General features: G+C 39.6%; 47 protein-coding genes, 1 tRNA gene and 1 other RNA gene (1 of these 49 running past the window's edge). 26 read left to right on the top strand and 23 right to left on the bottom strand.

Annotation, left to right across the window (positions count from 1 at the left end; all coding sequences use genetic code 11):
- From pnp to ACTIEV_RS09435, 5 genes are all read left to right on the top strand, one after another.
- Positions 1-1,688, top strand: partial view of a polyribonucleotide nucleotidyltransferase gene (pnp, locus tag ACTIEV_RS09455; RefSeq protein WP_322194434.1) — the 3' portion only. Its footprint begins 478 nt before the window's first position; only the last 1,688 of its 2,166 coding nucleotides appear in the window; its start codon lies beyond the left edge, outside the window; its stop codon occupies positions 1,686-1,688.
- A 72-nt stretch (positions 1,689-1,760) separates the two neighbouring features.
- Positions 1,761-2,585, top strand: coding sequence for a 50S ribosomal protein L11 methyltransferase (gene prmA, locus ACTIEV_RS09450; RefSeq protein WP_322194433.1), 825 nt, complete (start codon positions 1,761-1,763; stop codon positions 2,583-2,585).
- 80 nt (positions 2,586-2,665) lie between these two features.
- A complete protein-coding gene (gene plsY, locus ACTIEV_RS09445) occupies positions 2,666-3,328 on the top strand; it encodes a glycerol-3-phosphate 1-O-acyltransferase PlsY (RefSeq protein WP_322194431.1) in 663 nt (220 codons plus the stop codon).
- A 265-nt stretch (positions 3,329-3,593) separates the two neighbouring features.
- Complete coding sequence (locus tag ACTIEV_RS09440; RefSeq protein ID WP_322194429.1) at positions 3,594-4,400, top strand: M48 family metallopeptidase; 807 nt, start codon at positions 3,594-3,596, stop codon at positions 4,398-4,400.
- Between the two features lie 282 nt (positions 4,401-4,682).
- Positions 4,683-5,345, top strand: a complete 663-nt coding sequence (locus ACTIEV_RS09435) for a YdeI/OmpD-associated family protein (protein ID WP_322194427.1) — start codon at positions 4,683-4,685, stop codon at positions 5,343-5,345.
- Positions 5,346-5,437: 92 nt separating this feature from the next.
- Here ACTIEV_RS09435 and ACTIEV_RS09430 read toward each other — a convergent pair whose 3' ends face one another.
- From ACTIEV_RS09430 to hscB, 5 genes are all read right to left on the bottom strand, one after another.
- A complete protein-coding gene (locus ACTIEV_RS09430; protein ID WP_439516382.1) occupies positions 5,438-5,680 on the bottom strand; it encodes a hypothetical protein in 243 nt (80 codons plus the stop codon).
- A gap of 13 nt (positions 5,681-5,693) precedes the next feature.
- Positions 5,694-6,251 (bottom strand): sigma-70 family RNA polymerase sigma factor, encoded by a 558-nt coding sequence (locus ACTIEV_RS09425; RefSeq protein WP_322194423.1) that lies wholly within the window; start codon positions 6,249-6,251, stop codon positions 5,694-5,696.
- Between the two features lie 100 nt (positions 6,252-6,351).
- A complete protein-coding gene (locus tag ACTIEV_RS09420; RefSeq protein ID WP_322194421.1) occupies positions 6,352-7,614 on the bottom strand; it encodes an aminotransferase class V-fold PLP-dependent enzyme in 1,263 nt (420 codons plus the stop codon).
- 91 nt (positions 7,615-7,705) lie between these two features.
- Positions 7,706-7,789: transfer RNA gene (locus ACTIEV_RS09415), tRNA-Leu, on the bottom strand.
- Positions 7,790-7,935: 146 nt separating this feature from the next.
- Positions 7,936-8,409, bottom strand: coding sequence for a Fe-S protein assembly co-chaperone HscB (gene hscB, locus ACTIEV_RS09410; RefSeq protein ID WP_322194420.1), 474 nt, complete (start codon positions 8,407-8,409; stop codon positions 7,936-7,938).
- Positions 8,410-8,558: 149 nt separating this feature from the next.
- Here hscB and ACTIEV_RS09405 point away from each other — a divergent pair, with 149 nt between their 5' ends.
- Positions 8,559-9,758, top strand: a complete 1,200-nt coding sequence (locus ACTIEV_RS09405) for an NAD(P)-dependent oxidoreductase (RefSeq protein WP_322194418.1) — start codon at positions 8,559-8,561, stop codon at positions 9,756-9,758.
- A 69-nt stretch (positions 9,759-9,827) separates the two neighbouring features.
- Here ACTIEV_RS09405 and ACTIEV_RS09400 read toward each other — a convergent pair whose 3' ends face one another.
- Entirely contained in the window at positions 9,828-10,559 is a 732-nt protein-coding gene (locus ACTIEV_RS09400; RefSeq protein WP_322194416.1) for a tRNA1(Val) (adenine(37)-N6)-methyltransferase, read from the bottom strand.
- A gap of 53 nt (positions 10,560-10,612) precedes the next feature.
- Here ACTIEV_RS09400 and ACTIEV_RS09395 point away from each other — a divergent pair, with 53 nt between their 5' ends.
- Both ACTIEV_RS09395 and ACTIEV_RS09390 read left to right on the top strand, forming a co-directional pair.
- Positions 10,613-11,086, top strand: a complete 474-nt coding sequence (locus tag ACTIEV_RS09395) for a response regulator transcription factor (RefSeq protein WP_322194414.1) — start codon at positions 10,613-10,615, stop codon at positions 11,084-11,086.
- Between the two features lie 118 nt (positions 11,087-11,204).
- Positions 11,205-11,717: a DUF4199 domain-containing protein gene (locus tag ACTIEV_RS09390; RefSeq protein ID WP_322194412.1), complete on the top strand. Its 513-nt coding sequence runs from the start codon at positions 11,205-11,207 to the stop codon at positions 11,715-11,717.
- Positions 11,718-11,849: 132 nt separating this feature from the next.
- On the opposite strand, the gene ACTIEV_RS09385 is transcribed toward ACTIEV_RS09390, so the two are convergent.
- From ACTIEV_RS09385 to ACTIEV_RS09370, 4 genes are all read right to left on the bottom strand, one after another.
- Positions 11,850-12,611 carry a succinate dehydrogenase/fumarate reductase iron-sulfur subunit gene (locus tag ACTIEV_RS09385; protein WP_322194410.1) on the bottom strand — a complete coding sequence of 254 codons (762 nt, stop codon included), beginning with the start codon at positions 12,609-12,611 and terminating at the stop codon, positions 11,850-11,852.
- Between the two features lie 9 nt (positions 12,612-12,620).
- A complete protein-coding gene (locus ACTIEV_RS09380; RefSeq protein ID WP_254005168.1) occupies positions 12,621-13,016 on the bottom strand; it encodes a GxxExxY protein in 396 nt (131 codons plus the stop codon).
- A 170-nt stretch (positions 13,017-13,186) separates the two neighbouring features.
- The gene (locus ACTIEV_RS09375) at positions 13,187-15,160 is read right to left on the bottom strand and encodes a fumarate reductase/succinate dehydrogenase flavoprotein subunit (protein WP_322194407.1); all 1,974 of its coding nucleotides are present in this window, start codon (positions 15,158-15,160) and stop codon (positions 13,187-13,189) included.
- Between the two features lie 92 nt (positions 15,161-15,252).
- Positions 15,253-15,921, bottom strand: coding sequence for a succinate dehydrogenase cytochrome b subunit (locus ACTIEV_RS09370; RefSeq protein WP_322194405.1), 669 nt, complete (start codon positions 15,919-15,921; stop codon positions 15,253-15,255).
- A gap of 281 nt (positions 15,922-16,202) precedes the next feature.
- Here ACTIEV_RS09370 and ACTIEV_RS09365 point away from each other — a divergent pair, with 281 nt between their 5' ends.
- From ACTIEV_RS09365 to ACTIEV_RS09355, 3 genes are all read left to right on the top strand, one after another.
- A complete protein-coding gene (locus tag ACTIEV_RS09365; protein ID WP_178889167.1) occupies positions 16,203-17,453 on the top strand; it encodes an ABC transporter permease in 1,251 nt (416 codons plus the stop codon).
- Between the two features lie 42 nt (positions 17,454-17,495).
- The gene (tsaD, locus tag ACTIEV_RS09360) at positions 17,496-18,512 is read left to right on the top strand and encodes a tRNA (adenosine(37)-N6)-threonylcarbamoyltransferase complex transferase subunit TsaD (protein ID WP_322194402.1); all 1,017 of its coding nucleotides are present in this window, start codon (positions 17,496-17,498) and stop codon (positions 18,510-18,512) included.
- A gap of 204 nt (positions 18,513-18,716) precedes the next feature.
- Complete coding sequence (locus ACTIEV_RS09355; protein WP_439516381.1) at positions 18,717-20,957, top strand: tetratricopeptide repeat-containing sensor histidine kinase; 2,241 nt, start codon at positions 18,717-18,719, stop codon at positions 20,955-20,957.
- Here the strand turns inward: ACTIEV_RS09355 and ACTIEV_RS09350 are convergent.
- Together ACTIEV_RS09350 and ACTIEV_RS09345 are read right to left on the bottom strand one after the other, a co-directional pair.
- Positions 20,954-21,100, bottom strand: coding sequence for a hypothetical protein (locus tag ACTIEV_RS09350; RefSeq protein ID WP_439516395.1), 147 nt, complete (start codon positions 21,098-21,100; stop codon positions 20,954-20,956). The genes ACTIEV_RS09355 and ACTIEV_RS09350 overlap by 4 nt on opposite strands.
- Positions 21,034-21,729 (bottom strand): LytR/AlgR family response regulator transcription factor, encoded by a 696-nt coding sequence (locus ACTIEV_RS09345; protein WP_439516380.1) that lies wholly within the window; start codon positions 21,727-21,729, stop codon positions 21,034-21,036. The genes ACTIEV_RS09350 and ACTIEV_RS09345 overlap by 67 nt, the downstream gene beginning before the upstream one ends.
- A gap of 651 nt (positions 21,730-22,380) precedes the next feature.
- Here ACTIEV_RS09345 and ACTIEV_RS09340 point away from each other — a divergent pair.
- The 9 genes from ACTIEV_RS09340 to ftsY all read left to right on the top strand — a co-directional run bounded on the left by ACTIEV_RS09340 (position 22,381) and on the right by ftsY (position 35,749).
- On the top strand, positions 22,381-22,812 hold the full coding sequence (locus ACTIEV_RS09340; RefSeq protein WP_439516379.1) for a hypothetical protein: 432 nt from the start codon (positions 22,381-22,383) through the stop codon (positions 22,810-22,812).
- Between the two features lie 11 nt (positions 22,813-22,823).
- Positions 22,824-28,943, top strand: coding sequence for an HYR domain-containing protein (locus tag ACTIEV_RS09335; protein ID WP_439516378.1), 6,120 nt, complete (start codon positions 22,824-22,826; stop codon positions 28,941-28,943).
- A gap of 138 nt (positions 28,944-29,081) precedes the next feature.
- Positions 29,082-30,707 carry an ABC-F family ATP-binding cassette domain-containing protein gene (locus ACTIEV_RS09330; protein WP_322194391.1) on the top strand — a complete coding sequence of 542 codons (1,626 nt, stop codon included), beginning with the start codon at positions 29,082-29,084 and terminating at the stop codon, positions 30,705-30,707.
- A gap of 103 nt (positions 30,708-30,810) precedes the next feature.
- A complete protein-coding gene (locus ACTIEV_RS09325; RefSeq protein WP_322194389.1) occupies positions 30,811-31,188 on the top strand; it encodes a hypothetical protein in 378 nt (125 codons plus the stop codon).
- An 85-nt stretch (positions 31,189-31,273) separates the two neighbouring features.
- The gene (locus ACTIEV_RS09320) at positions 31,274-33,832 is read left to right on the top strand and encodes a M14 family metallopeptidase (protein ID WP_439516377.1); all 2,559 of its coding nucleotides are present in this window, start codon (positions 31,274-31,276) and stop codon (positions 33,830-33,832) included.
- A gap of 243 nt (positions 33,833-34,075) precedes the next feature.
- Positions 34,076-34,312, top strand: coding sequence for a 50S ribosomal protein L28 (gene rpmB / locus ACTIEV_RS09315; RefSeq protein WP_178889158.1), 237 nt, complete (start codon positions 34,076-34,078; stop codon positions 34,310-34,312).
- 29 nt (positions 34,313-34,341) lie between these two features.
- Positions 34,342-34,524, top strand: coding sequence for a 50S ribosomal protein L33 (rpmG, locus tag ACTIEV_RS09310; protein ID WP_322194925.1), 183 nt, complete (start codon positions 34,342-34,344; stop codon positions 34,522-34,524).
- 2 nt (positions 34,525-34,526) lie between these two features.
- Positions 34,527-34,700, top strand: coding sequence for a DUF4295 domain-containing protein (locus tag ACTIEV_RS09305; protein WP_178889157.1), 174 nt, complete (start codon positions 34,527-34,529; stop codon positions 34,698-34,700).
- An 83-nt stretch (positions 34,701-34,783) separates the two neighbouring features.
- Positions 34,784-35,749: a signal recognition particle-docking protein FtsY gene (ftsY, locus tag ACTIEV_RS09300; RefSeq protein ID WP_322194928.1), complete on the top strand. Its 966-nt coding sequence runs from the start codon at positions 34,784-34,786 to the stop codon at positions 35,747-35,749.
- A gap of 73 nt (positions 35,750-35,822) precedes the next feature.
- Here ftsY and ACTIEV_RS09295 read toward each other — a convergent pair whose 3' ends face one another.
- Complete coding sequence (locus ACTIEV_RS09295; protein ID WP_322194930.1) at positions 35,823-36,299, bottom strand: hypothetical protein; 477 nt, start codon at positions 36,297-36,299, stop codon at positions 35,823-35,825.
- A 104-nt stretch (positions 36,300-36,403) separates the two neighbouring features.
- Between ACTIEV_RS09295 and ACTIEV_RS09290 the strand changes: the two genes are divergently transcribed.
- The 5 genes from ACTIEV_RS09290 to prfB all read left to right on the top strand — a co-directional run bounded on the left by ACTIEV_RS09290 (position 36,404) and on the right by prfB (position 41,973).
- Positions 36,404-37,369, top strand: a complete 966-nt coding sequence (locus ACTIEV_RS09290; RefSeq protein WP_322194932.1) for a polyprenyl synthetase family protein — start codon at positions 36,404-36,406, stop codon at positions 37,367-37,369.
- A gap of 85 nt (positions 37,370-37,454) precedes the next feature.
- Positions 37,455-39,158 carry an amino acid permease gene (locus ACTIEV_RS09285; RefSeq protein ID WP_322194933.1) on the top strand — a complete coding sequence of 568 codons (1,704 nt, stop codon included), beginning with the start codon at positions 37,455-37,457 and terminating at the stop codon, positions 39,156-39,158.
- Between the two features lie 38 nt (positions 39,159-39,196).
- The gene (locus ACTIEV_RS09280) at positions 39,197-40,228 is read left to right on the top strand and encodes a Smr/MutS family protein (RefSeq protein WP_322194935.1); all 1,032 of its coding nucleotides are present in this window, start codon (positions 39,197-39,199) and stop codon (positions 40,226-40,228) included.
- Between the two features lie 115 nt (positions 40,229-40,343).
- Positions 40,344-40,748, top strand: an RNA gene (gene rnpB, locus ACTIEV_RS09275) — RNase P RNA component class A.
- Between the two features lie 138 nt (positions 40,749-40,886).
- Positions 40,887-41,973, top strand: a protein-coding gene (gene prfB, locus ACTIEV_RS09270; protein WP_178889151.1) for a peptide chain release factor 2 whose coding sequence is annotated in 2 segments (ribosomal slippage) — positions 40,887-40,946 and positions 40,948-41,973 — 1,086 coding nt in all. Because the reading frame shifts where the segments join, the coding sequence is not laid out codon by codon here.
- A 177-nt stretch (positions 41,974-42,150) separates the two neighbouring features.
- On the opposite strand, the gene nhaA is transcribed toward prfB, so the two are convergent.
- Genes nhaA through ACTIEV_RS09250 form a run of 4 tightly spaced genes read right to left on the bottom strand, consistent with a single transcriptional unit; the run spans position 42,151 to position 47,002 of the window.
- On the bottom strand, positions 42,151-43,329 hold the full coding sequence (nhaA, locus tag ACTIEV_RS09265) for a Na+/H+ antiporter NhaA (RefSeq protein ID WP_322194937.1): 1,179 nt from the start codon (positions 43,327-43,329) through the stop codon (positions 42,151-42,153).
- Positions 43,330-43,358: 29 nt separating this feature from the next.
- Entirely contained in the window at positions 43,359-44,972 is a 1,614-nt protein-coding gene (locus ACTIEV_RS09260) for an OstA-like protein (RefSeq protein WP_439516376.1), read from the bottom strand.
- A gap of 26 nt (positions 44,973-44,998) precedes the next feature.
- Positions 44,999-46,003 carry an MlaD family protein gene (locus ACTIEV_RS09255; protein WP_322194940.1) on the bottom strand — a complete coding sequence of 335 codons (1,005 nt, stop codon included), beginning with the start codon at positions 46,001-46,003 and terminating at the stop codon, positions 44,999-45,001.
- Between the two features lie 57 nt (positions 46,004-46,060).
- Positions 46,061-47,002 (bottom strand): N-acetylmuramoyl-L-alanine amidase family protein, encoded by a 942-nt coding sequence (locus ACTIEV_RS09250; RefSeq protein WP_322194942.1) that lies wholly within the window; start codon positions 47,000-47,002, stop codon positions 46,061-46,063.
- Between the two features lie 151 nt (positions 47,003-47,153).
- Between ACTIEV_RS09250 and ACTIEV_RS09245 the strand changes: the two genes are divergently transcribed.
- Complete coding sequence (locus ACTIEV_RS09245) at positions 47,154-49,766, top strand: putative LPS assembly protein LptD (RefSeq protein ID WP_322194944.1); 2,613 nt, start codon at positions 47,154-47,156, stop codon at positions 49,764-49,766.
- A gap of 5 nt (positions 49,767-49,771) precedes the next feature.
- Here the strand turns inward: ACTIEV_RS09245 and ACTIEV_RS09240 are convergent, their stop codons facing one another.
- The 6 genes from ACTIEV_RS09240 to ACTIEV_RS09215 all read right to left on the bottom strand — a co-directional run bounded on the left by ACTIEV_RS09240 (position 49,772) and on the right by ACTIEV_RS09215 (position 57,587).
- Positions 49,772-50,524, bottom strand: a complete 753-nt coding sequence (locus ACTIEV_RS09240) for a lysophospholipid acyltransferase family protein (protein WP_322194946.1) — start codon at positions 50,522-50,524, stop codon at positions 49,772-49,774.
- Positions 50,521-51,213, bottom strand: coding sequence for a uracil-DNA glycosylase (gene ung / locus ACTIEV_RS09235; protein ID WP_322194948.1), 693 nt, complete (start codon positions 51,211-51,213; stop codon positions 50,521-50,523). Before ung ends, ACTIEV_RS09240 begins: the two co-directional genes overlap by 4 nt.
- Before the next feature lie 51 nt (positions 51,214-51,264).
- On the bottom strand, positions 51,265-53,262 hold the full coding sequence (locus tag ACTIEV_RS09230; protein ID WP_439516375.1) for a gliding motility-associated C-terminal domain-containing protein: 1,998 nt from the start codon (positions 53,260-53,262) through the stop codon (positions 51,265-51,267).
- A gap of 591 nt (positions 53,263-53,853) precedes the next feature.
- On the bottom strand, positions 53,854-54,696 hold the full coding sequence (locus ACTIEV_RS09225; RefSeq protein WP_439516374.1) for a hypothetical protein: 843 nt from the start codon (positions 54,694-54,696) through the stop codon (positions 53,854-53,856).
- Between the two features lie 18 nt (positions 54,697-54,714).
- Positions 54,715-56,403, bottom strand: coding sequence for a SusD/RagB family nutrient-binding outer membrane lipoprotein (locus tag ACTIEV_RS09220; RefSeq protein ID WP_322194953.1), 1,689 nt, complete (start codon positions 56,401-56,403; stop codon positions 54,715-54,717).
- A gap of 11 nt (positions 56,404-56,414) precedes the next feature.
- Positions 56,415-57,587 (bottom strand): TonB-dependent receptor domain-containing protein, encoded by a 1,173-nt coding sequence (locus tag ACTIEV_RS09215; RefSeq protein WP_439516394.1) that lies wholly within the window; start codon positions 57,585-57,587, stop codon positions 56,415-56,417.
- Positions 57,588-57,671: the final 84 nt, after the last annotated feature.

The raw sequence follows: 57,671 nt of genomic DNA, 5'->3' as shown, positions 1-57,671 counted from the left end.
ATGGTGAGTATATCATCAACCCAACCCGTTCAGAACTGGAGAAATCAGAATTGGAATTTATTGTAGCGGCTACTGAGAAAAACCTGATGATGGTGGAAGGTGAAGCCAAAGAATGTTCTGAAGCAGACCTCATTAAAGTATTGGAATTGGCACATGATGCCATCCGTGTTCATATCAAAGCACAGGCTGAATTGCGTGCGAAGAAAGGTATTACCACCGTTCGCGATTATAAGAAGCCCGAGCAGAATGAGGAGATTCGCGAGAAAGTAAATGCATTTGCAAAACAGCGTGTGTATGAGATCTCTCGTAAAGGATCTGCCAAACATGAGCGCAGTGATGCTTACAGTGCATTGAAAGAAGAGCTGATCGCCAGTTTAGGTGAAGAAGCTACTGACCTTGAGAAAAAATTAGCGAAAAAATACTACGAAGACCTGAAATGGGAAGTAGTTCGTAGCATGATCATTGATGACCGTTTCCGGTTGGATGGTCGTAAATTGGATGAAGTACGTCCGCTGGCTATGGAAATCGATCCATTGCCAACTCCACACGGTTCCGCATTGTTCACTCGTGGTGAAACTCAATCACTTACAACGGTTACCTTTGGTACGGCTTTAGATGAGTTATTGGTAGAAAGTGCGGCAAAATCAGTAGACTCTAAATTCTTCCTACATTATAATTTCCCTCCATTCAGTACCGGTGAAGTAAAGATGATGCGCGGACAAAGCCGTCGTGAAGTAGGACATGGTAACCTGGCTCAACGCTCATTGAAGCAGATGATGCCGGATAGCAGCACTTATGCATATACCGTACGTGTGGTGAGTGATATTTTAGAAAGTAATGGTTCTTCTTCTATGGCTACTGTTTGTGCCGGTTCATTGGCACTCATGGATGCAGGTGTTCCTGTTCCAAAGCACGTAAGTGGCGTAGCGATGGGATTGATTACCCGTGAAGATGGTAAATATGCAATTTTGACTGATATCTTGGGTGATGAAGATCATCTGGGTGATATGGATTTCAAAGTAACCGGTACCCGTGATGGTATTTGTGGTGTACAGATGGATATCAAAGTAGACGGACTGAGCATGGAAGTAATGCGTGAGGCACTGGAGCAGGCTAGAAAGGGTCGTTTACATATCCTTGATGCGATGTATGAGTGTATTCCGGCACATCGTCCAGACGTGAAGCCACACGCTCCACGTATGGTGAAATTGGTGATCGACAAAGAGTTCATCGGTGCGGTAATCGGACCAGGTGGTAAAGTAATACAAGAGATTCAGCGCGAAACTGGTACTACCATCAACATTGAAGAAGTGGGTAATACAGGTGAAGTGAGCATCTTCTCGGCGAATAAAGAATCAGTTGATAAGGCGGTAGCTTGGGTACGTGGTATCACCGCAGTTCCTCAGGTAGGAGATGTATATGAAGGTCCGGTAAAAGGCATTAAAGAATTCGGCGCATTCGTTGAATTCATGCCGGGTAAGCAAGGATTGTTACACATCAGTGAAATCAGCTGGAAGCGTTTAGAAAGCATGGAAGGCTTGTTCAACGAAGGTGATATGGTGAAAGTGAAACTGGTGGGATTGGATCCTAAGACCGGCAAGTTCAAATTGAGCCGTAAGGTATTGATGCCAAGACCGGAAGGACAGAAGCCAAGAGAAGAACAATCTGGTGAGCCTAAAGGAGAATAATTTTTATTGTCAATCTGATACGGAGGCATTCTTTTGCGAGAATGCCTCTTTTCTTTACTAAAATGAATGAGTATGAGTAACAGTGCTACAACCATCGAAATCGAAATAGCTGTACCTGATCCAACCATAATGGAAAACCTGATAGCGGAGTTGTCATTGATTGGATTTGAGGGATTTGAAGAGCTGGAAGATCGACTAAAAGCTTATGCGCCGGAAGAGAATATATCCTTTTCAGATATTGATTTTATATTGAATCAATATGCTTTAACTTATTCAAAATCAATAATTGAAAAACAAAATTGGAATGCCCTTTGGGAATCTAATTTTGAGCCGGTTCAGGTGGGTAACTTTGTATCTATAAGGGCTGGTTTTCACCCTCCAGCAACAGGAGTGAAACATGAAATCATTATTACGCCCAAGATGAGTTTTGGAACCGGTCACCACGGAACCACCTATTCAGTGATGCAGTTGATGGAAGATATTGATTTTCAAGGGAAATCTGTCTTTGATTTTGGAACCGGTACAGGCATTTTGGCCATCCTTGCTGAAAAACTGGGGGCTGTCGAGATCCTCGCTGTCGACAACGATCCTTGGTGTATTGAAAATGCTTCCGAAAATAGTTCAATCAATCATTGTAATTATATTGATATTCAATTACTTGATACTGCTAACGTGGAAAAACAATATGATATCGTCATCGCCAATATTAACAAGAATATCATACTCGATAACCTAGCTTTTTTAGGTAAAGCTGTGAAGTCCGGGGGCTCTATTTTACTCAGCGGGTTACTGGTGATGGACGAATCCGACATACTAACAGCCTGTAAAACATTGGGTTGGACCCATCAGCTTACCTTGGAAAAGGGAGGGTGGATAGCTTTACGTCTGAAGAACTGATTTTCCCCATTGGGGTCTGTTAAGAAATCATTATCTTCATTTTAGCTATATTTGTAGCTCCAAACTTCAACCACCCCCCGATGAACGAATTATTGCTCATTGTATTGGCCTATTTTATTGGATCTGTTCCTACCGCTATTTGGGTTAGCAAAAGCTTTTTTGGTATTGATATCAGAGACTACGGAAGTGGTAACGCAGGTGCTACCAACACATTCCGCGTACTCGGCTCTAAATGGGGCAGTTTTGTGATGATGATAGATGTCATCAAAGGTGTAATCGCAACTTCACTCTATATTCTTCTCCCTTACTATTTAACCAATGAATGGGATAGAACCAACCTCATGATTGGATTGGGACTGGCGGCTGTACTGGGACATATTTTCCCGATCTGGGCCAATTTCCGTGGTGGTAAAGGGGTAGCAACTTTACTGGGTATGGCAGTGGCCATTCAACCCGTTGTAGCATTATGTTGTATCGGCGTATTCCTGATCGTATTATACCTGACACGATTTGTTTCTTTAAGTTCTATTCTAGCGGGTATTTCCTTTATGGTGTTTATCCTATTTATCTTCAACGAAGAAGAAACACTCTATCGCATTTTTGCGGTACTCGTAGCATTGATGGTGGTTCTAACCCATCAAAAAAATATTTCTCGCATCCTGAAAGGCACCGAAAGTAAAGTGCCCATCCTTCGCCACCGCGACCGCCGCCGCCTTCGCCGCGATAGGTTTAAGCAGAATTGAGAGTAGTCCATAGTCGATAGTCCATGGTCCATGGTCCATAGTTTATGGGTTATAGGTTATAGGTTATAGGTTTTGGTTTATGGGTCATAGTTAATAGTTGAGGTGGTGGTATACTCTGATATACTACTTACCATCTAAAAAAGTATTCCTACCATGGACCATGGACTATGGACCATAAACCATAAGCCAACTATAACACTGCAACACTTCATTCCAGTCTTATCTTTGGCAAGATTTTTCGTTGTATTCCCTAAAGTTTTGATCTATGAAAAAGTACCTGATTTTATTGTTTGCGGTTATTATGGTTGCAGTATCCTGTCATCGTAATGCGATTACCGGACGTAAACAACTCAATTTGATTCCTGAATCTGAAGTGCAGGCCATGGCATTTTCTCAGTACAAAGAGTTTATGACGGCGAATCCTGCTGTATCGGCAACAGCCAGTAAGGAGGCAGTGATGGTGAAGCGTGTAGGGGATCGTATCATTGAATCGATCAAACAATATTATACGGAGAAAGGATTGAGTCAAGAACTGGAAAATTTTCAGTGGGAAGTGAACCTCGTGAACAATAAAGAACCCAATGCATGGTGTATGCCGGGAGGAAAGATCGTAGTGTATACAGGTATCCTTCCCTATACAGCCAATGAAGCCGGGCTGGCTGTTGTAATGGGGCATGAAGTGGCACACGCATTGGCGCGTCATGGTAATGAACGGATGAGTCAGGGTATGTTTCAACAATTAGGCGGGATGGCATTGTCTGCAGCATTGGCATCCAAACCCACGGAAACTCAAAACTTATTCATGATGTCTTATGGTATTGGCTCTAATGTAGGAGTGATGTTACCCTTTAGCCGTAAAAATGAATTGGAAGCAGATCGATTGGGACTCATGTTTTCTGCCCTAGCAGGTTATGACCCACGTGAAGCCATTGCTTTTTGGAAGAGAATGTCTGTTGCATCCGGAGGCAATAAACCCCCTGAGTTCCTAAGTACGCACCCCGCAGATGAAACCCGTATTGCCGAACTGCAAAAGATCATGGATCAGACGGTGAGGGAGTATTATAAGAAATAAAAAATCAAAAGTCAAAAGTCAAAAAACTGTGTAACTCCGTGCAACTCCTGTGGTCCAATAAATAACCACAGGAGTTGCACGGAGTTAATGCGAAGTGTCACAGAGTTTTTCTGAAATTGCTTGAATAGCATTTCATTAATTATAATATGATAGTAAAATCAGCTCTTTTTCTGTTAAAAAGCGGCCTCAAACACAAAATACCCGCCATTTGTTTGCGGAAAGCGGTAACATTTTTTTAACTTTGCATTTCTTTTGTTCATCCTTGTAAATTTCTCTTTAGGCATGTCAAATCAGACGATGTTAGAAAAATTACAGCTGAAGGATGAGAAGAACCTCTTAATCCAGGGTCTTCCTTCAGCCATCGAAAAGCAGTTTGCCAAATTAACCTACGCCAAAAATGTAACTCCGCTGTTGAGAAGTAAAAAGGTAGACTTTGCCTTGGTATTTGCCATCAGCCAACAGCAGTTGAATACAGTTTTGTGTGAAGTGATACCGGCCTTGCATGAAGACAGTAAACTATGGGTGGCCTATCCTAAAACAACCAGCAAGATCGTCAGCGATCTGAACCGCGATTGCAGTTGGGATTGTTTGACCAAAAAAGAATACGAATCTGTACGTCAGGTAGCATTGGATCATGTGTGGAGTGCGATTCGGTTTAAAAAAACCGATAAAATCCCTAACCGTTCCAGAGCCTTCTCAGAAGTAAAAAGTCAGGAAATGGGTGTGGATTTTGAAAAACGTTTGGTGGTGGCACCGGTTGAACTGGAAAGACTGTTTACCAAACATGAAGAAGCCAAAGAGTTTTTCACTTCTTTATCTTTTACCAACCAAAAAGAATATGTAACCTGGATTCAAGGTGCTAAAAAAGAAGAGACCCGTCAAAGAAGACTGGAGACAGCACTGGAAAAATTACTAGCGGGTAAGAAGAATCCTTCGGAGAAATAATGAATATCCAACAGAGTAATAATGAATGTCGAATGTAATAATACGTTCGACATTTTTTTTAGCAATCATAATCAATCATGATTATCTGCGACCTATTGAACTTGATGTAAAGCTTGTTCAATTTTCTTTTTTTGATCCTCCGAAAGAGACGCCTCACCATGCAAGTGTTTAGCTTGCTTGCTGATGAATTTTGATTGCTGTTCAAATAACCTGCATAAACTACAGATGGCCATATGCGAACGCAACTGAATGCTTTCGATCCAGTTCAACTTACCTTCTTCTTTTTTTGAAACCAGATAAGTGGCTTTTTTACAACTGATAGTAAACAATCCCATGTTGATCAGGTTATTATTTGAGGTTGATCCAGTTTTTCTCCAAACAGGCTCTCAGTCCGAGTTTGGCCCTGTGTATCAACACCCAATAGTTAGACGATGTAATGTTCAATGCCTTACAAATTTCATCAGCATCCATGTCTTCCATGTATTTCATTACAAATACTGCTTGTTGCTGCTGTTGTAATTTCTTCTTACAATTTTCTAGGATTTGATAAAATTCCTTTTGTTGTATGTTGTCTGCCCCATCAATTCCCCAATTCATCGGTTTGTCTTTTTCTGTCCAATGCTCCGCACCATTAAAGAAAATATCTGTTGCATCCTGTCCCGATCCGGTCTGAATGATCTCCTTGCTTTTTTTACGGTAATGATCAATGATTTTATTCTTCAAAATCGTGAATAACCAACTTTTCTCAGAAGCTTCTCCTTTAAAGCCTTCTCTAGCTTTCCACGCACTTAAAAAAGTTTCCTGTACTAAATCTTCTGCCAACTGGGCATCATTGACCCTTGGTTTTGCATAAGCATACAGTGCATCAGCGTAGTTGGATATCCATCCAGAGGGAGAGAGAGTCATCTTTGAATTCTTGATTTGTGATTTTTTGATTTGTGTTAACTAAATTTCATCTTTCACTTTTCACTTTTCAAATTAAATCAAGAAATCAAAGATCAACAAATCAAAGATTCTTTAAAGCATTGACCAATGCATCCAATTCCTGTATAGTGGTATACACATTGGGCGTAATACGGCAGCCTTGTACCTGTGCGGCAGGTCTATCAATAGCAACGGTATATATTTTGTATTTACTCATCAATGCGGCTTCCAATTCAGCCGGTTTCATTCCTTTGATCCCCACATTGGCAATAGCGCTGCAGCGATCGGGATCTTCGGGTGTGTTCAGGATCACGTTGGGAAATTTACGCACTTGTGTGGTCCAGTATTGTTGCAGGTATTTTAAACGTGCTTCTTTTCTTTCCGCACCAATCATCTGATAATGTTGAATGGCAAAAGGAATGGTGATGTCTGTTGCAACCGGATGTGTACCGGTATGATTCAATCGTGCAATGCTTTTTTCTTCACCTTCCGAAGGTCCCAGTAATGGCCAGTTTTGGTGTATCAGGTCTTTCTTCACGTATAAAATACCTGCACCCAAAGGCACACTCAACCATTTGTGTAAGCTGGCGCCATAATAGTCGCAATGCAGATCCGGTATTTTGAAATTCAGTTGTGCAAACGCATGAGCGCCATCTACCAATACCTGCACGCCTTTACTGTGCGCCATATCACAAATTTTTTGAACAGGCATTACCTGTCCGGTAATATTGATGACATGACAAACCATCAACAATTTGGTCTTGGGCGTAATGGCATTCGCATATACTTGAACGATCTCTTCGTCTGATTGCGGGTTATTGGGAACAGATACCATTTTATTCACCACACCATGCCGTATTGCTACTAAGCGAAACATATCCAGCATGGCACCATAATCCTGATAAGCCATTACCGCTTCATCACCGGCTTGCCAAGGGAACCCACCGATGATGGTATCCAATGATTCGGTCGTATTTCTAGTAATGATCAATTCTTCTGCACTACAACCCGCAAGCGCTGCGAGTTGTTCTACGCTTTTCTTTTTGTTCTCTCCCTGAACGGTACGCATATAAAATGCACCCTGCTTGTTGACTTCCCTGATATTCTGAATATAGGCTTCGAGAATGTTTTGGGGTAGAAAATTATAGTAGCCATTTTCGAGATTGATATAATCGGGTTTCAACACATATCCCGAACGGATGACCGACCAGAAATCTTCTTCGGTGGCTAATTTGTTTGCAGACATAGCTTCATATTTACTGACCCACTGTTCCAGGGCGAGACCACTAAAAGGTAAGGAGATGCCGGCCAGTGAAAGGGATTTCAGGAAGTCGCGCTTGTGCATGGAGAATGTTTCATGAAAGGTATTAATTATTGGCGTGATTGCAGTGGGAGTGATAGAGATAAAAAAAGCAGCAAATGATTTGCTGCTTTTGTGCCCAGAACAGGAATCGAACCTGCACTACCTTGCGATAACCAGATTTTGAGTCTAGCGCGTCTACCAGTTCCGCCATCTGGGCTTTTTATTGGGCTGCAATGATACGATAAAATTTGATCCGCCAAAGGCGGATTGTAAATATTTTTTTGTGCCAAAGGCACAAAATATCGATTAACGTAGTTGTTCTGAGGCTTTAGATAACCTCATTTTCAATCCGCCTTTGGCGGATCAAATTTTACTCAAATACTTCTTTTTAAAATAGTACTCTTTCACTTGCAGCAACTCTTTTTCGGTAGTAATACCCTCCTGATAATTTGTAATAATCGCTTCCACAGGTTCATATATCTGCTTTTTTAGTTGATCAATCGTAGCAGCAATACTGTCAGTATCGCCTTCTTCCCTCAACTCATTCAACTCCATTACTTCCATTAAAAAATCGGGGGATAACTGGTATTTTTCCTCCTCTTCCAGTAATCCCTTCAATTGCAATACATATTTGATGGTCTCATCAGGGTCTTTTAAAGTTTTGAAGGCTTTATTCACCTGTGCAGACACCTGTAATGCTTCTTCCTGCTCTTCTTCCGAAGCCTGTATATAACGATCCGGATGATACTTTCGCTGTAACTCGAAATATTGTTTCGATAACTGACCGGTATCAGGTTGCAGGGTGATGGGGATGTTGAATAATTCGAAATGGTTCATGGATGTGAAAAGTCAAAAGTGAAAAGTCAAAAGTGAAAAGTGAAAGGGGGGTATTGTGCTACTATCTTTTCACCTTTCTCCAAAGGAGTCCTGTGGACACTTCTCACTTTTCACTGCCTTAAAACGCTATCTTGCCCAAAATTACTCCAATGCTCGTTATCGGACTTATTAGAGAGGGAAAAATTCCTGCGGATAACCGGGTGGCACTTACACCCGGACAATGCAAATGGTTGCAAAAAAATATTCCCGATCTGAAAATACAGGTACAACAATCACCTAACCGATGTTTTACGGATCAGGAGTATCTAGATGCCGGCATTGAAGTGACCGATGATTTGTCTGATTGTTTGATTCTGTTGGGTATCAAAGAAGTACCGGTGAGCATGTTGATTCCGAATAAAACTTACCTGTTTTTTTCTCATACCAAGAAAAAACAACCCTATAACCAGGCTTTGTTACATGCCATGATGGATAAAAACATCACGTTGATTGATTATGAGTGTCTGGAACATACGGATGGACAACGTATCATTGGCTTTGGATTTTTTGCCGGTATTGTTGGGGCGCATAATGGAATCATGTGTTATGGTAATAGAACAGGTGCTTATCATTTGAATAGGGTAGTAGAAGTAAAAGATTATCGTGAATTGATCCATACTTATTTTGGACTTAAACTTCCAAATATCAAAATTGCCGTAACCGGTAGCGGACGTGTAGCGCATGGTATTTTGGAGATCATGAATCTGATGGATGTTCAGGAAGTAGAGCCGGATGAATATCTGAACCGCTCATTTACCTATCCGGTATATGTGCATTTGAAAGGAAGTGATCTGTATCGCCATAAAATCAATCGTACTTATCAACGGGATCATTTTCACCATCATCCGGAAGAGTATGAATGCATTTTCAAACAATATTGTGCTGATACCGATATTCTCATGAATGGTATTTATTGGGATCACAATATTCCCCGCTTATTTGAAATGGATGACCTGCGTGCTGCTGATTTTCGCATACAAACCATTGCCGATATTACGGATGATAAAGGCGGTAGTGTACCTTGTAATCTGGGTGACGGTACCATTAACGATCCTGTTTACGGCGTTGATCGATCTTCATTTGAGAAAACTGCGCCTTATTTGTCTAATAGTGTAGATGTAATGGCAGTAGGCAATTTACCCAATGAATTACCCCGCGATGCGAGTAAATATTTTGGGGAACAACTGATTAAATATGTACTGGAAGATATCAGAAAAGGCGGTAGTGAAACCATTGATCGTGCTACCATTCTTTTTAAAGGGAAACTGACTCCGTATTTTGATTATTTGGCGGATTATGCGGCACATTAATTGAATTGCCACTGAGAACACTGAGATACACAGAAACGATTCAGTGCTTTTCTGTGCCCTCAGTGGCAACTAAAACGCTAAATAATAATCCCTCAACAAATCCCTAAAGTTCTCGGTATACACCCCATTTTCTTTGATACGAATGGTCTTCTCTTCGCTAGCTGTAATAGATTTTTCAAACCAGAACATCACCCGAAAAGGCGTATGTTTTTCTGTCTGACAAACCTGTACGAATTCAGAATACGTCCAGCCCCATTGTTTAGCCAACTCCATTGCTTCTGTTTGTCTATGTGCCGGCAATAACAATGCAAATTTGCCATTGGGTTTGAGTAATCGAGCCACATTTTCAAACAAAGACACCAATGTTAATCCGCTATCATGTAAAGCGAGGTTGCGATCTGTATCGGGACTTTTAAGATCGTTCTCATAAAAAGGTGGATTGGAAATGATCAGATCATACGGTTCACTCTTCCATTCCAGTATGTTGACAGGGTGCACGGTTATTTGATCTTTCCATTTGGAAGCTTGTATGTTTTCTTCTGCTTGTTGAGCAGCGGAGTGGTTGATGTCGATGGCATCAATCCAGCCATCGCTTTTTTGCGCAAGCATCAAGGGCAGTAATCCTGTACCCGTTCCAATATCCAGAGCCCTACTATTATTCTTCCTGTCAACTGTCAACTGTCCACTCTCCACTTTCCTCCCCACCCAAGCTCCAAACAAACAAGCATCCGTGCAAACTTTCATCGCACACCGATCTTGATGGATGGTGAACTGTTTGAACTGAAAATAGGAGTTGGGCATTTTACAAAGGTAAGGTCGTGGGGTTTTGAAGAGGAGTTATTATCTTAGAGAAGATGAAAACTAGGGTTCTCAATAAATACAAAACGGTTGGATTGTATGGCTTATCACTGGCTCTTCTTTTACTGTTATTAAGATGGCTGGAGTTGAAATTCCTGATCTATCAGCATTCTTTTGAGATCTATGCAGGAATGATCGCATTATTTTTTACCGGATTGGGTATCTGGTTATCCCAAAAACTTACGCGACCTAAAACAGAAACCCGAGTCATAGAGAAAACTGTATATCGTGACCCATCACTTCCTTTTGAAATCAATAGAAAGGAAATGGAGCTATTGGGTATCAGCGAAAGAGAATTAGAAGTTTTACACTTGATGTCACAGGGGATGAGTAATCAGGAAATAGGCGCTCAATTATTTGTATCGCTGAATACGGTCAAGACCCATGCAGCACGAATTTTTGAAAAACTGGATGTGCAAAGAAGAACGCAAGCAGTTGAAAAAGCAAAAAAGATCGGTTTGATCGCGTAAGGATTCATGCTTTTGGATGATTTCCGGACGAGATCATCAAAATCACCCGAAAGTATGAACAAAAAGATAGGCAGACATCCGACTTTAGCGCATCATTTATCACCCTAAACCAACACATATGAAAAAAGTGGTTCTTGTCAATGGCATTATTGCCGGATTGATCGTCAGTGTATTGATGGTAGCTTCTACCCTGTATTTTAAATCTTCCGGCGATCATGAAAACGGAATGATCTATGGATATGCATCCATGATTCTTGCCTTCGCTTTTATTTTTGTCGGTATCAAAAGCTTCCGCGACCGATACAATAATGGACTGATTAGTTTTGGAAAAGCCTTTAAGATTGGACTATTGATTGCATTGATCGCTTCTACTTTTTATGTAGCTACTTGGTTGGTAGAATACTTTTATTTCTTTCCTGATTTTGCAGAAAAATATGCCGAAGTAGAACTTGCAAAAGCAAAAGCTGCTGGAGCCACTGAAGCTGAATTGGCCAAGCAAACAGCCGAAATGGCCAGTTTTGCAAAATGGTATAAAAATCCACTATTCAATGCCCTCATGACCTATGCAGAAATTTTACCGGTAGGATTGTTGGTTTCTTTGGTGAGTGCTTTGTTGTTGAAGAAAAAATAAGAAGCTTCTAGCTATCAGCTACTAGCTGCTAGCATTTTTAAATCATCTTATTGCTAATGAATAAAGCCATTCAATTTTATGAATGGCTCTATTCATTAGTCTTGAAGCTAGTAGCTAGCTGCTAGCAGCTCTTTACTCCGCCGTCAAACTCGCCATCAAATATTCCTGATTCAAACGAGCGATATTGCTGATAGAAATTTCTTTTGGACAAGTTGCTTCACAAGCACCGGTATTGGTACATGCGCCAAAACCTTCTTTATCCATTTGCGCTACCATGTTCATGACACGTGATTTGCGTTCAGGTGCACCTTGTGGCAATAATGCGAGGTGTGACACTTTTGCGCTAAGGAATAACATCGCTGAACTATTCTTACACGCAGCCACACAAGCACCACAACCAATACACATAGCCGCTGCGAATGAGCTGTCTGCTTTATCTTTTTCAATGGGTAGGGCATTACCATCCACAGCATTACCGGTATTCACGCTGATATAACCGCCGGCTTGAATAATGCGATCGAAGGCGGAACGATCTACCATCAAATCTTTGATCACCGGAAACGCATTGGCTCTCCATGGTTCTACTACAATAGTATCACCATCTTTGAAAGCACGCATGTGCAACTGACAGGTGGTATTGGCCTGCCATGGACCATGGGGTTTTCCATTGATGTACATGGAACAAGCTCCACAAATACCTTCACGACAATCATGATCGAATGTAACAGGATCTTCGCCATCACGGATAAGTTGCTCATTCAGCACATCAAACATTTCCAGAAAACTCATTTCTGAAGAAATGTTTTCAACTCGATATAATTTAAACTCTCCTTTTGATTGGTTATTCTTTTGTCTCCAAACTTTGAGATTCAAATTCATGTGGTAGTGTTCCATATCACGATGTTATAAGTGTTTCTTGTATTTATTACTGAAGACCTTTCTCTTAAACTGTGGTGTTTTACCAAAGTTAAGTAAGAGTCCGACTTCTATATTTGTTGCTTTTAGGTAATTAGTTAATTGAGCCTCATGGGCCTCCACAATACCTTCAGCAGCTTTGATCTCAAGTATAATCACATCGTTCACTATAATATCAGCAAAATATTCGCCAACTTCAACAGTATCATAATAAACGCATAAACGTACTTGCCGTTGTGCGATTAAACCAGATTTTCTTAGTTCAAATAAAAGAGCTTTTTCATAAACCTTTTCCAAAAAACCATAACCTAATTCATTATACACAGTGTAGTAGCACCGTAATATCTTATTCGTAAGGTCAGATAATTGAAAACTTACATTCATTTTGAAAAGGCTTAATTGATCAATAAATCATCATTTGCCTTTTCTTTCTTTTTTCTAAGAACAATTATCGATATCGTATGATAGAACGCAGATTTTCATGATCTTCATGATTTTTCATGATAGTATCTATCTGCGCAAATCATGAAAATCATGAAAATCCGTGTTCTATTCTACTTGTAATTACGCTGACTAGGCTTAATTACATCATAATTCAATGTTTCTTTATGTAGTTCCCACTGGTGTTCACCTTTGAACTCCCAGGCAGCTACGTACATAAAGTTAGCATCATCACGTAAAGCTTCGCCTTCTTCTGTTTGCGATTCTTCGCGGAAATGTCCTCCACAACTTTCATTACGGTTCAATGCGTCTATACACATCAGTTCTCCTAACTCAATAAAGTCTGCAACGCGATTGGCTTTATCCAACTCCGGATTCATTTGTTCAATTTCACCCGGTATACGTACATCACTCCAAAACTCTTTCTTCAATGCCTGAATCTCAGCGATGGCTTGCTTCAATCCTTGTTCGTTTCTAGCCATACCGCATTTATCCCACATGATCTTACCCAAACGCTTATGGAAGCTTTCTACAGTTTGCTTTCCTTTAATGTTCATCAACTGATGAATACGATCATTCACCGCTTTTTCTGCTTCAGCAAATGCAGGATGATCAGTAGCAATTGCATTGCTATAAATTTCATCTGCCAGATAATTGCCAATGGTATATGGAATCACAAAGTAACCATCGGCCAATCCCTGCATCAGTGCAGAAGCACCCAAACGGTTGGCACCATGATCACTAAAATTGGCTTCACCTAAAGCATACAATCCCGGAACCGTAGTTTGTAATTCATAATCTACCCACAATCCACCCATGGTATAGTGAACAGCAGGGTAGATGCGCATCGGAACTTCGTATGGATTTTCACCTGTGATCTTTTCATACATATCAAACAGGTTACCATACTTTTCTTTTACCACTTCTTTACCCATGGCAATGATCTCTTCCATGCTGGCATTGCTCTTTCCTTGCTTATTGGCTTCTGTGCGTCCGTATCTTTCAATGGCAGAAGCATAATCCAGATAAACAGCCTGCTTAGATGAACCTACACCATAACCCGCATCACATCTTTCTTTCGCAGCACGAGATGCTACATCTCTTGGTACAAGATTACCGAAAGCAGGATATCTTCTTTCCAGATAGTAATCACGCTCATCTTCCGGAATATCAGTGGCTTTACGGGTATCATTTTGTTTTTTAGGCACCCAAATTCGACCATCATTACGCAGCGATTCTGACATCAATGTCAATTTAGACTGATGATCTCCGCTCACCGGAATACAAGTTGGGTGAATCTGTGTAAAGCAAGGGTTGCCAAATAAAGCACCTTGCTTGTGTGCTTTCCATGCCGCGGTTACATTACTTCCCATGGCATTGGTAGACAGATAGAATACATTACCGTAACCACCTGAACAAAGCAATACTGCATGACCAAAGTGACGTTCCAGTTTTCCACTCACTAAGTCACGAGCAATAATACCACGTGCTTTACCATCGATCTTAACAATCTCGAGCATTTCATGACGGCTGTACATCTTTACATTACCCAATGCCACCTGACGCTCTAATGCTTGATAAGCACCTATCAATAATTGCTGCCCGGTTTGTCCGGCAGCATAAAAAGTTCTTTGTACTTGCGTACCACCAAATGAACGGTTACTCAATAATCCACCATATTCACGAGCAAAAGGAACACCTTGGGCTACGCACTGGTCAATGATATTAGCACTCACTTCAGCCAAACGATGCACATTGGCTTCGCGGGCACGATAGTCGCCTCCTTTGATCGTATCATAAAAAAGGCGGAAAACACTATCACCATCATTTTGATAGTTTTTGGCAGCATTGATACCGCCTTGTGCAGCGATCGAGTGAGCACGGCGAGGCGAATCCTGAAAGCAAAATGCTTTCACTTTATAACCCAGTTCGCCCAAAGATGCAGCAGCAGATGCGCCGGCAAGACCGGTACCTACGATAATCACTTCCAACTTACGTTTGTTGGCAGGATTCACCAACTTACAATGTCCTTTGTAATCTGTCCATTTACTTTCTAAAGGTCCTGCGGGAATTTTCGCATTCAGCATACGAGACGATTTTTGAAGTGAAAAAGAGTAAAAGTGAAAGGTGAAAGGTGAAAAGTGAAACGGATTTTTCACTTTTTACCTTTCACTTTTCACTATTGAATCCATTTAAAATAAAAACTAATAGGCATCATCGCGAAAACCAGTGGAACAATCACTGAGAATCCATATCCGATGCTTACCAGCATTTTGTTATATTTTTTATTGTGAACACCAAGTGTTTTGAAAGCACTCTGGAATCCATGTGCCAAATGATAAGCCAGCGAAATACAACCGATCACATATACAATAACAACCCACAGAACGCTGAACTCCGTTTTCATTTTTTCATACAAATTGATTTCCGGGCCTAAAAGAAATCCCTGATTGGATCTGTTCGGAAACCAGAAATGAGACATGTGCATGATCAGGAATAACAAGATTAATGTACCCAACAGCCCCATACTGCGACTATACCATTTGCTGCCATCGCTGTATGCTACTGCATAACCTACAGAACGTTTTTTCTTGTTTTCAAGGGTCAGGAGGTAACCTTGGTAAATGTGCAGGATAAAACCTACAAAAAGTCCGATCTCAAGAATGCGGGGAACCCAGTTGCCACCCATGAAATGGGCTGCATGCAAAAACATTTCACCTCCATCATTGGCCCAAATACAGGCATTCAATCCGGCATGAACGATTAGAAAGAGGATCAGGAAAATACCGGTAAGTCCCATGACCAGCTTCTTTCCAACTGATGAAATAAATACTTGTTTCCAGGTCATATCGCAAGTTTATGTTTTAAGAAATCGCTGCAAAAATAGCACAGAAGGAGATAGCTATTTCTCAAACGAAAAACTTTTTTCATGCATAATGTTGATAAACAATAGGAAATAAGCAATTGTTCTCGTTTTTATGCCTGTTTTTTATGTTGTTGAACTTGAAATAGTCCTGTGGTCATGCTCTTTGAACATTTCAGATGTATAGACCACAAACTTGTCTTTTTTATGCTTTCCCATCCATAAAATTCTCACCATCTATTCCTGTTCACACCTTACATTTGAATATGTTTAAGCTGCTCAGCATATTGTGGAATAGTTTCCGGATGGCACTTCAAGAGTTGAGGGTCAATAAACTACGTACTTTTTTATCGCTGTTTGGCATTACCATTGGAATTTTCTGCATTATTGGTGTATTGGCTACTGTAGATAGCTTGGAAAGAAAAGTACAGAATGATATCAAAGCATTTGGTAACAATACAATTTATATTGATAAATGGGATTACAGTGGCGGTGGTCCCGACTATCCTTGGTGGAAATTTGTGAAGCGTCCGGCTATGAAAGAAGCTGAGATGAGCTTTATCAAAACGAAAAGTCAGTTGGCCAGCAATATTGCCTTTTTTGTATCCACCACATCTAATATCAGTTACAAAGACAATATTCTCAGCAATATTAATCTCTACGGCATCACACAAGAGTACAATGCTATTCAGACAATTGAGATCGACCAAGGACGTTATTTGAATGAGGCGGAATTTTTACGTGGTACAACCTCCGCCGTGATTGGTTTTTTTGTTGCTGAACAATTATTTGGCTCTCCTCAAAAGGCTGTGGGTAAACAGATCAGCTATAATGGCAAACGATTGAATATAGTGGGTGTGGTGAAGAAGCAAGGTCAAAGTTTTGTTGGAGGATTTGATTATGATCAATCGGTATTGGTATCCTATAACTATTTCGCCAGTGTATACAATCCGGATTTGAATAGTCCTGTCATCATGGTACAAGGTAAACCCAATATCTCTTCCGCGGCATTGGCTGATGAACTAACGGGTGTGATGCGACAACTGAGAAGGTTGAGTCCGGCAGAAGAAAACAATTTCTCCTGCAATGATGTGGCACAATTTAGTGAACAGGTAAGTGGTTTCTTTGGACAAGTGAGTGCAGGTGGTTGGGCAATTGCGGGGTTGAGTTTGATTGTTGGTGCATTTGGGGTAGCCAATATTATGTTTGTAACGGTACGGGAAAGAACCAGTCAAATTGGATTGAAAAAAGCAATTGGAGCTAAGAGAAGAACCATTCTTACGGAGTTTTTATTAGAGAGTGCATTTTTATGTATCATAGGAGGATTGATTGGACTGGCATTGGTTTGGTTGATGTCCTTGGTTTTAAGTGCAGTACTTCCATTCCCCATTTATATTGCACCCAATATTATCATTCTCGCGTTGAGTATTTGTATTGGATTAGGTATTATTTCCGGAATTATTCCGGCATCCATTGCAGCTAGAATGGACCCGGTGGTTGCGATCAGAACAAAATAATCAGCATCAACTCTTTTCTTACTGTAATTTTGCAAACCATTCATGAATGCGGAATTTATCAACCAGTCAATTTCTATATTAGCCATTGAGTCATCTTGTGATGAAACCTCTGCATCTGTATGTGTAGATGGAAAGATATTATCCAACTTTATCGCCAATCAAACCATTCATGAACAATATGGCGGCGTGGTGCCGGAACTGGCGAGTCGCGCCCACATGCAAAATATTGTTCCGGTTGTGCATCAGGCACTGTCAACTGCCAACTGTCAACTGTCAACCATCAATGCTATCGCATTCACACAAGCCCCCGGTTTGATCGGTAGCTTACTAGTAGGAGCACAGTTTGCAAAATCCATGGCATTATCATTGAATATTCCATTGATAGGGGTACATCACATGCAGGCACATGTATTGGCGAACCTGATCAAGGAATCGGCACCTTCTTTTCCTTTTTTATGCTTAACAGTGAGTGGCGGACATACACAGATCGTATTAGCCCGTTCACCGTTGGATTTGGAAGTGATCGGAGAAACCATTGATGATGCTGCAGGAGAGGCCTTTGATAAAACAGCTAAGCTCTTGGGATTGCCTTATCCCGGCGGCCCCTTGATTGATCAATATGCCAGAACAGGAAATCCCCAAGCATTTCGTTTTGCAGAACCGCAAATACCTGAATTGAATTTTAGTTTTAGTGGACTGAAGACATCGGTTTTATATTTTTTACAAAGGCAATCGCCGGATTTTATCCAACATCATCTCCATGATCTTTGTGCTTCTGTTCAGTACACAATTGTAAATATCTTGATCAAGAAATTGAAAAAAGCGGTTCAGCAAACCGGAATCAGGCAAGTGTGTATAGCTGGGGGTGTGAGTGCCAATAGTGGTTTGCGTAATGCGTTGAAAGAAACAGGTCAAAAACATGGATGGCAAACTTTTATCCCCGCTTTTGAATATTGTACCGATAATGCGGCGATGATAGCCATCACTGCTTATCATAAATACCTACACCAGGAGTTTATTGATTTAGATGCGAGTCCGACAGCAAGGGCTATTTATTAAAATTGAACAGTATATTGTTAAGAATTTCTAAAGTCTTATATTACAACGCTTTGTGCTTATTTATTCGCAAACAACCAACAAGTGAGAAAATCAATACCCCCGATTCCTACATGCGCTTTCTATAACGCGCTTCCTCTTATTTCTTTAATATCATTTTATAACGCAGAACTGTTCTGATTTTTTATGATGCGTTGTTTCATTCTAATGTTTTGTATTATCGGCTTTTGTCATACCAAAGTTCATGCACAGTACTCATCTGAAGCGGATCTTATCAATGCACTCAGAAAGTATCCCAAAACAGATTCTATCAAATTGAAGTTGTATGATGAAGTGTTCAGGTATTATGGAAGTCGTCAACAATACGATCCGATGGAGTTGTATCTTGATAGTGTTCGTATACTCTCTACAAAACTCAATTTGAAAAACAAGCTTTATGATGCGCAGTATAGAGCGGCTTTGTTTTATCATAGTAAGACCCGGTATTCAGAAGCGCTGGCGCACTATCAAGAATCATATGCTATTGCGGATGCTTCAAATAATACTTATGGCATGGCTCGTGTTCTTTTGAATACCGGCGCTATTTATATGGATAGTAAGGACTATGTCAAAGCACTTGAGAAAAATCAGCAAGCCATTCCTCTGTATGAAAAATTAGGAATGAAAAGAGAAGTGGGCAGTTGTTATATGAATATTGCTGAAGTGTTTACAGACTTAAATCAGATTGATAAAGCATTTCCTTATCTCAATTTAGCGCTTGGGTTATTTATTCAAAATGGGCCTAATTCAAGAGGAGTAGGGGTTGTTAGTGAGGCAATGGGGGTTGCTTTTATGAAGGCGAAAGATCAGGATCTCATCAACTTGGGTGTTTTGCCATCACAACGGTACAATCATGCACTAGAGCATTTTAAAAAAGCGCTTCCTATTGCACTTCTTGAAGACGATCCTGCTTTAGCAGCATCCATTAATGCGAATATTGGTGAAGTGTATGGGTTATTGAGTGATCATACAAAAGCCAAACAATATTTTGAAACCGTGATGAATCTGGATCAAAAGCATGATTATCATGTTTCTTCATCCAAAAATAAAATCAGGTATGCACAATATTTTTTTTCACAAAAAAACTATACTGCCGGATTGCAAATGGCACATGCTGCAGTGCGTATCGCTGATCGATATAAAATTCCAGGCAATCTGCAAAACGCCTATGAACTCATTAGTAAAATGCATGAGCAATCGGGGAACTATGATAGTGCATTACTTTATTTTCAGCAATATGTAGTTATAAAAGATAGCTTATTCAATGCCGAAAAAGAAAGAGAAATTACACGGAAGCAGTTGGTACTTGATTTTGAGGTTAAAGAAAAAGAATACAGATATAACAGGCAATTATTGGATAACGAACTGAAGCAGCAGGTATTATTAGCTGCTACGCAAAGAGGACAATTGGAGCTTGCAAAAAAGCAGAAGGATCTACAACAGCTACTTTTTTTGCAACAGAGAACCAAGTTACAGAATGAAGCTAGTTTACAAGTTGCAGCATTTCAGCAGCAAAAGGATAAGTCAGACTATGAGCAGGCCATTGCTAAAGAACAGATCGATAATCAACAACTGGAACTTAGGTTTAATAAGTACTTGAATTTGTTTTTTTTGATCTCTGTGATTGTATTGCTCATCGGAGGTACTATTATTTTCTATAGTCAACGAAAAGCTAAAAAACTAAATCTTATTATCTCTGAGCAAAAAAATTCACTTCAGGAATTATTGGTTGTAAAAGATCAGTTATTGGGCACCATTAGTCATGATATGCGGACTCCGATTAATTCTTTGATGGCATTTACTTATTTATTAGATAATCAAACGCTTTCTCAAGAAAAACTTCGCATATATACTGGGCAACTGAAAAATACTTTGGGCTATACGCAAGAGCTATTGGATAATTTATTGAAATGGGCAAGTACACAAATGAAAGGATTTTCGCCTCAACCCATTCAGCTCCAACTCAATGAAGTAATACAACAAGCGCTCTCAGGATTTTCAGATAGTATTTTACAAAAGCAATTACAGATTCAGCAGAACATTGATATAGATGTTAATGTATTAGCCGATAAAGAAATGTTATTATGTGTAATTAGAAACCTAATAAGTAATGCTGTTAAATTTAGTTATCAAAATGGTACAATACGAATTCAAGCCGCAAAAGATAGTAGTGGGAGTTATTTGGTTATTCAGGATGAAGGAATTGGTATCGCAGCAGATAAGCTAAAATATATCAATGATCCAGTAGCTAAAGTGGTGAATTCTTCATTAGGTACTAGCCAAGAAAAAGGAAATGGTCTTGGGGTATTATTGTGTAAATCCTTTGTTCATTTAATGAAAGGGTCTATTCATTTCAACAGTTCACCGGGGCATGGAACAAGCGCTCGAATTGATTTTGAGCGTTGTTAATCTCCGAAACGTTTTAAAATTTTTTTGTCTAACACAGATTCAATTAAGTTTTGCCTGTAAGACATACTCAGAGGAATTACGCTCTTATCAGACAAAAGGATCTCATTATTATTGACGGTATTCGTTTGGAGAATATTAATGATAAATTGCCGATGTACCCGTTTGAATATTTTTGCGTTAGTTGTTTTTCGATATTCTTTAAGCTAACCAGTACTACAAATTTTTTTTGTCCGGTTGTATGAATTCTAGAAAAATCGCCCATACTTTCAATAAATGTTATTTCCTGAATGTTCAGTTTTGTATAGTTATTATTTTCTCTGATAAAGAAAAATCCATCTGTTGAGATATGACTGCCAATTTCTTCCAGTGTAGATTCTTGCTGAATTTTATCTGAATAATGATGAGATTGATTTTTAATCTCGATGTAATCTATGGCTTTATCAATGGCTTTTTGTACTCGCTCAAGGGTTGTGGGTTTAACGATATAATCTATGGCATCTAGGTTATAACTTTCTGCGGCGTATTCTGGATAAGAAGAGATAAAAATAAAGACGGGAGGGTTTTGAATGCCCTTTAATAAATTGATACCATTTAATCTTGGCATATCTACATCCGAAAACACTATATCAATCTGGTGTAAAGATAAGTATGCACTTGTTTCTGCGCCATCCGTGCATTCTGCAACTACTTTAACTTTTTTGATTCTTGATAAATGTGACGCAATTACATCTCTTTCAATTATGTTATCATCAGCAATAAGTACAGAATACATATGGGTATTAGATAAGGGGATATCCTGTAAAGATAAGGTGATGTATGCATTCTATATATATGCTCAAGAAAGTCAACGGGATTTAATCAATTTTTAAGTTCCTGATTAAAGTTCGACAACACCTTTTATAAGCTTATTTTATAGACATGTATAATCAATACCTGAAAATTATAGTCTACTGTTTTCAGATGAGTAACCATTTATTCTAATCGAAGCATATTGTAAGTGAGGATACGGTATGTTTTTTTTAGCTAAAAACACTGTATTTCTTTAGGTTGGTTATCGTAATGTTAGTGTTATGATGTATATCGGTAATAATATTATGAATGATATACCTATTAATATAGGTTACTATTATCGGTTAGCTCTAAGGGAAAGATTTATGGCAACATAGACTTGGTTTTAACAAGAAAGCGTATATCTGATTTTGTGTAGTAGTGTTTTTAATCTACTGAAATAGCTGCCTTATCGATTATATGACGGGTATTATCAAATGGTCTTTTTCTTCTAGCTATTATTGTAGACATTCATTAAACGTAGTTGATATACTACGTTTTCGATATGGCTTAAACTACATTCAGTAAAATTATTTTACTGAAGTGGATAAAGCGATAGCGATCTATTTCATCCGTTTAACCAAAACTAACTGCTATGAAAATGTTTCTAAAGCGGTACGGTATTGTATTGCCTGTACTTTTTTTCTTTTTGTCTCTTTCCATTTCTCTTCATGCAACATCTTATCAACCAAAAGAAGAAGTTGTCTATAAAAACTGGGATAAGCTTGGTGAGTCCAGTAATCATATAGATGTATTTGGTCGTGTCATCAAATGCACTACTACCAATCAGATACACCTGATGATTTTCAATGAAAGCAGTGTAGATCAGGTTAGCAAATTTGTGGTTGAAATAACGAATCCAGTAACTCAACAAAAATTTTCTAAAGAAGTATCATTCAGCACGATTAAAGCAACTATTTACAAAGCGGAATGCAATAGTGATGCTAGTACCAATGTGCTGAAAATTGATCTGCCTGAAGGATATGATCCTACTCAGGTAAAAATTGCTATTGAATTCAAATCCTAAAAAACCTGTACATGAAAAAAATATTACTATTACTAACGGTCATACTCATGTCCTGCACTACTTTGTTGCAGGCACAGGTATGTAATAAACCTACCATCAATAGCTTTTCCCCAATAACGGGGTTTATTGGTAGTGTGGTGACCATCAATGGATCAAATTTTGATCCTATTCCTGCAAACAACCAAGTGTTTTTTGGGGCAACACAGGCTCAAGTAATCTCGGCATCGTTTGGGGTACTTGAAGTGAGGGTACCTGTTGGTGCTACATACGGACCTATTACGGTTCGTAATGCATGTGGCTTAGTGGGTGCTTCCCCATTATCTTTTAATGGAATTTTTTGTGGTACCAGTATCAACTCCACCACCTATAGCACAGTTTCTTATTCTGCCAATGTAAGTGGAGGTTACCAAATGATCTCTCAAGATATTGATTTGGATGGGAAACCTGATTTACTTGTTTGTGGTTTTACGGCGAACAGAGTATCTGTTATGCGCAACCAGAGCAATCCAGGTTCTTTTAATTTCGCGCCAAAGTTTGATCTTGTTTTCCAGGGAGCTACTCGTTGTATATCAACCGGAGATTTCGATGGTGATGGGAAGATAGATATTGCAGTAGTCGATAATGGTATCAATGGTATACGTATTTACAGAAATACGAGCGTTCCCGGAACACTTAGCTTTGCAACTCCTGTTGATATTCCTGCAAGCAGTAGTTACCAACTGGCAACAGGTGATATCAATGGTGATGGAAAAATGGATCTTGTATATGGTTCAGGCCCCAATATTGGAGCATTACGTAATACATCTACGACCGGAAGTATTAGTTTTGCAACTGCACAGATTTTCAGTAATACCTTTTATTTAACAGGGGTAGCTATTGCCGATGTAGACGGTGATGGCAGACCTGATGTTGGAACCAGTTGTCCTAGCGATAATAGTGTAACAGCATTGAGAAATACAACTGTGCCGGGTTCTACTACCTTCTCCTTTGCTTCAGCAGTTTCTTTTCCAACCAATTCTTCTTATCCTTATCGTTTATTCTTAGGTGATTTTGATAAAGACAATAAAATAGATTTTGTAACCAATAACCACAATGGAGGTACAACATCTGTTTTCAGAAATACATCGGTACCCGGTACGATCTCATTTGCACCAACTGTTAATCTCACAAGCACTAATGCAAACTATCGTTTGGGTGTGGGTGATGCAGATGGAGATGGCAATGTTGATCTAGTAACCAAGTCAAGCGGAGTGAGTGTCTTTTCGGTATACAAAAATACCAGTTCAGGTCAGGGTAATATATCATTCGCTCCTCGTGTTGACTATCCCGGTCAGGCGGAAGTGAGTGGCATTTTGATTGGAGATCTGGATGGTGATTATGTTCCTGATATTGCAACCAGTGGTATCTCATTCAACACACTTCGTGTGCATAGAAACAATAGCACTGTTGTAGACAATACAGCACCTATTGCTTCTTGTAAAAATATTACTGTGGCTTTATCGCCCACTGGTACTGTAACCATTACCCCCCAGATGGTAGATAATGGTTCCAGCGATGCTTGTGGTATCCAATCATTGGCATTAAGCAAAACGAATTTTACTTGTGCGGATATCGGAGCCAATAATGTAACCTTGACAGTAACAGATCGTGCCGGAAATGTTTCAACCTGCACTGCTGTAGTAACCGTAGCACCTGCTGCTGTTATCATCGCAGGTCAATCAACCGTTTGTCAGGGACAAACAGTTACCATGAGTGCAAATCTGGGTGATAGTTACCAGTGGCAGAAAGATGGTGTGGATATTAATGGAGCCGCTTCACAAACATATGTAGCCACAGTTACCGGTAATTATTCTGTAACTGTTACCAATGCAGGTGGATGTTCCGGTACTTCAAGTCCTGTGACTGTAACAGTAAGCCCTGCACCTGTTGTAACCACAACACCTTCCGGTAATGCAACACTTTGTAATGGGTCTTTGGTGATTACTGCTAGTGCAGGTAGTGTTTACCAATGGAGTAATGGTGCTACAACACAAGCCATTACAGTTACACAAGCAGGTTCCTATAGTGTAACCGTTACCAACCAGTTTGGATGTACTAATACATCTGCACCGGTAGTAGTGGGCGCTACTGATAATGTGCCTCCTGTAGCTAAATGTAAAAATATAAGTGTAGCCATCAATGCCAATGGTACTGCTTCTATAACGGCAGCATCTATAAACGATGGTAGTTTTGATAATTGTGGAGCTGTGACGCTCTCTATTAGTGGCCAGACTTCTTATAGCTGTGCTGATGCCGGAAATACTTTCAATGTAGTATTAACAGCAACAGATGCTCAGGGTAATCAGAGCAGTTGTACAGCAACTGTATCAGTAATAGATCCTAACTCTTATTGTAATCAACCTCCTGTAGCTGTTTGTAAGCCGCTGACTGTATCAGCAAATGCAAATTGTCAGGGTATAGCTGTTGCAGCTGATTTCAATAATGGGTCAAGTGATCCTAATGGTGATGCATTGACTTATTCGGTATTGCCGGCCGGACCTTACGCAAAAGGTGTGACAAATGTGGTATTGACAGTTACTGATAGCAAGGGAGCGAGCAGTACTTGTTCCACTACTATTACGGTAGTAGATGACTTGGCACCGGTAGTAACAGCACCCGCTAATGTAACAGTGAATACGGATGCAGGTGTATGTATCGCAACTAATGTTAGCCTAGGTACTCCTGTCGTTTCAGATAATTGTACTGGCTGGACTGTAACGAATAATGCACCTACACAGTTTGAAAAAGGTGTAACAAATGTTACCTGGACTGTAACCGATGCCAGTGGTAATGTTACAACTGCGGTACAAACAGTAACCGTCAAAGATGTAACACCACCGGTAATTATTTGTCAGCCAAACGTAGCAGTTAATAATGATCCGAATAAATGTGGTGCTGTTGTAAACTACGCGGTGAATGCAACTGATAATTGTGTTGGACCATCAGGTAGTCTCACATTCGCTTATACAGGATCCATCATCAATTGGACTGTTCCTGCAGGTGTTACAAAAATAAATATCAAAGCATTGGGAGGTCGCGGTGGTAATAGTATCAATGGATTTGGTGGAGGTGGAAATGGTGGAAAAGGTGCATCTATCCAAGGCGACTTTACTGTGGTTCCGGGTCAAGTATTGCAAATACTGGTAGCCGGACATGGGGAGGATGCGATTAATAGTACGAATGTTTTGAATACCGGTGGAGGTGGTGGTTCCTTTGTTTGGAACAGTACTACCGGTAATACATTGATGTTGGCTGCCGGTGGAGGAACAGGTCTTGGTACCTGTAACTCACAACAGGCTAAACCGGGTCTGGCTACTTTAGGTGGATCAGGTAATGGCGGACTGGGAGGTAACTTTAATTGTGGTATTAACAATGGTGGTGGCGGCGGAGCCGGATGGTTATCCAATGGTGGCGGCACTGTTGCTAATCCAGGTCTGGGTGGTAAATCTCCTCTCAATGGAGGCAATGGTGGTGCAGGTGGAATTGGAGGCAATGGATATTTCGGTACTGCTGGAGGTTTTGGTGGTGGTGCCGGTGGCGGTGGTAATTGCGGCGGCCCTGGTGGTGGTGGTGGTTATAGCGGTGGTAATGGCGGTGATAATACACTTTGTGGTGCAGGTACTCAACCTGTAGTAGGTGGTACATCTTATAATCAGGGTACCAATCAAGTAAATATTACCGGTGTAAATGACGGCCATGGTCAGGTCATCATCAGCTATCAAGGTTCTTCTGCAACCATTACTCAAACAGCAGGTTTGCCAAGTGGCTCTTTGTTCCCAGTTGGTACAACAACCAATACTTTTGTAGCTACTGATGAATCAGGAAACACATCTACATGTAGTTTTGATGTAGTAGTTACAGATGTTCAAAAACCAGTTATTTCAAATTTGCCAACAAACATTAGCGTATCAAATGATGCTTCGGTTTGTGGTGCCAAAGTAAACTGGACTGCACCAACTGCAACAGATAATTGTCCGGGTGTAACCATTAGCTCAACACATGCGCCAGGTTCTCTGTTCCCTGTAGGGAATACTACAGTTACTTATACAGCAACTGATGCATCTGGAAATCAGGTAAGCGGAAGCTTTACTGTAACGGTGAATGATACAGAAAAACCAACCATTGCGGCTCCTGCGGCTATTCAGGTGAGTAATGATGAGGGACAATGTATAGCAACACCAAGTCTTGGAAATGCATCAACCGGTGATAATTGTGGTGTGCAATCTGTAGTTAATAATGCACCAGTTACATTCCCGGTTGGAACAACAACTGTAATCTGGACAGTAACAGATATTCATGGTAATGTATCAACAGCTACACAAACAGTAACTGTTAACGATACAGAAAAACCAGTAATAGCATGTCTTACCAATCAGGTATTCTGTGCAAATGTTGGCGGAAACAATAACTATAACATTCCAGTTCTCGTTCAGTCTGATAATTGCGGTATTGCAAGTACATCTTATGTTGTATCAGGTGCAACTTCAAGATCAGGAAATGGAACCAATGCAAGTGGCGTATTCTTGATAGGTACATCAACAGTAACTTATACAGTAACAGATGTTCATGGTAATGTATCGAACTGTAGTTTCACTGTGAAGATCAATCCTTTGCCGGTACCTACTGCCCAGGCGGCATCACCAAATGTATTCTGTAAAGAGTTTACGCTTACAGGATTTGGTAATCAGAACGGACCATTCGCTTATAACTGGTCTCTGAATGGCAATACAGTAGGTAGTACACAGGTATTAACTTTAGGATTAACAAATCCGGATGGATTGTACAAACTGTTTATCACCGATGCAAACGGATGTACCAGCGAGTTCCCTGCTACTTATCAGTACAACAAACAAAACCTGACCAACAGTTATACCATCCTAGCTTCTAAAGAAGTGAAACTGGGGGCGTATAATGAAGTACAAACAGGAAGTGTGGGTGTTATGAGCAGTAAAGGTGAAGCAGAATTCAAAAAATACAGCAAAGTGAACGGAGCTGGATCTTTTGTAAAGGCGCCGGAAATTGATAAAGATAAAGGTGTAACTATATTAAGTCAGATTATTGGTGTGGCAACAGTAAGTTTACCTACTATGCAGTATAATACCAGTGTAACGAAATACTTGCCGAGCAATACGGTGGGTGCTAATACAACGGTAACTTTAAATGGTAACTTCAAAGATCTGAATATACGCAAGGGTGCTAATGTAACATTGAATGGAACCATTTTTGGAAGCATTAAAGTAGAAGAAGGAGCCAGCATCAGGTTTACATCTGCAGTGGTAAATATTGAAGAATTAAGAGTTGATAAAGGTTCAAAAACCACAATGAGTTATGTTCGCTTTACACAGCCAACCAGTGTGCGAGTAAGTAAAAATGTAAGTATTGGAAACGATGTAATCGTGAATCCTGATTACCATAGTATAACATTCTACTTGGGTGATACAAAATGTGATGAAGAGAAGTTCTATGTAAAAGGAGATGATACCAAGATAGTAGCCAATATTTATATACCGAATGGGAAACTGAAAATACGTGGTGGTAATGGTAATGATGATGATGATGATAGATGCGACCATAAGGCACACAGTTCTAAGTCATGTAAGCATAACAACAATAAACATGGCCATAAAGATTGTAATCACAATAGCCATAGTGAAAAAGATTGTGATGATAATGTACAAATGGTTGGCTTGTTTATAGCCGAAGAAGTAGAAAGTGAAGGTAAAAACGTAATCTGGAATAATTTTAGTTGTTCAGCTCAAGTGCCAGTCGTAACAATAACTAACACGAATACTAATGCTACATTGACAGCAGAAACAGTTAAACAACCGGATACCCAATCAGCTACTCAATTACAAGTAACAGTAATGCCAAATCCAAGTGCTTCTGTATTCACTATCAAACTGCAAAGCAAATATGATGCGCCGGTTCAAATGCGTATCACAGATGCAACAGGAAGAGCTGTTGAAAGCAAGGCTAACTTGGGTGCTAACAGCACTGTACAGGTAGGAGCAAGCTTTATGAGCGGTACTTATTATGCTGAGTTTACCCAAGGTAACCAACGCAAAGTGGTACAGTTGATTAAAGTGAGGTAACAAGCGTCAGTTTTTAATAGGATAGAAGGGGTTGTCAGCAATGACAGCCCCTTTTTGTTGCCTAAGAAGGCTTTAGGAAAAACAAAGATAAATCCATTGTTTCACCGTAATTTTGCCGCCTGAAAAACAAAGCAAGCAATGATCAGTGCAAGAAATATCACCCTGGCTTATGGTAAAAGGGTATTGTTCGATGAAGTAAATATCAATTTCATAAAAGGGAATTGTTATGGTGTAATTGGTGCCAATGGAGCCGGTAAATCAACTTTTCTCAAAATATTGAGCGGAGAAATTGAACCCAATAAAGGATCCGTTGAGATTACCCCCGGTGAACGTATGTCATTCTTAAAACAAAACCAGTTTGAGTTTGATGAATGCACTGTTCTCAATACCGTGTTGATGGGCCACAAAAAAATGTGGGATATCATGCATGAGCGTGAAGCCATTTATGCCAAAGCTGATTTTTCTGAAGAAGATGGTATCCGTGCCGGTGAGTTGGAAGCCGAATTTGGTGAAATGGGTGGGTATACCGCTGAAAGTGATGCCGCTACCTTATTAAGTAGTTTGGGAATCAAAGACGACATGCATAACAGTCTGATGAAAGATATCCCATCCAACATGAAAGTGCGTGTGTTATTGGCGCAGGCATTGTTTGGAAATCCTGATATCCTCTTATTGGATGAACCTACCAACGGTCTGGATATCGAAACCATCGGATGGTTAGAAAATTTCTTAGCCGACTATGAGAATATTGTATTGGTGGTGAGTCACGACCGACATTTTCTGGATACAGTTTGTACACACGTTGCAGATGTGGATCGCTCAAAGATCAAAGTGTTTACGGGTAACTATACTTTCTGGTACGAGTCATCACAATTGATGAGTCGACAGATCAACGATAAGAACAAAAAAGTAGAAGAGAAGCGTCAGGCTTTATTGGACTTCATTGCTCGATTCTCTGCGAATGCATCGAAAAGTAAGCAGGCTACATCCAGAAAGAAAGCCTTGGAAAAATTAACGATTGAAGAAATTGAACCATCGAATCGTAAATATCCGGGTATCATTTTTCAGCCCTTACGTGAAGTGGGTAACCAGATATTGAATGTGGAGAATCTGAAAAAAGCAGTAGATGGACGTGTGTTGTTTGATAAAGTGAACTTTAGTATCAATAAAGGAGAGAAGATAGCTTTTATAAGTAAGGATCCATTGGCAGTAACCAGTTTCTTTGAAATCATCAATGAAAAAATACAAGCAGATGGCGGAAAGTATGAGTGGGGAACCACCATTACAAAAGCATACCTGCCGGTAGAGAATAATGAATTTTTTACAGAAGGGTTAAACCTGATGGATTGGTTGCGTCAATTTGTTCCATCACATGTAACAGATGCTGATGAGCCATTCATTCGTGGATTCTTGGGTAAGATGTTGTTTAGTGGGGATGATATCATGAAGAAGACCAATGTATTGAGTGGAGGAGAGAAAGTACGTTGTATGGTAAGTAGAATGATGTTGCAGAATCCGAATTTAATTGTATTGGATCAGCCTACCAACCACTTGGATCTGGAAAGTATTCAGAGCTTCAACGAAGGTTGTATCAGTTTCCCCGGAATCGTGTTGCTGACTTCTCATGACCATACATTCATGCAAACGGTTGCCAATCGTATCATTGAGCTAACACCTAAAGGTATCATTGATCGTTTGATGACATTTGATGAGTACATGGAAGATAAGCGTGTGAAGGAATTGAGAGAAGAAATGTATGCATAATTCGCCTAGTGCGAATTGTCTTACCGTATTTCCCGCAAATCTTTTTAGAAGGGTTGTTTTCATGCCGATGAATAGTACATTAGCATGACAATAACTTTTCTATATGTCAGTCATTAAACTACCGCTTTTATTTGTTGGCTCGAAAGGAGAACAGACATTGTACACTCTTTTTGATAGTGGAGCTAATTTATCTTGTATACATCCTGACCACATCGATAGTATAGCCAATAAGGACAAATTACCATCATCTCGGTATATCACTACCGCCAGTGAAGGTCATCGTATAGAAGTAACCTATGTGGCGAGACTTGAATTTTATATTAATGAAGTAATGGTCAGTGATGAATTTTTAGTGGTGCCCGGTTTGACTGAAGAAGCAGTCATAGGTGCCGTCACCATGCAGAAGTGGCGAATGAAATTGGACTTCGATCATGATACTGTTTATGTGGATCCAAAAGTGATGATCATGCAATTGATCTGATTTCTTTTTGTATTCACCTATTAGGCCATTCAATTCATGAATGGCTTTTTTGTTTTTCCTATCTTAGGCAACTTAAATAGCCATTATGAGAAACTTGCTTTTTGCTGTTGTCCTGCTACTGACTATTGGTGTGCAGGCTCAGAATTTAGATTACTACTTACCTAAAAATGTACGGTACAATCCGTCAATTCCTACACCCGCTTCCATAATTGGTCATGAAGTGGGAGAGTGGCATGTTACACATGATCGTTTGGTGAATTATATGAAAGCAGTGGATGCTGCTTCAGATCGTGTGACTTTACAGCAATTGGGTACTACTTATGAAGGACGTTCACAATTGGCATTGATCATCACTTCTCCAAAAAATCATCAAAATCTAGAACAAATACGTCAACAGCATCTGCAGTTAACACAGACCAATCAATCTGCAAACCTGAATCTGAATGAAATGCCTGCTGTTGTTTGGATTGGTCATAGTATTCATGGTAATGAGAGCAGTGGTTCTAATGCTTCCTTATTGACCACCTATTATTTAGCTGCCGCGCAAGGCCCGGAAGTAGATGCTTTATTAGACAAAACAGTGATTTTGCTAGACCCTTCTTTTAATCCGGATGGATTGAATCGTTTTGCAACCTGGGCAAATATGCACAAGAGTCAGACCTTGGTATCTGATCCGCAAGCTAGAGAGTTCAATGAAGTATGGCCGGGTGGAAGATTCAATCATTATTGGTTTGATCTGAACCGTGATTGGTTACCCGCACAACATAGAGAAAGTCAGAATCGCTTACAATTGTTTCATCAGTGGAAGCCGAATATTTTGACAGACCATCATGAGATGGGTAGTAATGCTTCATTCTTTTTTCAACCCGGTGTGCCATCAAGGGTGAATCCGAATACGCCGGCAAAGAATCAGGAATTAACAGCTGCTATCGGAAATTATCACGCTAAATTCTTTGATAGCATCGGCTCTTTGTATTTTACGAAAGAAGGTTATGATGATTTTTATTATGGGAAAGGGTCTACTTATCCTGATATCAACGGAGGAGTAGGTATTCTTTTTGAACAAGCAAGTAGTCGCGGACATGCGCAAGATACGGAAAATGGATTGCTCACTTTTCCATTTGCTGTACGCAACCAGTTTACCGCAGCACTGTCTACTTTAGAAGCTGCAAAACAGTTGCGGGTGGATATGTTGAAATACCAGCGTGATTTTTATAAAGAAGTGGAAAAAGAATCCGCAGCTTATCCTGTCAAAGCTTTTGTAGTTGGTGATCAGTATGATCGAACCCGTACAAAAATCTTTATTGAAATGCTGTTACGCCATCAGGTAGATATCTTCAGCCTTAAACAGGATTATGTGGCAGATGGTAAACAATTTAAAGCGGGTAAGTCCTTTGTTATTCCTGCCAATCAGCAACAATTCAAAATCATTAAAACTGTTTTTGAAAAAACATTTGAGTATAAAGACAGTCTTTTCTATGATGTAACCGCCTGGACCATGTCACTGGCATTTGGTATGCCAACTGCAGAGGTTAAAACCAGCTACGATCAATTGCTTGGAGTTAAAGTAATAAATGGAGTACCATTAAGTATCCCCATTATGAATTCGTTACCGAATGCCGCTGCCTATGCTTTTCGCTGGGATGATTATAATGCGCCTAAAGTATTATATGGATTACAGGCAAAAGGTATCAAGGCTAAGGTAGCCACGCAGAAATTCAAAATGATGGTAGATGGTAAGGAAGAATCTTTTGAATATGGTACTATTGTAATACCTGCGGCAACACAGGTACTAAAAGGGAAAGAACTGGCTGTTATGATCGCCAAAGAAGCTGAAATTAGTGGTGTTGAGTTATTTGCATTGCCAACTGGTTTGGCTACTGGTGGAATCGATCTGGGAAGTGCCAGTTTCAACAATGTAAAACAACCGAAAATTATGATGTTTGGTGGCAATGGCACCAGTGCTACAGATGTGGGAGAAATATGGCACATGATCGATATCCGATACAATATACCCGTGAGTATTGTGGATGTAGATCGCTTTAATTCCATCAATGCCGATAAATACAACGTGATTATCATGCCTTCGGGTTCTTATAACAATTTGAATAAGTCTGCTCAGGATAAATTAAAAGAGTGGATAAGTGCTGGTGGAACCTTGGTAGCTACAGAAGATGCTACCAAATGGCTTGCTGCCAATGGATTTACCAAAGTGATCTTCAGAAATGCGGAGGAAAAAAGAGATACAACTTTACAATTGCCTTATTATCTCCGTTCAGATGAAATGCGTGCAAAAGATATGGCTGGTTCCTTATTTGAAGCACAATTAGATCTTACCCATCCATTGGCCTATGGTTACCGCCAACCGTCGGTAACCATTTTTAAATCGAATACCTTATTCATGGATCAGAATAATAACCCATATGATTCACCGGTGATGTATACCGATAATCCTTTGCAAAGCGGGTATTTGTACCGTGGATATAAAGAAGTGGTTAAGAAAAGTGCTGCTATCAACATCGATGCAGTAGGCCGGGGAAAAGTAATTTCCATGGTCGATAATCTCAATTTCAGAGCCTTCTGGTTGGGAACTTCCAAACTATTCATGAATGCGGTCTTCTTCGGAGACATCATCAGATTATAATCCCTATTTCTGTGATTTTCAGTGCTTTCTGTGGCATTTATTGCCACTGAGGGCGCAGAAGGTCACAGAATTTTTTTTGAAAATTTGGGTGGAGGGGTGAGGAAATGTGGAAAACCAGCCTCAAAAATTACTTCCAAATGAAATTTTTACGGAAACTGTGAACAAATTCATTAAAAAAAGAGAAATTCGTATGGATATTTTGGAGCATTTCCCTACCTTTGCCGTCCCGAAAAAAATTGAGTCATGGCAAGAGTATGTCAGGTTACTGGAAAAAAGCCGATCGTAGGAAATAGTGTTTCACACTCAAACATTAAGACCAAGCGTCGTTTTTTACCGAATTTACAAAAGAAGCGTTTCTTTTTTGCTGAGGAAGACCGTTGGGTAACCCTGAAGGTTTCAACTGATGCTTTAAGAACCATCAACAAGAATGGTTTGGCAACTGTGATCAAAGAAATGAGAGCCCAAGGCGCTAAGATCTAATTAACAAAAAGAAAAAACTACCTAATACAATGGCAAAGAAAGGTAACAGGGTACAGGTGATTTTGGAATGCACTGAGCATAAGACCACTGGTCTGCCAGGCACTAGCCGTTATATCACTACCAAAAACAAGAAAAATACGCCTGAGCGTATGGAACTGAAAAAGTTCAATCAGATTTTGAAAAAAGTAACCGTTCATAAAGAAATCAAATAATCATGGCAAAAGCAGCTTCCAAAAACGCGAAAGTAAAAGACCAGAAAGCAGCCGCTGAAGCTAAGAACTGGACTAAAGTAATCAGAGCGGTACGTAGCCCAAAGACAGGTGCATACACCTTCAAAGAAGCTATTGTACACAAAGACAAGGTAAAAGACTTCATGTCAGAGAAATAATCGTTCTGACCTTATCATATTAAAAGCTTTCTCTTTTACGAGAAGGCTTTTTGTATTTAATTGCATCCTTAAAACAAGGTATCATGGGTTTGTTTGATAAATTATTCGGGAAGAAAGAAAAAGAGAGTCTGGATGAGGGATTACAAAAGACCAAAGAAGGATTTTTCTCTAAAATTACCAAAGCAATAGCCGGAAAAACCACGGTAGATGATGAAGTGCTCGATAATTTGGAAGAAGCTCTGGTAAGTGCGGATGTAGGAATTGATACCACGATCAAAATCATTGAAAGAATTGAAAAACGAGTGAAGCAAGATAAGTATGTGAATACTGCTGAACTCAATCAAATTCTACAAGAAGAAATCGCAGCTATTCTTGTGGATGCTCCTGAGCTTTCTTATCAGGATTTCGAAATCCCCGAAGGAAGAAAGCCTTATGTAATATTAGTAGTAGGCGTAAATGGCGTTGGTAAAACCACCACCATCGGAAAACTCGCTCACAATTATAAAAAAGCAGGAAAGGAAGTAGTCTTAGGTGCCGCTGATACTTTTCGTGCAGCAGCTGTTGATCAATTGACCATTTGGAGTGAAAGAGTAGGTGTGCCCATCGTTAAACAAGCCATGGGTTCTGATCCCAGTGCCGTTGCATTTGATACCGTGAAAAGTGCTGTTGCGCGTAATGCCGATGTAGTGATCATAGATACCGCCGGTCGCTTACACAATAAACTGCACCTGATGGATGAACTCAGTAAGATCAAACGTGTGATCCAAAAAGTAATTCCTGATGCTCCTCATGAAGTGATGCTGGTATTGGATGGCTCTACCGGACAAAATGCATTGGAGCAAGCCAAACAATTTACTGCTACGACAGAAGTATCTGCATTATCTATTACCAAATTAGATGGAACGGCCAAAGGCGGCGTTGTACTTGCAATCGCTGATCAATTTAAAATCCCTGTTAAGTATATCGGCGTAGGAGAAAAAATTGATGACCTGATTATTTTTAATAAACATGCTTTTGTAGAAAGCTTGTTTAATAAAACCGAGAAATAAGAAACATGAAATAAGAAATCAGAAAGTAATGTTTATTTTCTGATTTCTTATTTCATATTCCTCTGTTTTTTATTTAAAAAGTATATCTAATCCCAATTCCTCCCCAGCCACCTTCAAAGTAGTTGTATCCGATAAAATTGAAGGAAGGTTGCCAGTCGAAGCTAAGGTTCAACGGAGCGCCTTTGATCTTGTAATCAACACCCAATACACCATCCACGCCAATGGCTAAACCATCATTACGTGTGGGATAACGATTGCGCCAGTTGTCACTCCATACGCCAAGGTGAGCACCACCACCTATATACCATTTCAATCCTTCCACACCGGTAAAATCGCCATGGTACTCATATAAACCCGTTAAACGAAAACCATCATTGGAGATATATCCAAGTCCTTCCAGTGCCACATTGCTTTTTGTGAAATGCTTGATACTAATGGCTCCGGGATATACTTTTACACCTAACGCTGTTTTGTAAGTGGATCCGGTACTTTGAGACATCGCTGCATTGGCAGCAAAAATGATAAGGGTTAACAGAACTATCTTTTTCATAACAGTGTTTTTGTCTGTATAAGATAAAATCGTGCCAAAAATAATCCTGTGATTCCGGAAGGAATAGTTAAGGTTACTTTTGGTTTTATATTTAGGTTTGTACTATGCACAGTTTTAAAGATTTAGTAACAAAATTTGCTGACCATTTTGCGGTCAGACACTTTCCTCAGCAGCCGGCCAGTTTATACGAACCCAATGAATATTTTTTATCATGGGGTGGAAAAAGAATCAGACCTGTGATGTGTTTGATGGGAAATGAATTATTCGATGAGATCCATCCCGATAGTTTTGAACTGGCCACTGCAATTGAATTGTTTCACAATTTCACATTGATTCATGATGATATCATGGATGAAGCACCCCTTCGTAGGGGGATGGAAACTGTACACATGAAATACGGATTGAGTACAGCTTTATTAGCAGGTGATGTGATGCTGATCAAAGCCTATGATTATTTGAATAAAATACAACCCCAATACCTGCATCGCATCATCCATCTTTTTAATAAAACCGCAAGAGAGGTTTGCGAAGGACAGCAAATGGATATGGACTTTGAACAAAGTAGTTCAGTATCACTGGATGATTATATTCATATGATCAGCTTGAAGACATCTGTGTTATTAGCAGCCAGTTTGGAAATGGGAGCCATCATTGGTGGTGCCAGTGAAGGCAATTGTAAACACCTGTATGAGTTTGGCAAGAATCTGGGTATCGCTTTCCAAGTACAAGATGATTATTTAGATGCTTTTGGTGACCCGGAAAAATTTGGAAAAGATGTAGGTGGAGATATCCGTCAGAATAAGAAAACATTTCTGATGTTGCATGCATTGGAAGTTGCCAATACTGAGCAAAAAAACAGACTGTTTCAGTTGATGCAGCAAAACCCTCCGGATAAAGTGGAACAGGTGCTACAGATATTCCGTGATTGCAATATTGATGACTGGGCAAAAGAATTAAAAGATAAATATCTCCAAACCGCTTTACATCATCTGGAAGCCATTGCTGTTCGGTCTGTTCGTAAGGAACCCCTGCAAGAACTGGCTAATTTCCTGATACAGCGCGAATATTAACAGGATTCATTTATCTTGTCATCGATACAAATTGTGATCAACCATTTGTATCTGTTCAGATTGCTTTATACCAAAACCAACGAGCATGTCAGCTTCTTTATTCAGAAGAAAATCCATCGATAAAATTGCGGCAGAAGCCGCGGCAGGTCATACAGATGGTCATGGTACCGGATTAAAAAAAATACTGGGGGTACGTGACCTTACATTTATGGGTATTGCCGCTGTAATTGGCGCGGGTATTTTTTCAACCATAGGTACTGCTGCATATAATGGCGGACCCGGGATTGCTGTTTTATTCGTCATTACGGCCATCACCTGTGGCTTTAGCGCCCTCTGTTATGCGGAATTCGCGAGTCGAATTCCCATCGCCGGAAGTGCTTATACTTATGCCTATGTTTCTTTTGGTGAAGTGATCGCTTGGATCATTGGTTGGGCATTGATACTTGAATATTCGATTGGTAATATCGTTGTGGCCATTAGTTGGAGCGGATATTTTAATAATCTATTGGAAGGATTTGGTATTCACCTACCCGGCTGGCTCGCCACCAATGCTTCGAATGCGCAATTGGGTTATGAGGAAGCAATGAAAGGTATGGCGGAAGGAAAGACATTAGAGAGCATGACCAATCATGCCAGAATGGGATATGATGCCATTATAAATGCCCCTGTACTGGGAGGATGGAAGATGATTATTAATATTCCTGCTTTTATGATTGTAGCGCTGATTACTGTTTTGGCATATATCGGTATTAAAGAAAGCAAGAAGAGTACCAACGCCATGGTGATGTTCAAAATTGGGGTGATCATTTTTGTGATCGTAATGGGCTTCTTTTATGTAGACACAGATAACTGGACTCCTTTTATGCCCAATGGTTTTGGTGGGGTATTAGCAGGAGTATCCGCTGTGTTCTATGCCTATATAGGTTTTGATGCCATTTCTACTACTGCAGAAGAATGTAAAAATCCACAAAGAGATCTGCCTAAAGGCATGATCTATTCATTGTTGATCTGTACCGGCTTGTACATTTTGATTGCGCTGGTACTAACAGGTATGGTGCATTACAGTGAACTGAAAGTAGATGATCCTTTGGCTTATGTATTTGATAAGCTTAAAATGAATAAGATCGGTTATATCATATCCATCAGTGCGGTAGTCGCTACCACCAGTGTATTGTTGGTATTCGCACTCGGACAACCACGTATCTGGATGAGTATGAGTAGGGATGGATTGTTGCCAAAGAAATTCGCACAAGTACATCCTAAATTCCAAACACCTTCTTTTGCAACGATTTTAACCGGTTTAATGGCGGGTGTGCCTGCATTGTTTATGTCTAGTGGTACTATGACAGACCTTACCAGTATCGGCACTTTATTCGCTTTTGTGTTGGTATGTTTTGGTGTACTGGCACTGCCACGTATCGCAAAAGCCAAAGGAAGCAATGCCTTTACATTGCCTTATATCAATGGTAAATTATTGATTCCTGCATTGGTGGCAGTATTCGTTTATTTTTCTTGGGATCGTATCATGGCTGCTTTTCAGAATATAGGATCAGAAGGCTATCAAGAAATATTATTCCTCGTCTTTGTATTGATTGCTTTGGTTACTGCTGTGTATAGTTTTCTGAAGAATCATTCATTGATACCGGTGCTAGGAGCTTTGTGTTGCTTATACCTGATGATCGAAATACCTGCCGTAAGTTGGTTATGGTTCTTTATTTGGATGGGTATTGGATTATCGATCTACTTCTTATACGGGCGCAAACGCAGTAGATTGAATACCGAATCCTGATCGAATCTGATTAACTTTGCAGCGAAATTTTGTGAGACATGAAGTACCAGGTTGGTGATGATATTATCGTATTGCACAGCAATGAAGAAGGAAAGGTGATTGAATTGATCAATGACAAAATGGTCATGATTGAAGTGAGGGGTGTGAAGTTCCCGGCTTACATGGATCAGATCGATTTTCCATATTTCTATCGCTTCACTAAAAAGAAACAGGAACCGGAAAAAAAACTTCCTCCCAAACAATACATCGATCAGGTTCCCAAGGAAAAACCCAAACCCAATCAAATACAAGTAGCGGATGGGGTATGGCTATCTTTCATTCCCAAATTTGCATTGGATGATTTTAATGATGAAGTAGTAGAGTTACTGAAAGTGCATTTGGTAAATAAAACACCGGATGCTTATCAATTTACCTACAAACAATTCTTTTTGAATGATCTGAATTTTGAATTGGTGAATCAGGTACAGGGCTTTCACGATTTTTATCTACACGATATTGATTTTGAAGCAGTAAATGATAGTCCATCATTCGCTATTGATTTCTCCTTACTCTCACCCCAAAAAGGGAAAGCTGCTCACTATGAAGCACAACTAAAACTAAAACCTAAGCAAATCTTTCAACGGATTGAAGCCTTGAAAGAAAATAATGAACCTACTTTTTCTTATCAGCTGTTTAAAGAATATCCTGAGAAGAATGAAGCTGAAGATTATGTAGATCTATCTAAATTGTCCAATAAGGGTTATAAAATTTATGATGCATCCAAAGTGCGTCAACATTTACCTCCCGCAAGATCGGTGATTGATCTTCACATTGAAAAGTTGACAGACAAATACGATCATCTCAGTAATATCGAGATCATCGGCATTCAATTGTCTGAATTTGAAAAATGGTTTGATCTGGCCATTGCCCATCGTCAACCTTCATTGATTGTTATTCACGGCGTAGGAAAGGGGCGTTTAAGGGAAGAAATACATGACATTCTCAAAACCAAAAAAGAAGTAAAGCATTTCATCAATCAATATGATCCCAGATTTGGGTATGGGGCTACGGAAGTGTTTTTTCAGTATTGATTGAAAAATCAAAAGTCAAAATGCAAAAGTCAAAAAGGGTGTTTTGATTTTTGACTTTTGCATTTTGACTTTTGAATTGTTTGCCCCTCACCTCGTTTTAAGTTAACTTTGCATTGCATAAGCCCGAACCATCGCCCCCACAGTACTGTGGGGGAGGAAAGTCCGGACAGCATAGGGCAACCCACCGGTGAATAGCCGGCCCCCCATTCGCCTAAGGCGAATGGGAGAGAGAAAGTGCCACAGAAAATAACCGTCTCAGTCTCGCCTCAGGCGAGATGGGGGTAAGGGTGAAAATGTGAGGTAAGAGCTCACGTTCTGTATTGGTAACAAGACAGAAGGGTAAACCTTGGGTGCTGTAATGCCATGTATAGGAGTCTTTGAGAGCGGCTCGTTCGATTTCGATCTCGCCTTAGGCGAGACGGAAGGATTCCAGGGTAGGCAGCAAGATCCCTGCAGTAATGCAGGGGCTAGATAAATGATGGTGTAGGAACAGAATCCGGCTTATGAGGCTTATGTTTTTGATCTTTGAGTTCTTGATTTTTTGATTTCTTGATTTGAACGAATGTTTATAAAGAAATCAAAAAATCACAGATCAAAAAATCACAGATCAAAAAATCACAGATCAAAAAATCACAGATCAAAAAATCACAGATCAAACATGACACAAGAACAAATTAAGAGTATGAGGGACCGTGTGGTGGTCCTGAGGAGGTTTCTTTGACGTCGATAATCGTAATTATAAAGTAGATACCGATCGACAACTCTCTCTCTCTCCGGGCTTTTGGGATGATAATACCCGCGCTACGGCCATCATGAAAGAAATTAAAGTGAATGAGTACTGGCTCAGACTCTATAAACAAGTAGAGACTGCAGTAGAAGACTTCGCTGTGTTATTTGATTTCTGGAAGGGAGGCGATGCTAGTGAAGAAGAAACCAAACAATCCTATGAACAAGCTTTAGCAGCTATTGAAGATGCTGAATTCAAGAGCACACTCAACAAGCCTGAAGATGAATTACCGGCAATTGTTCAGATCAATTCAGGTGCAGGCGGAACAGAAAGTCAAGATTGGGCAGAGATGCTATTGCGTATGTATCGAATGTATGGCGATAAGCAAGGTTGGAAGGTAACAGAATTAGATTTTCAAGAAGGAGATGGTGCCGGTATCAAAAGTGCAACCCTTCAGTTTGATGGAGATTTTGCTTACGGCTTTTTGAAAGCGGAAAGCGGTGTTCATCGATTGGTACGTATCTCTCCGTTTGATAGCAATGCTCGACGACATACTTCTTTTGCCTCTGTATTCGTTTATCCCTTGATTGATGATAGTATTGAGATCAATGTAAACCCGGGCGATTTGGAATGGGCATTCTACCGAAGTGGAGGTAGTGGCGGACAAAACGTTAACAAAGTAGAAACGGCCGTTCGTTTGAAACATATTCCAAGCGGATTCATTGTAGAATGTCAGCAAGCCAGAACACAAGGTGAGAACCGTGAATTGGCTTTAAAGATGTTAAAGAGTCGATTGTATGAAGAAGAATTACGCAAGCGTCAGGAAGCGATGAATGCTACCAATGCTAATAAGAAAAAAATTGAATGGGGTAGTCAGATCCGAAGCTATGTGTTCCATCCTTATAAAATGATCAAAGACCATCGTACCGACTATGAAGTAGGAAACGTAGGTCCGGTTATGGATGGCGAAATTGATGGATTCATCAAAGCTTATTTGATGATGGAGAAAGAAGGATAGGAAATAAAGAAGAATCAGGGAACAAGAAACAAGGAACAAGAAAGGTTCAAGAGCCAATGTACAAGTTTGCTGAATTTCTTGCTCCTTGAACATTCGATCTTTCTTGTCTTTTGTCTATTGTGTCTTGTACCTTTCTTGTAACTTGTTTTTTGTTTCCTGTTCCTTGTTTTCTACTTTTTATTTACTATTTCTTAGCCAAACATATCCTGCTAACATCGCAATGAGTGAGGCCAGTAGAACAGATATTTTAGCGATGTCTTGTTCTGCGGGATTATTAAATGCAAGGGTGGAGATGAAAATACTCATGGTGAAACCGATGCCGGCTAATAATCCACCGCCGATCATTTTCATCCAATTGGTACCTGAAGGAAGTTCTGCCAGTTTTCTGGATACTAGAAAATAACAAGCTGCTGTTATACCTACCGGTTTCCCGATACACAATCCCATAATGATACCCCAACTCAGTGAACTATTCAGTGCACTTAAACTATCTGTAGGAAATCCGATAGCAGTATTGGCCAATGCGAAAATGGGCATGATGATAAAGTATACCGGTGTATGAAATTTCAACTCATAAGCTTCTAGGTTTTTTACCGGAACCATGAAGGCAAAGATGACGCCTGCAACTGTGGCATGGATACCTGAGTTGAACATCATATACCAAAGCAAAATGCCCAATAACCAATGTACAATGCCAAATGGAATTTTTTTCTTGTTGAGAAACCATAACAGTGTAATGATGGAAGCAACTCCGATCAAATATCCAATGGCAATTTCACCGCCATAAAAAAGTGCTATTACCACAATCGCTCCGAGATCATCAATAATGGCCAGTGCGGTCAAAAATATTTTTAAAGCAACGGGTACTCGTTTACCTAATAAGGAAGCTATTCCTAAAGTAAATGCGATATCAGTTGCAGTAGGTACAGCCCATCCCTCCATATAAGGCGTTCCCTTATTGAATAAGCCAAAGAATAAAGTCGGTGCCAACATGCCTCCAATAGCACCAAATACAGGTAAAGCTGATTTTTTAATAGATGCTAACTCACCACAAACCAATTCCCTTTTTATTTCCATACCTGCCAAAAAAAAGAAAGCAGCCATCAACGCATCATTGATGATGAGTAGCGGCGAATTGGGTAATGATAAATATCCTATATGTGCATGATGTCCATTGGTTCCATCAAAGCTGATATTCCACATACTTCTGTATGCTTCACCCCAATCGCCCCAGTTGGCAGCAAGCAAGGATACTGCAGTGCAGACCAACAAAGTAATTCCAATAGCACGGCTATCATGAATAAATTGTCTGAGGGGATGAATCAAACGCGTATGAACAAGTTTCGGCAAGATCATACCGCAAATTACAAAAAAGGAGGGAAGGGCTATTGCGATGACAAGATATCATACCTGCTTTTTGGTCTCAAATTATCAAGCCATTTGAAGTTTCTGAGTTTCAAATCTTCATGATTGACTTGTCGCATTGGATACATCGTTCCATCAACACCATTGATCAATAATACGCGTTTGGCTTTACCATCAGCAAATCGGATCTCAACTACATCCGAACTGTTTCTATTGACACCGATAAAATGTCCTCCTTCATCAGTAGCATAATACACATTCTCAGAGTTGCCTTTCGATCGCAGAAATTGTATTTGTCCCGTGGTATCAAAGTATGCATTGATGGTATTACCTTTCACTTGATTGAAATAGATCGTACTATCTACCTGACTCAAAGCCATCGCATTCTCAAATACATACAAACGCTCAGGTTTGCTGTTCTTTAGATACATATAAATGGTATCACCTGTTACTTGATTGGCTTGCGCCCAAACCACGGGCGACTTAAACAATCTAAATACTGAATCTTTCAAAGCGTAAAACAAACTATCACCCACACTTTGCATGGAGTCTGAAAATATCTTTACGTTATAATAAGCTTCAAAATATTTATCGGTACTATCTTCCTTAGTGCTGCCTATTAAAAATGTGAAATCAATACTGTCTCTTACACGGGGTACATTTTTAATTTTTAATAAATCAGAAAGTTTAGCCGAATAAAAAGTGTCTGCAGCGATGTAAATAGAGTCACGATCTTGTTTCAATAACAACAATGGACTTTGGGTAGCTAATAAAGAGTTCTTTTTGTTATTGGTTTTGATATTATTGGCAATCATATCAAAACCCTTCGTAGAATCCTTGCCACGATACACAGCATTTCCCCTGAATTCACTCAAGCCGCTGATACTATCCAATGCCATATCATCTGCGGTCATGGTATAAGTGCTGTCATCAATGACCGGACGTTTGTATAATTCCGCTCGTTTATTTTTTAGGTCATAATATCCTGATCTGGTTTTGATCACCAATTTTTTATCATTGCGAATCGTTGTAGGACTAGTAAATGTCGTGATTTCAGTATCGGTATTATACTGAAGTGTATCAGTATCAATTTTATAATCAGGATTTACCAATCTCACTTTTCTCTTGAAAATGATATCTCTTGTATCACCATAATAATATCCTTCTGTACTGGTGAGTGTTGTTTTTTCATTCACTACTTTTCCGCCCTTTAAGTAAGTGCCAATTTTTACAGTAACATCATATTCCAATTCATCAGTGGTAAGCGTGCTTTTTCCATCTGTAAGTCTCACTCTTTTTTTGAGGAATGCCTGTTTTTCTTTTGCCAGGTATTTCAAGTATTGTGCGTAGGTATGAACGCTATCGGCATCATTGATATGAATATTGCCAAAAGCTTCAAAAATATTTGTTACCGGATTTACGACAGCACTGTCTGCATAAAAAAGTGTTTTTCCTTGTTTGATCTTTACATTACCTGCGTAGGAGATGAATTGATTGCTGTCAATTTTTTTAATATTATTCCTGTCGGCTTTTAGAAACTCAAGTAATTGTCCGGCTCCCGGTTGAGTAGTAGTATCTTGTTGCTGGGCATAACTTGTTGTGCTGCTAAGCATGAGTATCCCGCACAAAAACACGTAGATATAATAAACCCTTTTTTGCATTACTGTTTGGCCTTAGTAGAATCCAATGGTGCCATGAGCGGACCTGTTTTGTCTTTTTTACCAAAGACAGAAATATTGACATATCGTTTGGGATGAACACGTAGATCGTCCATCAGAATATTGGCGCTTCTTACCGTATTGGTAAGATTATCATACAGCGCTTTATCATTCAATAATTTTCCTAAGGAACCATCAGTCGAAGACATTTTACCCAATATGGTATTAAGGGTCTCAATTGAGTTTTTTAGTTGAGCAACGGTTCCATCAATATCAGCTTTGGAAAGGTTTTCTGTTGTCTTTTCAACATTGCCTAACATTCTGGTGACTTTATCATTGTTATCAGCCAGATTTTTGGTGAAACTGTTGACATTGTTCATTGAAGCGGTGATGGCACCTGTTTGCTGGTTAAGCATGGCTTGAATAGAAGCAGAAGATACTACAAGACTGGCGGTGGTCTTATTGATATTGGCGATCACTTCCTGCAAGTTATTCTTGGTAGCAGGGTCAAAAATAGTATTGATGTTTTTTAACACTGCATCCAAAGAGCCAACAGTGGCTTTGATTTGATCTCCAACCGGGCCTAATTTATTCATTAGATCTCCCAAGAGACCTGCATTGGAAGCCGTTAAAATAGTATCGCCGGATTTTACATAAGTAGCAGCATCACCTAACGCAATAGTAATACTGGCATTACCCAAGGGATTTTCTTTGATGCTGGCTATGGAATTAGCCGGGATATTGTAGTTATCTTTTAATTTGATGGCCACTACGATGGCAGACAGATTTTTATCTGCGTTTTCAATATCATATACAGAACCCACCTGAAAGCCGTTGATAAACACACCATTTGATACCATGATTCCCTTGGTATCGGTATATTTTGCATAAATAATATTACCGGTTTTGAAGAGTGTTTTTCCTTTCAGAAAATTAAAGCCAAGTATCAGTAAGGTGATAGCCACAGCTGTAAGGGCACCCACTTTTGTTTCGTTCGATATCTTCATATACCACAAAACTAAGGTTTATTGTGCTATTGCTTTTCGTACGATGTTAAAGTGAACTTATTTTCGGGAGCCGGCACCTGAACTGATGCCTACCTGATTTTCGAGCGAGTATTTATACAAGCGAATGGATCGGGTAATGACTTCACAAATTTCAATCTGACCTTGCTCACTATTCAGGTAGTCTTCTTCTTCAGGATTGGAGATAAAACCCGTTTCTACCAAAACAGCAGGCATATTCACTGCCTGTAATACCCAAATACCCTTTTTTCGCTGTTGCGCCTGACGACTGATACGTCCCACTTTTTGAAATTCTTCCTCAATGGTAAGCGCTAGTTTAGCACTGCGTTGAAAATATTGTTGGGTGAGGATATTGGCCAACATGGTTTTGGTAGGATCATTGGCGTCAGAGGTTTTTCTGGCCTGTAATATCTTAATAGAGACACTATCCAAGTATTCATCAAGTCCTTCACTCGCCACAGCTTTACGTTCATCTGTTTTATCAACCCCATAAATATAGGTCTCCGTACCCTTGGCCGGATTGGGGGTTGTCCAGGTTTTGTAATCCTTAACTCTTTGTTTAACAGATTTCCCTTTTCTTCTGACTGTTACGGTTTTATAACCCACAAACTCTCTGCGTCTGGATGGGGCCGCTGAATTCACATGTATACAAACAAAAAGATCGCCTTTGGCTTGATTGGCTATTTCGGCCTTCTGGATAACAGAATGGAAGATATCGGTACGACGGGTCATCACAATTTCTACATCAGGTAATGCTGCTTGTAGCATTTTTTCCAATTTAAGTGCTACTTCCAGAGAAATTTGACTCTCGGTGGAATATCTCCCCCTTGCGCCAACATCTTCTCCACCATGTCCGGCGTCTACAATAATTCTTCTGAGCACCTGTTTTTGTTGAGGTTTGCCCGATGGGCCTGTAAAAGCGCTCAAGAAAGTGATCCCTAAACTTAACAAAACAAAAGCAGCATATTTAACACGCATCATATCAATTCGTTAAAGGATTATACCCAGAGTTCGGTTTACACGCATCAAACACTATTTTTGTCCAGTGAATATGAGCAAACGCTGTAAAATTAACGCAAAAACCATGCTTCCTATTGTGGCGTGTGGATATTTGCTCATATTAACATTTCTTATGCAGGCCAATGCTGCTGCGCCCATCCCCACAAATTTTACGCAACAACGAATAGATACGGTTCCGGAAAAGCCAAAATTAGATACCACACCTGTGAAATCAGATAGTCTTGCCAAAAGACAGCGACCTGATTCCATATCTAAAATAGATACCATTCGAATTTCCAAAGATTCTATAGACGCACCGATCAAATACGCAGCTGCTGATTCCGGAGTGCTGATTATTGATACGAAAGAGTTTCTTTTATATGGTAAAGCTAAAACTGAGTACAAGGATCTACAGATGGAAGCGGCAACCATCCGCTATGATCAGCAATCGCAAATGGTGAAAGCATATGGCTCGCTCGATTCTACCGGTAACCCCATGAGTAAACCTCAATTTACCCAAGGTGAAATGAAATCGGTGAGCGATTCCATTTTTTATGATATGCGCACTGCCAAGGGGTTAACCAAGAATACTTTTTTTCAGGAGGGGGAGATCTATGTGAATGCCCAGAAACTAAAAAAAATAAGTGCAACCGAGGTTTTTGCCAGCAAAGCTCGTTTTACCACTTGTAATTTGGATACCCCACATTTTGCTTTTAGAACCAGCAAAATGAAAATCGTGAATAATAAGCTCGGTATTTCAAGCGCTGCTTTTCCGGAATTTGAAGGAGTACCCATGCCCATCGGTATTCCCTTCGGATTGTTTCCACTCAATCGTGGTCCACAGTCGGGTTTAATGGCACCCGCTTTTACTGCCAGTGAAGATTTTGGATTGGGATTGGAGGGCTTAGGTTATTATTTTCTCATCAGCGATTACATGGATCTGACCACCAGAACCAATATTTATTCCTATGGTGGTTGGATGGCCAACTTTAATTCAAAGTATATCAAACGCTATACGTACACGGGTAATTTGAATCTGACCATACAAAACACCAAAGCACTGAATCGAGGAGGCATTTCTAAAGAGGAATTTAACAGAAGTCGTTCTTTTATGATCAACTGGTCACATACACGCGATGGCAGGGCCAGACCCGGTACCAGCTTTTCGGGCAACGTGAATTTTGGTAGTACACGTTTCAATCAAAACTTATTGAATAATCCTTTGCAGAATTTTCAAAACCAATTAAGTTCATCTGTTAACTATACGAAAGATTGGAGAGGTAAATACAATCTTTCCGTCAATGCCAACCACAACCAGAATAACAATACGCGTTTGGTAAATATGAACTTACCTACGGTGAATTTCAACGTCGTTACTTTATATCCGTTTCAACGAAAAGAACAAGTAGGGGAATCCAAGTGGTATGAAAAAATAGGTGTGGCGTATAGTGGTAATCTCCAAAATCAATTATCGTTTTATGACACTGCCTTCAATTTTAGGCGTATGTTGGATGACTTACAATGGGGTGCTCAACACAATGTTCCTATTACCCTCTCATTGCCATCTCTGGGTCCTGTGACATTGGCGCCTAGTGTATCTTATGAAGAACGTTGGTATGGACAACGTATTTTCAGAACCTGGGATAGTGTTGCTAAAAAAGTGGAAACGACTACTCAAAAAGGATTTTATACTGCCAGACAAATGGCATTTGGGATCAGCGCCAATACCCGAATTTTCGGTACTTATAATATTAAATCGAAAGATGGCGGCAGAATCATACGACATGAAGTAAGACCCAGTCTGGCGATCAATTACCGACCTGATATGGCAAAGAAATACTTCTACAATACACAAGTGGATACAACCGGACGAGTGCTTCGATTCTCACAATTTGAGGGTGGTATTATTGGGGCTTTTTCTGAAGGTACTTTTGGTGGACTTTCATTTGGAGTCGACAATTTGTTGGAGATGAAAGTCAAAGACAAATCAGATAGCACAGGAAAGGCAACGAAAAAAATAAGATTGATTGATGGTTTTGGATTCAACTCGTCTTATAACTTTTTAGCAGACAGTTTTGCATTGGGTAACTTTAATATTTATGCGAGAAGTACTTTGTTTGATAATATCAATATCACAGCAGGGATGAACCTAGATCCTTATGATGTTGACAGACAAGGTTACCGGATAAATCGAATTTTATTTGATCCTGCTAAATTAAAATTCGGAAGAATTACCAGTGGTAATCTGGCTGTATCTACCTCCTTTACCAGTAAGCCTAAAGATGGCAGTACTGAAAAAGACAGAGACATACCGATTGATCCTTTTATGACACCGGATGAACAACAAAGACAATTACAGTTTGCGAGAGCGAATCCTGCTGAGTTTACGGATTTTAATATTCCTTGGAGTTTGAATTTATCTTATTCACTCAATTTTAATCGTGTATTAAAACCGGATTTCTCAGGATTTGAAACACAACTGTTTTCAAGTATTAACTTCAATGGCGACTTTAGTTTAACGGATAAATGGAAAATGGGGGGTACTGGATATTATGATATTTCACAAGGGGGCTTACAACAATTCAGTATGTTTATTACCCGCGAAATGCACTGCTGGCAATTATCAGTGAATGTAACGCCCATAGGGTTATTCCGCTCTTTCAATATCACGATCAATCCAAAGTCAGGTATTTTACGAGATCTGCGTATCAATAGAAGTCGCGTATTTTCTAATTCAGGATTCTGATAGGATCAGGCATGTTCCTGATAATAATTCCACATGGTCGTAAATATTTCTTCTTTCAGTTCACCGGCAGATTTTCCTTGGGTAGAAACGGGTGTCAGAAAATGCATTTCAAGATGATGAGGCATGAGGTAAAAGAACAGGTTCGCCGGTAATACTTTTTTGGTATGCAATAATATGACGGGTAAAATAGGTTTGCCGGTATCTACTGCCAGCTTGAAAGCTCCGTCGTAAAAGCTTTTCAAAGGATCTTGGGTTCTGTTTCGCGTACCTTCGGGGTAGATAAGCATATCTAATCCAATGGCTAACATTCTTTTCATTTCTTCATAACTCTTTCTGCGACTTTCATCACTTTTTCGATCTACCAAAACGCTGCCAAAAGTATAGATCCATCCAAAAAGTGGGATCTTGGCAAAGCTTTTTTTGGCAATGGTCTTATTGGGTCTGGGCATGAATGGGGTACTTACCGGAACATCCATCAAACTATTGTGGTTACAAACAATCACATAATTGGTAGGTGCGTTAAAATGTTCTTTTCCGGTTACTTTCAATGGACATCCGATCAAATGCAAATAGATCCACATCCATACGCGTGAAACATGTCTATGCCAACTGGCTTTAACCGGATCATCCAAGAGAAAACAAGGGAGATAAAAAATAATAGCCGGTAGCATGGTAGCAATGAAAAGAATCAGTGCCCAGGCTGCCATGATTCTACCTACTATTAATTTCCAGAAAGGGGTATCGTTCTTTTTTTTCATGATGGTGTTGCTTCAGTTGACAAGTTCCAGTCGATGGGAGAGAGACCTTGCTTCATCAATAACTCATTGGTTCTGCTGAAATGTTTGCAGCCGAAAAATCCTTTATCGGCACTAAAAGGAGAAGGGTGTGCAGCTTTGAGAACATGGTGTTTGGTTTCATCAATCAATATTTGTTTTTCTTGTGCGAACCTTCCCCATAGTAAAAAAACAATGCCTTCTTTTTCATCCGATATTTTTCTGATGACGGCATCTGTAAAATCCATCCATCCAATTTTAGCATGACTGGCGGGTTCGTTGGCTCTTACAGTGAGCACTGCATTGAGTAATAATACCCCTTGTTTAGCCCATTTTGTGAGGTCGCCGGTTTTGGGAATGGGCATGCCAATATCTTTATTGAGTTCCTTATAAATATTCACCAATGAAGGTGGAGGAGGAACACCTTCCGGAACAGAAAAACTCAACCCATGGGCTTGTCCGGCACCGTGGTACGGATCCTGACCTAAGATCACCACTTTTAACTGATCAAAAGGGGTTGTGAAAAAAGCATTAAAAATTAAAGACCCTGGCGGATAGATAACAGCACCTGTAGCCCTTTCCGTTTTCAGGTGCGTAGCAACTTGCAAAAAGTAAGGTTTGGTGAATTCATTTTTCAGAACTGCTTTCCATGACGCTTCTATCTTAACATCCATAAGGCATTATGCTTATGCAGCAAAAATACAGAATCCTTTAGGGATATAACTTTAGTAAATCACAGTAACTGTGCCGGAGACGGGTTTTAACCTTGGTGATGCTTTGATGAGATAATAGTAAACACCTACAGGAACAATATTGCCATCATTTGCCCTGCCATCCCAAACACGCGTATAGCCTTTGGATCGATAAATGGATTGTCCATTTCGTGTAAATATCTCAATCGTAGATTCCGGATAATACTCAATCAAAGGGATGAGCCAATAATCGTTAATACCATCTCCGTTGGGTGAAAAAATATTTGAAGGCAAAATATCAGCATCATCAATTGTTACATTAATAGGTTGAACTACCGTACAACCTTCATTACTGGTGGCTTTCACGAAGTACTTACCCGACTTTATAATTCGTTCCGGGTTGAATAAAGTTTTTGTGGCAGCACTATCTTCCCAGTAGGTATATATCCAATTTTGGCTAAAAGGAACCGTTGTTGTCAAATTAATTGTCTTAGGTATTTTAACGGTGTGTGGATCTACGACGGTAAAGTCAGGATAAGGATGAATCGTAACAGTAGCCGGACGAATCACAGAACATCCGCCGATGGATGTAATTTTTACAAACAATTTTGTGGTATTTGTAAAAAGATGACTTTCCGGTAATCTGTTTACTGTAGCTGTACCATCTGTCCAATAGGAAACACTTGCGGAAGGATCGCTTCCGACAGCTATGTTCGCAGAAAATAGCGCCAAAGATCCACAAGCTAATGGATTATTAACAACTGCTAATGGTGGAGGGGTAATACTTACATTGATTGCTTGTGTGGTAAAACATTTAAACGGATCAGAGGCCTGAATAAAATAAGTCCCCGTTTTTGTAATGGCAGAAGCATTTAACAAAGGTTGTATAGTATTAACATCCTCCCAGAAACTATAAGTTAAATCAGATCTATTACCAGCAACCAAGGCGGGGTCACGTAGGTTAACAATATTGGGAGTACATTCTGCTATACTAGTTGGAATGCGAATAACAGGGTTTTCCCGAATGACGACATTAACTGGTTTGGTGTCTGTGCAACCGGCTTTATTACTGGCTTTTATATAATAAGTGCTGCTGTTAACGATTGCTTTGGGATTTGTAACAAAAACCGATTCATCAAAATCTTTAAAATAAGTGTAAGTCATATTAGGTGTACTGCCTTTGGTCACATCTGAATGGGTAAGATCTAACCCGGGCATTTTACATGCGTCGATATCTGATGTTACATTGAATACGAATGGATCCAATGATTTGGTAATGGTGGTATACAAAGTATCTAAACAGCCTTGATTAGGGAAAGGGTTAATTTCTAATGCTAATCTGGTACCTTGAGGAGGTGCAGGATTGAGTTTTAATGTGTTTTTCTCACCCAATTTCGTAGAAAAGTCTTCCGTAAACCAGCGGTATCCCTGAAAACCGTAGGGAGCAGTTAAGGTCAAATTGGTAACATCTGTACAAAATACATTACCGGTAATAGGCGTGGTGCAGTTTTCATTGATATCAATATAGGCATACCCAAAATGACCACCCAATGTGCAATCATTAATTGTAAACTCAAGACGAAGCACTTTATCTTCAAAACTGGGTAATTTTAAAGTGATAGGAGCCCAGTCTTTGTAATATACATTCGGGCGACCGGCTTTTGAAAGTTTAAATCCGGGTAAATCTGCTGCAGCAATGAATTGAAAAGAGCCGCAACTTTCATATTTATTATCTGTGACGTTGAACACTTTTACACTGAACAACGGCTGTTCATGGGGCTGATGTGTAGGATTTTCTAATACTACCGCATAATTATAAATAATACTGTAATCTCCGGATGTTTTTGGAACTGTGAAAGTATAATTTAATCCATGGGCATCTCTTCCGCCCGCACTCATCCCTAGTTTAACAGAATAGCTACTACCGTTTGGACTGATAACAGGGAAGCCTCCATACTCATCTAATAATTTTCCATCTTTATCAGCACTTAGTATGACATGGTTTTCGGGGTCGGGGCTCACAATATTCATGCTGATATTTCCAGAGGGATTAATAATTCCTTTCAAGGAAACCCAGTTTTCAAAACTACCTTTTTCGAAACCAATATTGGGTGGGCATTGACCTGAGGCTGAATTTATCCAACAGTAAGTTATAACTATCCGTAGAAGAATGAATGGGTTGTTTAGTATTGAGCATATTTTTTTAACCCGTCTCATTATTTCATCATTTTACATATTTACGTAAATTATGACAATGAAGTCTGTAAGTTGGTTGCATAAATAAGTTACTAAAGCAGAATTTCATCCATTCAGGAAGAAACCCGGGAAAGAAGTAATATAAATACTAATATTACTATTTTTTGCTTAAAATAGTTTAAATAGTTTATGATTTAATTCCTATGAATCATCATGCATAACTACTTTATTGTAAAAACAATACATCCATCTCAAAAAAGGGGGTATCGAAAATTATAGTGGACTCTTGCTTAAGAGTCAATAGAATTATGGGTTACATTAAACATTGTAATACATCTTTTAAAAGATAAAGGGATCACTTATCTTACTAGGTGATCCCTCTATTGAGCGGAAAATAAACTTAAATAAGTTCTTTTTGTCTGTATTTTACTTTTTAAGTGTTATTCTGTAGGTGCCATAGTTTGTAGCGCCTAGTTTGTGGGTTAAATTTAAATCAATCAAGCCTGTACAGGCAAAAACAAACCCGGTTCCTTCGCAAGTAAAGTTTTGGAATGCAGCTCCGTAACTACCATAAATTTGTGGACTGACAGTTGCACTACCTGTTTGTATGTTTACTTTAATATTTACCGGATTTCTTCCGGGGGGAGCTGCAAAGGGGAATAGGTATGTGACGGTAACTATATCTCCCGAAACAGTAACGTTTGCTTGTTGACCGACTGCACCATCCCAGCCATCAGTTGTAATATTGTATACACCGGCTGCTGCCGCGGCGTCAAAAGGACAAACTGCAACTGCTTTCCATGTGAGGGCCATATTATAGTTGGGATTACTTTCGAATTCACCGAATGTATTGGCGAAACTTTGTGTTTTTCCATCTTTAGTAGTGATTTCATTATACAACCAATAAGTGATACCTGGTTGTACAGTAGTACCAAGAGCTTTAGCTATTTCTGAATTGCTAACTTGTAAGGTTGTTTCGCTACTATACGGAACTTCTTTGATAAATTTCCAGGATGCTTTACTGGCAGTTTTAACATTCGCAGTTACATAAATTTTTATTTTTTCGGGTGCAGTTCCATAACCCGAAACTTTAATGCTAACTGTACTTGCAGCATTTGTTGCATCCATAATTTCATTTACCTTCTGAACAAGCTTTAAATAGCTTCCAATACCAATATTAGAGAAATCTGAGATATTCCCTGATTTTTGGCAAGACCAGAAAAGGGCAATAAAAAGCAGAAACTTTAAATGTGTTTTTATCTTTTTCATTTATTTCTTATTTGATGATCATCGTATAAAATTATCAGGATTTGTATCCCAGAAAACCTTTAAATTAACTGCAGTCTTTTGTTTGGCATTCAGATTACGGTTTACATAACTGGATGGGTAATAATGAGATCTTATATACGATCCTGGCGAAGCAAGACGCGTTAGCTGCATATTGCCAGGTTTCCCAGTTCTTCTATAAGTGTTATAGGCGTCAACTCCATTACCCCAAAGTGCTATATAAAATTCTTTTCCAAGAACTTCCATGCGCTGATCAGTGTTGGTAGCATTATTATATAAGTTTTCAACCTTTGTGGTATAATTACTTATTTGAGTTGCCGTTGGAACAAAATTTGCCAAAGGTGTAACTCCAATGGTGGCAGGGAAAGCCATTACTTTAGTAATAGATTTATTGACGCCACTTAAAAGAAGGCTTCTGGCATCTCCCGGAACAGAGAGGGTAAGCACTGCCTCGGCTAAAAGGAAATCGGTGTAAGACGATTGCCAGATAGGTTGGATACCGGCACCTTTACCCCCCATAGTGAGTGTAACACTACTTCCCTGATTGGCATCAAATTCTCCGCCAAATGGGTAAACACCAACAGTCGTTCTTAAGTTTCCATCTGGCGGAATACCACTTCCGTCACCATGATCTCTTCCCCAATATCCCTGTTGTAATAAACAATAGGGCATCGTTGCTGGATAATGAGCAGGAGCTGCAGCAAATGCACATGAAGCAGAGTTCTCGTTTACATCTGCATAATTAGTGCGTTGGCGATAAAAATAATAACGACGTCTAGGATCTGATTGGTCATTTGCTGGAATATTACTTGAGATACCTTTCTCGTTTACCATGGTCCATAAGAAATAAGTTCCTAAGTAATCTCCCGCAGACCTTGCGGCTGTATAATTTCCATTATACCTTGGATGTCGGCTATTCGGATTTGCCTGTTTTGAGGAATATTTAAATTCAAAATCATCAGCAGCACTTAATATGATATCGCCTTCATTAACAAGTGCCGTAATTTTTGTTCCTGCTGTATTATCTACAAGTCGGGTTTGAAGATATACTCGAAGTTTAAGTGTTTTAGCGAACTTGCGCCATTTTGCTGCGCCCTGAGCATTGCTCGCATTGTAAAAAAGGTCTTGAGTGCCGGGATATGACCCAGGAGTTTTATTCAGATCAGCGATGGCTTGATCCAATAAAACAATAACGGAATCATATACAAGTTTACCATTAGTGAGTGCAGGATTTGTATTATCAAAACCCTTATTGGCTTCTATATACGGGATGTCTCCAAACATATCTACTAGGGTCATAAGGGTATATGCTTTCATGATTTTTGCCATCCCCACATTTACAAATTTTCTTTGCGACTCGGCAATAGGAATCAACGCATTAGCATGTTTAATCACCCCTGTGTATGCAGTAGACCAAATACCATCGAATGTTTGTGGTGAGTAGGCATTGATATAAGTCGGTCCGAACATTACAAAGTAGCGAGTGAGCTGCATACCAATAGAAGATGCTGTATTAAAGAAATTGGCAAAGTTTAATTGCGCTTCACTTAAATATAAATCTGCATCAGCAGACTCGGGAGTAGGGGTGTTGGGGTTATTCAACATCCCATCAAATTTATCTTTAAAACAACCGCCCGTGAACAATACGATTGCTAAGGATACAGTCATAATTTTTATCTTCAATTTCATATAAGCAGTTATTAAAAGGTTAAACGAATACTGGCACCATAACGCTTTGATGTTGGTCCACTCAAGTATTCCAGACCACGCACATTCGATACCCCCAAACTAGAAGTCTCAGGATCAAATCTTGTGTATTTGGGTATATTAGGTGCATAGTAGAACAAATTTTGCCCGGAAAATACTATTTGTAGAGTGCCGAATGGAGTCTTCTTAATCACTTTTGCTGGTAAAGTATACGCAAGTGACACTTCTCTTAATCTTATTACGGTAGCATCATATGTAATAAGATCTTGCATACCAAAGAAACCACTGTAGTTATTGAAGTAAGCTCTAGAAGCACTGATTTGAATATCATTTGGAGTTCCGTCAGCTTTTACTCCAGGTAGTATCAAAGGAAGTTCACGATCAAAATCAGTATCTTTTGTTAAACCTCTTCCAACAAGAGTACCAGGTGTGTATGCGAGAATATCCCCACCTTTTGTGTAATCCCACTGCATCCTAAAAGAAATGGCTTTGTAATCAAGGGTAGAAATACCTGTTAATTTATAATCAGGTATGGGATTACCGATGATACCGATTTCAGGATTCGAAACATAATCACCATTTGCGTCTACAATACGCGCATTGGTTTGTTTTCCGGAAGGGTCTGTGTATTTACGTGTGTAATTTGCTTGAATAACTCCCAACGGTTGCCCCTCCATTGCAAAAAGACCTTCATTTGTAAATCCGCCAACAACTATTTGTTTAACATCTTTTGGTAAATCATACACTAAGCTGCGGTATAAAGTGTAATTACCATCAAGCTGCCATCTCCAGTTTTTGCTTTTAATAACAGTATACCCAAGTGCTAATTCAATACCCTGATTTCTAACACTGCCGGCATTAATTGTGGTTACGGTAAATCCAGTAGATGGATCAAGTTCTCTATCAAGAATTTGATTAGATGCTATTCTTCTATAAAAAGTAAGATCAAGATTCAAACGGCTTGAAAAGAATTTACCTTCAATGCCTATTTCATACTCTTTTAATAATTCTGGTTTAAGGTTAGGGTTGGGTAATCTGTCTGAGATAGAGTTACTATTAATAACCGTTCCTACCCTGTCTTCGAATACATTTGTTCCAATATTTAAAACAGCCCTCGTAGCAAATGGTCTGCCGAAATTTGCACTCGTTGAATAACCAGTTCTAATTTTTAGATAATTAATTCAAGTTGCTAGTTAAGGCGTGAGTTTGTTCAGTGTAAAAGCCAGAATAAACATCACCAATTTCAATAA

It is taken from the genome of Sediminibacterium sp. (assembly GCF_051861365.1).
Classification (GTDB): domain Bacteria; phylum Bacteroidota; class Bacteroidia; order Chitinophagales; family Chitinophagaceae; genus Sediminibacterium.
This window is presented reverse-complemented; position numbering and strand designations above follow the sequence as displayed.

What these genes read in the sequence shown, in the direction of transcription:
- ACTIEV_RS09225 (WP_439516374.1), bottom strand. Translation starts at nt 54,696, where the DNA reads ATGAAAAAGATAAAAACACATTTAAAGTTTCTGCTTTTTATTGCCCTT.
- rpmG (WP_322194925.1), top strand. Translation starts at nt 34,342, where the DNA reads ATGGCAAAGAAAGGTAACAGGGTACAGGTGATTTTGGAATGCACTGAG.
- ACTIEV_RS09220 (WP_322194953.1), bottom strand. Translation starts at nt 56,403, where the DNA reads ATGAAATTGAAGATAAAAATTATGACTGTATCCTTAGCAATCGTATTG.
- ACTIEV_RS09305 (WP_178889157.1), top strand. Translation starts at nt 34,527, where the DNA reads ATGGCAAAAGCAGCTTCCAAAAACGCGAAAGTAAAAGACCAGAAAGCA.
- ACTIEV_RS09290 (WP_322194932.1), top strand. Translation starts at nt 36,404, where the DNA reads ATGCACAGTTTTAAAGATTTAGTAACAAAATTTGCTGACCATTTTGCG.
- ACTIEV_RS09420 (WP_322194421.1), bottom strand. Translation starts at nt 7,614, where the DNA reads ATGCACAAGCGCGACTTCCTGAAATCCCTTTCACTGGCCGGCATCTCC.
- ACTIEV_RS09430 (WP_439516382.1), bottom strand. Translation starts at nt 5,680, where the DNA reads ATGGGATTGTTTACTATCAGTTGTAAAAAAGCCACTTATCTGGTTTCA.
- ACTIEV_RS09340 (WP_439516379.1), top strand. Translation starts at nt 22,381, where the DNA reads ATGAAAATGTTTCTAAAGCGGTACGGTATTGTATTGCCTGTACTTTTT.
- ACTIEV_RS09365 (WP_178889167.1), top strand. Translation starts at nt 16,203, where the DNA reads ATGTTTAAGCTGCTCAGCATATTGTGGAATAGTTTCCGGATGGCACTT.
- ACTIEV_RS09435 (WP_322194427.1), top strand. Translation starts at nt 4,683, where the DNA reads ATGTCAAATCAGACGATGTTAGAAAAATTACAGCTGAAGGATGAGAAG.
- ACTIEV_RS09425 (WP_322194423.1), bottom strand. Translation starts at nt 6,251, where the DNA reads ATGACTCTCTCTCCCTCTGGATGGATATCCAACTACGCTGATGCACTG.
- ftsY (WP_322194928.1), top strand. Translation starts at nt 34,784, where the DNA reads ATGGGTTTGTTTGATAAATTATTCGGGAAGAAAGAAAAAGAGAGTCTG.
- ACTIEV_RS09250 (WP_322194942.1), bottom strand. Translation starts at nt 47,002, where the DNA reads ATGATGCGTGTTAAATATGCTGCTTTTGTTTTGTTAAGTTTAGGGATC.
- ACTIEV_RS09355 (WP_439516381.1), top strand. Translation starts at nt 18,717, where the DNA reads ATGTTTTGTATTATCGGCTTTTGTCATACCAAAGTTCATGCACAGTAC.
- ACTIEV_RS09385 (WP_322194410.1), bottom strand. Translation starts at nt 12,611, where the DNA reads ATGGAACACTACCACATGAATTTGAATCTCAAAGTTTGGAGACAAAAG.
- hscB (WP_322194420.1), bottom strand. Translation starts at nt 8,409, where the DNA reads ATGAACCATTTCGAATTATTCAACATCCCCATCACCCTGCAACCTGAT.
- ACTIEV_RS09345 (WP_439516380.1), bottom strand. Translation starts at nt 21,729, where the DNA reads ATGTATTCTGTACTTATTGCTGATGATAACATAATTGAAAGAGATGTA.
- ACTIEV_RS09370 (WP_322194405.1), bottom strand. Translation starts at nt 15,921, where the DNA reads ATGACCTGGAAACAAGTATTTATTTCATCAGTTGGAAAGAAGCTGGTC.
- ACTIEV_RS09405 (WP_322194418.1), top strand. Translation starts at nt 8,559, where the DNA reads ATGCTCGTTATCGGACTTATTAGAGAGGGAAAAATTCCTGCGGATAAC.
- ACTIEV_RS09440 (WP_322194429.1), top strand. Translation starts at nt 3,594, where the DNA reads ATGAAAAAGTACCTGATTTTATTGTTTGCGGTTATTATGGTTGCAGTA.
- ACTIEV_RS09295 (WP_322194930.1), bottom strand. Translation starts at nt 36,299, where the DNA reads ATGAAAAAGATAGTTCTGTTAACCCTTATCATTTTTGCTGCCAATGCA.
- ACTIEV_RS09245 (WP_322194944.1), top strand. Translation starts at nt 47,154, where the DNA reads ATGCAGGCCAATGCTGCTGCGCCCATCCCCACAAATTTTACGCAACAA.
- tsaD (WP_322194402.1), top strand. Translation starts at nt 17,496, where the DNA reads ATGAATGCGGAATTTATCAACCAGTCAATTTCTATATTAGCCATTGAG.
- ACTIEV_RS09330 (WP_322194391.1), top strand. Translation starts at nt 29,082, where the DNA reads ATGATCAGTGCAAGAAATATCACCCTGGCTTATGGTAAAAGGGTATTG.
- ACTIEV_RS09375 (WP_322194407.1), bottom strand. Translation starts at nt 15,160, where the DNA reads ATGCTGAATGCGAAAATTCCCGCAGGACCTTTAGAAAGTAAATGGACA.
- plsY (WP_322194431.1), top strand. Translation starts at nt 2,666, where the DNA reads ATGAACGAATTATTGCTCATTGTATTGGCCTATTTTATTGGATCTGTT.
- ACTIEV_RS09285 (WP_322194933.1), top strand. Translation starts at nt 37,455, where the DNA reads ATGTCAGCTTCTTTATTCAGAAGAAAATCCATCGATAAAATTGCGGCA.
- ACTIEV_RS09255 (WP_322194940.1), bottom strand. Translation starts at nt 46,003, where the DNA reads ATGAAGATATCGAACGAAACAAAAGTGGGTGCCCTTACAGCTGTGGCT.
- ACTIEV_RS09380 (WP_254005168.1), bottom strand. Translation starts at nt 13,016, where the DNA reads ATGAATGTAAGTTTTCAATTATCTGACCTTACGAATAAGATATTACGG.
- ACTIEV_RS09240 (WP_322194946.1), bottom strand. Translation starts at nt 50,524, where the DNA reads ATGAAAAAAAAGAACGATACCCCTTTCTGGAAATTAATAGTAGGTAGA.
- prmA (WP_322194433.1), top strand. Translation starts at nt 1,761, where the DNA reads ATGAGTAACAGTGCTACAACCATCGAAATCGAAATAGCTGTACCTGAT.
- ACTIEV_RS09335 (WP_439516378.1), top strand. Translation starts at nt 22,824, where the DNA reads ATGAAAAAAATATTACTATTACTAACGGTCATACTCATGTCCTGCACT.
- ung (WP_322194948.1), bottom strand. Translation starts at nt 51,213, where the DNA reads ATGGATGTTAAGATAGAAGCGTCATGGAAAGCAGTTCTGAAAAATGAA.
- nhaA (WP_322194937.1), bottom strand. Translation starts at nt 43,329, where the DNA reads ATGATCTTGCCGAAACTTGTTCATACGCGTTTGATTCATCCCCTCAGA.
- rpmB (WP_178889158.1), top strand. Translation starts at nt 34,076, where the DNA reads ATGGCAAGAGTATGTCAGGTTACTGGAAAAAAGCCGATCGTAGGAAAT.
- ACTIEV_RS09400 (WP_322194416.1), bottom strand. Translation starts at nt 10,559, where the DNA reads ATGCCCAACTCCTATTTTCAGTTCAAACAGTTCACCATCCATCAAGAT.
- ACTIEV_RS09320 (WP_439516377.1), top strand. Translation starts at nt 31,274, where the DNA reads ATGAGAAACTTGCTTTTTGCTGTTGTCCTGCTACTGACTATTGGTGTG.
- ACTIEV_RS09230 (WP_439516375.1), bottom strand. Translation starts at nt 53,262, where the DNA reads ATGAATATTGTGAGCCCCGACCCCGAAAACCATGTCATACTAAGTGCT.
- ACTIEV_RS09390 (WP_322194412.1), top strand. Translation starts at nt 11,205, where the DNA reads ATGAAAAAAGTGGTTCTTGTCAATGGCATTATTGCCGGATTGATCGTC.
- ACTIEV_RS09280 (WP_322194935.1), top strand. Translation starts at nt 39,197, where the DNA reads ATGAAGTACCAGGTTGGTGATGATATTATCGTATTGCACAGCAATGAA.
- ACTIEV_RS09325 (WP_322194389.1), top strand. Translation starts at nt 30,811, where the DNA reads ATGTCAGTCATTAAACTACCGCTTTTATTTGTTGGCTCGAAAGGAGAA.
- ACTIEV_RS09395 (WP_322194414.1), top strand. Translation starts at nt 10,613, where the DNA reads ATGAAAACTAGGGTTCTCAATAAATACAAAACGGTTGGATTGTATGGC.